Origin of the sequence: Streptomyces sp. TS71-3 (assembly GCF_018327685.1) — a bacterium.
Classification (GTDB): Bacteria; Actinomycetota; Actinomycetes; order Streptomycetales; family Streptomycetaceae; genus Streptomyces.
The window spans coordinates 398834-455237 of sequence record NZ_BNEL01000001.1 but is presented as its reverse complement, the minus strand read 5'-3'; the positions used below and the strand labels follow the sequence as shown (position 1 = coordinate 455237).

49 protein-coding genes and 2 pseudogenes (2 of these 51 cut by a window edge) are annotated in these 56404 nt (G+C 72.9%); 29 read left to right on the top strand and 22 right to left on the bottom strand.

Annotated elements, in window-relative coordinates; translation table 11 throughout:
* Positions 1 to 375, top strand: the 3' portion of a protein-coding gene (locus Sm713_RS01990; protein WP_212907981.1) for a hypothetical protein. The gene continues 270 nt to the left of window position 1, outside the view; 375 of the gene's 645 nt are visible here — the last part of the coding sequence; the start codon falls outside the window, past its left edge; the stop codon is at positions 373 to 375.
* Between the two features lie 803 nt (positions 376 to 1178).
* Here the strand turns inward: Sm713_RS01990 and Sm713_RS01985 are convergent.
* The gene (locus tag Sm713_RS01985) at positions 1179 to 1862 is read right to left on the bottom strand and encodes a TIGR03086 family metal-binding protein (RefSeq protein ID WP_249416035.1); all 684 of its coding nucleotides are present in this window, start codon (positions 1860 to 1862) and stop codon (positions 1179 to 1181) included.
* Between the two features lie 293 nt (positions 1863 to 2155).
* On the opposite strand from Sm713_RS01985, the gene Sm713_RS01980 reads away from it, so the two are divergent.
* The 4 genes from Sm713_RS01980 to Sm713_RS01965 all read left to right on the top strand — a co-directional run bounded on the left by Sm713_RS01980 (position 2156) and on the right by Sm713_RS01965 (position 3892).
* Positions 2156 to 2491, top strand: coding sequence for a YnfA family protein (locus tag Sm713_RS01980; RefSeq protein WP_212907980.1), 336 nt, complete (start codon positions 2156 to 2158; stop codon positions 2489 to 2491).
* Between the two features lie 102 nt (positions 2492 to 2593).
* On the top strand, positions 2594 to 3376 hold the full coding sequence (locus Sm713_RS01975; protein WP_212907979.1) for an SDR family NAD(P)-dependent oxidoreductase: 783 nt from the start codon (positions 2594 to 2596) through the stop codon (positions 3374 to 3376).
* Complete coding sequence (locus Sm713_RS40040; RefSeq protein ID WP_249416034.1) at positions 3373 to 3693, top strand: hypothetical protein; 321 nt, start codon at positions 3373 to 3375, stop codon at positions 3691 to 3693. Before Sm713_RS01975 ends, Sm713_RS40040 begins: the two co-directional genes overlap by 4 nt.
* Positions 3686 to 3892, top strand: a complete 207-nt coding sequence (locus Sm713_RS01965; RefSeq protein WP_212907978.1) for a hypothetical protein — start codon at positions 3686 to 3688, stop codon at positions 3890 to 3892. The genes Sm713_RS40040 and Sm713_RS01965 overlap by 8 nt, the downstream gene beginning before the upstream one ends.
* 276 nt (positions 3893 to 4168) lie before the next feature.
* Here the strand turns inward: Sm713_RS01965 and Sm713_RS01960 are convergent, their stop codons facing one another.
* A complete protein-coding gene (locus tag Sm713_RS01960; RefSeq protein WP_212907977.1) occupies positions 4169 to 5362 on the bottom strand; it encodes an RtcB family protein in 1194 nt (397 codons plus the stop codon).
* 304 nt (positions 5363 to 5666) lie between these two features.
* On the opposite strand from Sm713_RS01960, the gene Sm713_RS01955 reads away from it, so the two are divergent.
* The 3 genes from Sm713_RS01955 (at position 5667) to Sm713_RS01945 (ending at position 9356) form a co-directional block, all read left to right on the top strand.
* Entirely contained in the window at positions 5667 to 6566 is a 900-nt protein-coding gene (locus tag Sm713_RS01955; RefSeq protein WP_308293141.1) for a DUF3558 domain-containing protein, read from the top strand.
* 160 nt (positions 6567 to 6726) lie between these two features.
* Positions 6727 to 7497, top strand: a complete 771-nt coding sequence (locus tag Sm713_RS01950) for a DUF3558 domain-containing protein (protein WP_212907975.1) — start codon at positions 6727 to 6729, stop codon at positions 7495 to 7497.
* Between the two features lie 233 nt (positions 7498 to 7730).
* Positions 7731 to 9356, top strand: coding sequence for a DUF2637 domain-containing protein (locus Sm713_RS01945; protein WP_212907974.1), 1626 nt, complete (start codon positions 7731 to 7733; stop codon positions 9354 to 9356).
* Between the two features lie 234 nt (positions 9357 to 9590).
* Here the strand turns inward: Sm713_RS01945 and argS are convergent, their stop codons facing one another.
* Positions 9591 to 11381: an arginine--tRNA ligase gene (gene argS / locus Sm713_RS01940; RefSeq protein WP_212907973.1), complete on the bottom strand. Its 1791-nt coding sequence runs from the start codon at positions 11379 to 11381 to the stop codon at positions 9591 to 9593.
* A gap of 336 nt (positions 11382 to 11717) precedes the next feature.
* On the opposite strand from argS, the gene lysS reads away from it, so the two are divergent.
* A complete protein-coding gene (gene lysS / locus Sm713_RS01935; protein ID WP_212911708.1) occupies positions 11718 to 13529 on the top strand; it encodes a lysine--tRNA ligase in 1812 nt (603 codons plus the stop codon).
* A 249-nt stretch (positions 13530 to 13778) separates the two neighbouring features.
* On the opposite strand, the gene Sm713_RS01930 is transcribed toward lysS, so the two are convergent.
* A complete protein-coding gene (locus Sm713_RS01930) occupies positions 13779 to 15986 on the bottom strand; it encodes a M48 family metallopeptidase (protein ID WP_212907972.1) in 2208 nt (735 codons plus the stop codon).
* Positions 15987 to 15991: 5 nt separating this feature from the next.
* A complete protein-coding gene (locus Sm713_RS01925) occupies positions 15992 to 16489 on the bottom strand; it encodes a hypothetical protein (protein ID WP_212907971.1) in 498 nt (165 codons plus the stop codon).
* 390 nt (positions 16490 to 16879) lie between these two features.
* Here Sm713_RS01925 and Sm713_RS01920 point away from each other — a divergent pair, with 390 nt between their 5' ends.
* From Sm713_RS01920 to Sm713_RS01895, 6 genes are all read left to right on the top strand, one after another.
* On the top strand, positions 16880 to 17824 hold the full coding sequence (locus Sm713_RS01920; protein WP_212907970.1) for a LysR family transcriptional regulator: 945 nt from the start codon (positions 16880 to 16882) through the stop codon (positions 17822 to 17824).
* A 130-nt stretch (positions 17825 to 17954) separates the two neighbouring features.
* Entirely contained in the window at positions 17955 to 19256 is a 1302-nt protein-coding gene (locus Sm713_RS01915; protein WP_212907969.1) for an FAD-dependent oxidoreductase, read from the top strand.
* 62 nt (positions 19257 to 19318) lie between these two features.
* Entirely contained in the window at positions 19319 to 20977 is a 1659-nt protein-coding gene (locus Sm713_RS01910) for a dihydroxy-acid dehydratase (protein ID WP_212907968.1), read from the top strand.
* A gap of 160 nt (positions 20978 to 21137) precedes the next feature.
* Positions 21138 to 22550 (top strand): MFS transporter, encoded by a 1413-nt coding sequence (locus tag Sm713_RS01905; RefSeq protein WP_212907967.1) that lies wholly within the window; start codon positions 21138 to 21140, stop codon positions 22548 to 22550.
* On the top strand, positions 22547 to 23845 hold the full coding sequence (locus Sm713_RS01900; RefSeq protein WP_212907966.1) for an aconitase X catalytic domain-containing protein: 1299 nt from the start codon (positions 22547 to 22549) through the stop codon (positions 23843 to 23845). The genes Sm713_RS01905 and Sm713_RS01900 overlap by 4 nt, the downstream gene beginning before the upstream one ends.
* Positions 23842 to 24417: an aconitase X swivel domain-containing protein gene (locus Sm713_RS01895; RefSeq protein WP_212907965.1), complete on the top strand. Its 576-nt coding sequence runs from the start codon at positions 23842 to 23844 to the stop codon at positions 24415 to 24417. The genes Sm713_RS01900 and Sm713_RS01895 overlap by 4 nt, the downstream gene beginning before the upstream one ends.
* A 482-nt stretch (positions 24418 to 24899) precedes the next feature.
* Here Sm713_RS01895 and Sm713_RS01890 read toward each other — a convergent pair whose 3' ends face one another.
* Entirely contained in the window at positions 24900 to 25439 is a 540-nt protein-coding gene (locus Sm713_RS01890) for a hypothetical protein (RefSeq protein WP_212907964.1), read from the bottom strand.
* Positions 25440 to 25720: 281 nt separating this feature from the next.
* On the opposite strand from Sm713_RS01890, the gene Sm713_RS01885 reads away from it, so the two are divergent.
* Positions 25721 to 27250 carry an alpha/beta hydrolase gene (locus tag Sm713_RS01885; protein ID WP_212907963.1) on the top strand — a complete coding sequence of 510 codons (1530 nt, stop codon included), beginning with the start codon at positions 25721 to 25723 and terminating at the stop codon, positions 27248 to 27250.
* Between the two features lie 233 nt (positions 27251 to 27483).
* Here the strand turns inward: Sm713_RS01885 and Sm713_RS01880 are convergent, their stop codons facing one another.
* Complete coding sequence (locus Sm713_RS01880; RefSeq protein ID WP_212907962.1) at positions 27484 to 28170, bottom strand: GntR family transcriptional regulator; 687 nt, start codon at positions 28168 to 28170, stop codon at positions 27484 to 27486.
* Between the two features lie 121 nt (positions 28171 to 28291).
* Here Sm713_RS01880 and Sm713_RS01875 point away from each other — a divergent pair, with 121 nt between their 5' ends.
* The 3 genes from Sm713_RS01875 (at position 28292) to Sm713_RS01865 (ending at position 32130) form a co-directional block, all read left to right on the top strand.
* Positions 28292 to 29458 (top strand): mandelate racemase/muconate lactonizing enzyme family protein, encoded by a 1167-nt coding sequence (locus Sm713_RS01875; protein ID WP_212907961.1) that lies wholly within the window; start codon positions 28292 to 28294, stop codon positions 29456 to 29458.
* A gap of 115 nt (positions 29459 to 29573) precedes the next feature.
* Entirely contained in the window at positions 29574 to 30926 is a 1353-nt protein-coding gene (locus Sm713_RS01870; protein WP_212907960.1) for a cation:dicarboxylate symporter family transporter, read from the top strand.
* Between the two features lie 280 nt (positions 30927 to 31206).
* Positions 31207 to 32130: an AEC family transporter gene (locus tag Sm713_RS01865; RefSeq protein ID WP_212907959.1), complete on the top strand. Its 924-nt coding sequence runs from the start codon at positions 31207 to 31209 to the stop codon at positions 32128 to 32130.
* Between the two features lie 104 nt (positions 32131 to 32234).
* Here the strand turns inward: Sm713_RS01865 and Sm713_RS01860 are convergent, their stop codons facing one another.
* Positions 32235 to 33098: an SDR family NAD(P)-dependent oxidoreductase gene (locus tag Sm713_RS01860; RefSeq protein WP_212907958.1), complete on the bottom strand. Its 864-nt coding sequence runs from the start codon at positions 33096 to 33098 to the stop codon at positions 32235 to 32237.
* Positions 33099 to 33207: 109 nt separating this feature from the next.
* Here Sm713_RS01860 and Sm713_RS01855 point away from each other — a divergent pair, with 109 nt between their 5' ends.
* Positions 33208 to 33819, top strand: a complete 612-nt coding sequence (locus tag Sm713_RS01855; protein ID WP_212907957.1) for a TetR/AcrR family transcriptional regulator — start codon at positions 33208 to 33210, stop codon at positions 33817 to 33819.
* Positions 33820 to 33903: 84 nt separating this feature from the next.
* On the opposite strand, the gene pyrE is transcribed toward Sm713_RS01855, so the two are convergent.
* The 3 genes from pyrE to Sm713_RS01840 all read right to left on the bottom strand — a co-directional run bounded on the left by pyrE (position 33904) and on the right by Sm713_RS01840 (position 36083).
* On the bottom strand, positions 33904 to 34434 hold the full coding sequence (gene pyrE / locus Sm713_RS01850; protein ID WP_212907956.1) for an orotate phosphoribosyltransferase: 531 nt from the start codon (positions 34432 to 34434) through the stop codon (positions 33904 to 33906).
* Between the two features lie 180 nt (positions 34435 to 34614).
* Positions 34615 to 35604: a porphobilinogen synthase gene (gene hemB, locus Sm713_RS01845; RefSeq protein WP_212907955.1), complete on the bottom strand. Its 990-nt coding sequence runs from the start codon at positions 35602 to 35604 to the stop codon at positions 34615 to 34617.
* A gap of 122 nt (positions 35605 to 35726) precedes the next feature.
* Positions 35727 to 36083, bottom strand: a complete 357-nt coding sequence (locus Sm713_RS01840; protein WP_212907954.1) for an SCO4225 family membrane protein — start codon at positions 36081 to 36083, stop codon at positions 35727 to 35729.
* Between the two features lie 210 nt (positions 36084 to 36293).
* On the opposite strand from Sm713_RS01840, the gene Sm713_RS01835 reads away from it, so the two are divergent.
* Together Sm713_RS01835 and gap are read left to right on the top strand one after the other, a co-directional pair.
* Positions 36294 to 37241 carry a GlxA family transcriptional regulator gene (locus Sm713_RS01835; RefSeq protein ID WP_212907953.1) on the top strand — a complete coding sequence of 316 codons (948 nt, stop codon included), beginning with the start codon at positions 36294 to 36296 and terminating at the stop codon, positions 37239 to 37241.
* 183 nt (positions 37242 to 37424) lie between these two features.
* Positions 37425 to 38423, top strand: coding sequence for a type I glyceraldehyde-3-phosphate dehydrogenase (gene gap / locus Sm713_RS01830; protein WP_212907952.1), 999 nt, complete (start codon positions 37425 to 37427; stop codon positions 38421 to 38423).
* Positions 38424 to 38460: 37 nt separating this feature from the next.
* Here the strand turns inward: gap and Sm713_RS01825 are convergent, their stop codons facing one another.
* The gene (locus tag Sm713_RS01825; protein ID WP_212907951.1) at positions 38461 to 38901 is read right to left on the bottom strand and encodes an ATP-binding protein; all 441 of its coding nucleotides are present in this window, start codon (positions 38899 to 38901) and stop codon (positions 38461 to 38463) included.
* Between the two features lie 159 nt (positions 38902 to 39060).
* Here Sm713_RS01825 and Sm713_RS01820 point away from each other — a divergent pair.
* The 3 genes and pseudogenes from Sm713_RS01820 to Sm713_RS01810 all read left to right on the top strand — a co-directional run bounded on the left by Sm713_RS01820 (position 39061) and on the right by Sm713_RS01810 (position 40756).
* Positions 39061 to 39880: pseudogene (locus Sm713_RS01820) on the top strand (helix-turn-helix transcriptional regulator).
* Positions 39877 to 40083 carry a DUF397 domain-containing protein gene (locus tag Sm713_RS01815; RefSeq protein ID WP_212907950.1) on the top strand — a complete coding sequence of 69 codons (207 nt, stop codon included), beginning with the start codon at positions 39877 to 39879 and terminating at the stop codon, positions 40081 to 40083. Before Sm713_RS01820 ends, Sm713_RS01815 begins: the two are co-directional and overlap by 4 nt.
* Positions 40084 to 40192: 109 nt before the next feature.
* Entirely contained in the window at positions 40193 to 40756 is a 564-nt protein-coding gene (locus Sm713_RS01810) for a Uma2 family endonuclease (RefSeq protein ID WP_212907949.1), read from the top strand.
* Between the two features lie 89 nt (positions 40757 to 40845).
* On the opposite strand, the gene Sm713_RS01805 is transcribed toward Sm713_RS01810, so the two are convergent.
* A complete protein-coding gene (locus Sm713_RS01805; RefSeq protein ID WP_212907948.1) occupies positions 40846 to 41832 on the bottom strand; it encodes an aldo/keto reductase in 987 nt (328 codons plus the stop codon).
* Between the two features lie 260 nt (positions 41833 to 42092).
* Between Sm713_RS01805 and Sm713_RS01800 the strand changes: the two genes are divergently transcribed.
* On the top strand, positions 42093 to 43052 hold the full coding sequence (locus tag Sm713_RS01800; protein WP_212907947.1) for a DNA-processing protein DprA: 960 nt from the start codon (positions 42093 to 42095) through the stop codon (positions 43050 to 43052).
* Positions 43049 to 43429 (top strand): hypothetical protein, encoded by a 381-nt coding sequence (locus Sm713_RS01795; protein ID WP_212907946.1) that lies wholly within the window; start codon positions 43049 to 43051, stop codon positions 43427 to 43429. Before Sm713_RS01800 ends, Sm713_RS01795 begins: the two co-directional genes overlap by 4 nt.
* A 72-nt stretch (positions 43430 to 43501) precedes the next feature.
* Here Sm713_RS01795 and Sm713_RS01790 read toward each other — a convergent pair whose 3' ends face one another.
* The gene (locus Sm713_RS01790) at positions 43502 to 44017 is read right to left on the bottom strand and encodes a MarR family winged helix-turn-helix transcriptional regulator (RefSeq protein WP_212907945.1); all 516 of its coding nucleotides are present in this window, start codon (positions 44015 to 44017) and stop codon (positions 43502 to 43504) included.
* Positions 44018 to 44232: 215 nt separating this feature from the next.
* On the opposite strand from Sm713_RS01790, the gene Sm713_RS01785 reads away from it, so the two are divergent.
* Positions 44233 to 45462 (top strand): FAD-dependent monooxygenase, encoded by a 1230-nt coding sequence (locus Sm713_RS01785; protein WP_212907944.1) that lies wholly within the window; start codon positions 44233 to 44235, stop codon positions 45460 to 45462.
* Positions 45463 to 45556: 94 nt separating this feature from the next.
* On the opposite strand, the gene Sm713_RS01780 is transcribed toward Sm713_RS01785, so the two are convergent.
* From Sm713_RS01780 to Sm713_RS01765, 4 genes are all read right to left on the bottom strand, one after another.
* Complete coding sequence (locus tag Sm713_RS01780) at positions 45557 to 46777, bottom strand: hypothetical protein (protein ID WP_212907943.1); 1221 nt, start codon at positions 46775 to 46777, stop codon at positions 45557 to 45559.
* A 219-nt stretch (positions 46778 to 46996) separates the two neighbouring features.
* Complete coding sequence (gene pip, locus Sm713_RS01775) at positions 46997 to 47956, bottom strand: prolyl aminopeptidase (protein WP_212907942.1); 960 nt, start codon at positions 47954 to 47956, stop codon at positions 46997 to 46999.
* A gap of 197 nt (positions 47957 to 48153) precedes the next feature.
* Positions 48154 to 48891 (bottom strand): hypothetical protein, encoded by a 738-nt coding sequence (locus Sm713_RS01770; protein WP_212907941.1) that lies wholly within the window; start codon positions 48889 to 48891, stop codon positions 48154 to 48156.
* Between the two features lie 861 nt (positions 48892 to 49752).
* Positions 49753 to 50031, bottom strand: a complete 279-nt coding sequence (locus Sm713_RS01765; RefSeq protein ID WP_212907940.1) for an alpha/beta hydrolase — start codon at positions 50029 to 50031, stop codon at positions 49753 to 49755.
* Between the two features lie 357 nt (positions 50032 to 50388).
* Between Sm713_RS01765 and Sm713_RS01760 the strand changes: the two genes are divergently transcribed.
* A complete protein-coding gene (locus Sm713_RS01760; RefSeq protein WP_212907939.1) occupies positions 50389 to 50613 on the top strand; it encodes a hypothetical protein in 225 nt (74 codons plus the stop codon).
* A gap of 196 nt (positions 50614 to 50809) precedes the next feature.
* Here Sm713_RS01760 and Sm713_RS01755 read toward each other — a convergent pair whose 3' ends face one another.
* The 4 genes and pseudogenes from Sm713_RS01755 to Sm713_RS01740 form a co-directional block, all read right to left on the bottom strand.
* Positions 50810 to 52516: a uroporphyrinogen-III synthase gene (locus tag Sm713_RS01755; protein WP_249416488.1), complete on the bottom strand. Its 1707-nt coding sequence runs from the start codon at positions 52514 to 52516 to the stop codon at positions 50810 to 50812.
* A 125-nt stretch (positions 52517 to 52641) separates the two neighbouring features.
* Positions 52642 to 53733, bottom strand: a complete 1092-nt coding sequence (gene hemC / locus Sm713_RS01750; RefSeq protein ID WP_212907937.1) for a hydroxymethylbilane synthase — start codon at positions 53731 to 53733, stop codon at positions 52642 to 52644.
* On the bottom strand, positions 53730 to 55634 hold the full coding sequence (locus Sm713_RS01745; protein ID WP_212907936.1) for a glutamyl-tRNA reductase: 1905 nt from the start codon (positions 55632 to 55634) through the stop codon (positions 53730 to 53732). The genes hemC and Sm713_RS01745 overlap by 4 nt, the downstream gene beginning before the upstream one ends.
* A gap of 331 nt (positions 55635 to 55965) precedes the next feature.
* Positions 55966 to 56404 (bottom strand): annotated as a pseudogene (locus Sm713_RS01740) (redox-sensing transcriptional repressor Rex) (its annotated part continues 234 nt past the right edge of the window); the annotation flags it as partial.

The window sequence follows — 56404 nt, the reverse complement described above, 5'->3', positions numbered from 1 at the left end:
TCCATGCGCCCGGAGGAGCTCGGCGGCGACGAGCTCGGCATGGGTGGCATGTTCACGAAGATCAAGCCGGAGACGATGGCCGCGATGGTCCTCACCGGTATCCAGGGCATACCCCTGCACAAGGTCCCGCCGCTGGAGCTGGTCGTTCTGCACCCCGACTACGCGGTGGTCAAGCTCCCCACGACGGTGGTGGATCCGCTGCGCGGCATCGGCGAGGAAGCGGTCGGGGCGGCGGCGTTCATCTGGTCCACGGTGCCGGATCGGGGCGGGCCGCGGGATGCGTTCAACGTCTACCAACTTCTGCATGAATGGCAGGATTTCAGCCACCGGCTGCATGAGGCCGGGCATCACCCGTACTGCCTGGTCTGGCCGTAGGGCGTTGCGCCAGGGCGCGCGGCTGATCCGGTCGGCGCGGTGCGGTGCCGTCGACCTGACGGCTGCTCATCGACCATCGCGCCCAACGGCGCGCATGGCGCCTGACGGCGCCTGTCACCCGCTCCTGCCTCACGGGCCGGTGGCCCGGATACGGCAGCGACTGCCCCCTCGGGCCGGTGGCGACCTGGCTTCCCCCACTGCCTGAAGGGCGTGGGAGGTGCCCCCCCAGTCGTGGGCTGGTCGCGCAGTTCCCCGCGCCCCTTAAACGCGGGACTTCGCCCCGATAACGAGAACCCGGAAGCCGCACGGACCGATAAACGGCCCTGATACGGCCCTGATAAGGGGCGCGGGGAACTGCGCGACCAGCCGCCACCGGCCGATGGACAGACACGAGACAGCAAGCACCACCGCCTGATCAGGGGCGCGGGGAACTGCGCAAAAAGCCACCACCGACCGATCGCCGAACACGAGACAGCAAGCACCACCACCCGATCAGGGGCGCGGGGAACTGCGCAAAAAGCCACCACCGACCGATCGCCGAACACGAGACAGCAAGCACCACCACCCGATCAGGGGCGCGGGGAACTGCGCAAAAAGCCACCACCGACCGATCGCCGAACACGAGACAGCAAGCACCACCACCCGATCAGGGGCGCGGGGAACTGCGCAAAAAGCCCCGCCGGCCGGTGAACGAGCAAGGAACCGCACCTCGCCCGGTCCGATGGCCCGCCGCAGGCGCATGCCGGCTGCTCACACGGCCCACCGCACCCCGGCAGCGGCACCCCCACCGTCAGGTGGCCCCGTCAGGTGCCCCGCGGCGCCCACAAAGGATCCCGCCCCGTCTCGGCGAGGAGACGTGAGAACCCGTCACCCCCGGCCCCGCCGTCAGGCAACCGCACGGGCGCCGCGAAGAGCCCCATCCGCCGGGCGACCGGCCCCATCTGAGTCACCGACTCGTCGAGCACCCGCAGCACCGGCACCTCGGCCGCGCCGATCCGGTACTCCTGCCCGGTGGCCCGCGCCAGATCCCAGACGTGCACGGTCAGGTCGAGCAGCGCCATGCAGCCGACCGTCCTGGCCGGCATGTCCATCGTCCCGGTGGTGCCCTCCTCCGCACCCGGCTCGCTCCACGCCGCCACCAGCCGCTCCGTCGCCGCGGCGAACCGTTCGCGCCAGTCGTCGCCCTCGGCCACGTAGTCCGGGACGAGGTCGAAGTCGGCGTTCTGCTTCTCTGCGAGGCCCCGGAACTGGACCACCACGTGGAAGAGGTGGTTCAGCAGGGCCCGCACGTCGTAGTCGCTGCACGGCGTGGGCGCCGTGAGCAGGTCGCCCGGGATCGCCCGGACCACCGGGACGGCGCGCCGCGCGGCCAGGTCGAGCAGCTCGCCGACCGGCGGCGCCGACCCGTTCCCGGCCGTCCTGCCGGCCGTGCTCCCGCCCGCGCCGGAGGGCGCCGTATCGCCTGCGTGAGGGTGCATGTCGTTCATGTCCCGACCGTAGGACGGCCGCCGCCCGCAGGCTTGAACAAACGCGACGAGGCCGGCATACGATCCCGGTATGGCAGCGCCAGGCCGGGGCACCGCGCCGGGACGCGGCGGGCCCGCACCCGGACGCCCCGGCCCCGGGCCTCTTCTCCCGGGTGGACTTCCGCCGCCGCACCGCCGCCCCGACGGCGTACGCACGGCGGTGAACCGGCGGCCCCAGGGGCGCACCCCCGCCCCTCCGCAGGTTCGCGCCCCCGCTCGGACGCCCGGTCCCCCCGCCGTGCCAAGCTGCGGACATGCTCGTCGCCCGCTCCATCGCCCTCTTCGTCGTCGCCGCCCTCTGCGAGATCGGCGGCGCGTGGCTGGTCTGGCAGGGCGTACGCGAGCACCGGGGCCTGCTGTGGGTGGGGGCCGGGGTGCTGGCGCTCGGGGCCTACGGGTTCGTGGCCACGCTCCAGCCCGACGCCCACTTCGGCCGGATCCTGGCGGCCTACGGCGGGGTGTTCGTGGCGGGCTCGCTCGCGTGGGCCGCGGTGGCCGACGGGTACCGGCCCGACCGCTGGGACGTCACCGGTGCCGCGATCTGCCTCGCCGGGATGGCGATCATCATGTACATGCCTCGGGGCCGCTGACCGGGCACCCGGGCACCACCCCCGGTGCCGTGGACTTCGCCCTGATTATCCTTGGCCACGGGCGGGCGGCCGGCGCCCGCACGACGCCAAGGAGCACCTCGCATGACCGCCGCGCACGACGCGCCAGCCTCCGACGCCCGTACCGCCGTCGTCACCGGCGCCAGCAGCGGCATCGGCGCCGCCACCGCACGGCGGCTCGCCGCCGCCGGGTTCCACGTGGTGCTCACCGCGCGCCGCAAGGACCGCATCGAGGCGCTCGCGGGCGAGCTGACCGCCGCCGGGCACCGCGCCACCGCCCAGGTGCTCGACGTCACCGACCGCGCCGCCGTGGACGACTTCGCCCGCGGCCTCGGGAGCTGCGCGGTGCTGGTCAACAACGCCGGCGGAGCGCTGGGCGCCGACCCCGTCGCCACCGGTGACCCCGAGGACTGGCGCCGGATGTACGAGTCCAACGTCCTCGGCACCCTGCACGTCACGCAGGCCCTGCTGCCCGCGCTGACCGCGAGCGGCGACGGCACGGTGGTCGTGCTGTCCTCCACCGCGGGCCACGCCACCTACGAGGGCGGCGCGGGCTACGTGGCCGCCAAGCACGGCCAGCACGTGCTCGCCGAGACCCTGCGCCTGGAGATCGTCGGCACCCCGGTCCGGGTCATCGAGGTGGCGCCGGGCATGGTCAAGACCGACGAGTTCGCCACCACGCGGTTCCGCGGGGACACCGCGAAGGCGGCGAAGGTGTACGAGGGCGTGGCGCGGCCGCTCACCGCCGACGACGTCGCCGAGACCATCGAGTGGGCCGTCACCCGCCCCAGCCATGTGAACGTCGATCTGCTGGTGCTGCGCCCCCGCGCGCAGGCCTCCAACACGAAGGTGCACCGAGAACTGTGAAACCGTCCGACGCCGCACCCCACGCCGAGGGCCCCGACGCGCCCGCCCCGGCCGCGCAGCCCGGCGACGGCACCCCCGACCCCGCCGACCTCGCGGCGGACGCCGCGTACGCGCACGAGGAGGCGATACGCCGCGCCGACGCCGCCCTGCGGACGTACACGCTCTCCGAGGACGGGTGGCGGACCGGGCCCAGCGCGACGTTGCAGCGGATGCTCGCGGATCTTCTGCACTGGTGCGACGACACGCAGCGGGACTTCGGGACGGTGCTCGCCCGTGCGCGTGATCTGCACGCCACGGAGCGCGGCACCGATGCCTGACGCCACCCCGGCCCCCTCCCCCGGCGACCCCGAGCCGGGGCCGTCCGGCACACCCGGTCCGGCCGTGACCCCCGCCGGCAAGCGGGACAGCGAGGACCGGACCACCGAGCGCCAGATGTGGTGGAACCTCGCCTACTTCCTCTTCGGCATCCACCTGGTCGCCCTGATCATGATCTACGCCGTCCGCCACCACGGGTAAGCGCCCGTTCGGGGCGCGGGAAGCCGACATCGCGTGGCCGCTCCCGGTTGGGCTCCGCCCCGGCCCACTCAGGGGCGAAGCCCGTCGCGAAGGCGCCGCACCCTCTGATCGGGTCCCGCCGAGCCCCTTGCGGTCTCGTGCCCGGCCACCCCCCGGTGGGGGCTTGTCGCTCCCCCACTGCCTTGAAGGCGTGGGAGGTACCCCCATCCCCGCGCCCCTGCGTGGGCCAGGGGAGAGCCCTCCAGAGCGCAGCCCCACCAGGGGGGTCCAAGGGGGTCACCCCTTGACACACACCACCTGCTTCAGCCGCGCCACCACCTCGACCAGGTCCCGCTGCTGGTCGAGGACCTCCTCGATCCGCTTGTACGCGCCGGGGATCTCGTCCACCACCCCCGCGTCCTTGCGGCACTCGACGCCCCGCGTCTGCTCCTCCAGGTCCCGCGCCGTGAACCGCCGCTTCGCCGCGCCGCGGCTCATCCTGCGGCCCGCGCCGTGCGACGCGGAGTTGAAGGACTTCTCGTTGCCGAGGCCCCGCACGATGTACGAGCCGGTGCCCATCGAGCCGGGGATGATGCCGTGGTCGCCGGCGCCCGCGCGGATCGCGCCCTTGCGGGTGACCAGCAGGCCCACGTCGTCGTAGCGCTCCTCGGAGACGTAGTTGTGGTGGCAGCTGATCTCCGGCTCGAACGTCACCCGGACCTTCTTGAACTCCTTGGCGACGGCGTCCTTCAGCAGCGCCATCATCAGGGCGCGGTTGCGGCGTGCGTACTCCTGGGCCCAGAAGAGGTCGCGCCGGTAGGCCGCCATCTGCGGGGTGCCCGCGACGAAGACGGCGAGGTCGCGGTCGACCAGGTCCTGGTTGTGCGCGAGCCCCCGGGCCACCCCGATGTGGTGCTCGGCGAGCTCCTTGCCGATGTTCCGCGAGCCGGAGTGCAGCATCAGCCAGACCGCGCCGTCGGTGTCCGTGCAGACCTCGACGAAGTGGTTGCCGGACCCGAGCGTGCCGAGTTGCTTGGCGGCCCGCTCCCGACGGGGCCGTACGGCCTGCGCCAGCGAGCCGAAGCGCTCCCAGAAGTCCGCCCAGCCGGCGGTCGGGAAGCCGTGCAGGCGGTGCGGGTCGACCGGGGTGTCGTGCATGCCGCGGCCGACCGGGATGGCCCGCTCGATCCTCGCGCGCAGCCGCGACAGGTCGCCCGGCAGGTCGTTCTCGGTCAGGGACGTGCGCACCGCCGACATGCCGCAGCCGATGTCCACGCCGACCGCGGCGGGGCACACGGCGTCCCGCATCGCGATCACCGAGCCGACCGTGGCGCCCTTGCCGTAGTGCACGTCGGGCATCACGGCGAGACCCTCGACCCACGGCAGCGTGGTGACGTTCCTGAGCTGCTGGAGAGCGGCTCCCTCGACCGTGGCCGGGTCGGTCCACATCCGGATGGGCACCTTCTCGCCCGGTACCTCTACGTACGACATCCTCGCTCCCTTTCCCCCGTGGTTCCCCCGCACCGCGCACCGATGCATGGCGGGGCGCGCGGACCGGGCGCGCCCCGGGCAGCTGTGGTGTGGAAAACTCCGTCCCGCATTCCGGACCGCGGATCCGGACTGTGAATCCGGACCGTAAATACCGGAACAACCTCCCACGAAAGACCCGCTCGACCGGCGGGTCCGGGTGGCTGTGCGGTAGACATTGTGTTCAGCGGGCCACCGCCCGCGGCAACCTCATTTCGCCGTCGAACCCCCGCCGAGAGGAGCCAGCACCGTGCAGCGGAAGGCGTTGGTGACAGGCAGCACAGCGCTTCTCGCGGCCCTCGTGGCCCTGCTCGCCGGCTGCACCGCGGACTCCGGCTCCCGCGATGCCTCCGGCGACGCCAAGCCCGCCGGTGCCGGCACCTCGGCACCGCCCGCGCCCCCCGGCAAGTACCGCACGCTCCCCGAGCCGTGCGGCGAGGTCGAGAAGGGCAGCCTGGACACGATGCTGCCGGGCATCAAGACCATCTCCGACGAGCAGCAGCGCGAGCGCGCCTACGAGGGCAGCGCCGCGCTCACCTACGACACCGACCGCCGGGTCGGCTGCCGCTGGAGCGGCGAGTCCCCGTACGCCACGGACCACCTGCTCATCGACTTCGAGCGCGTCGTGTCGTACGACACCACGGTCAGTGACGACACCCGTGCGCAGCAGGTCTTCAGCACGAAGGAGACCGACGCGGGGCTGACGCCCTCCACGCCCCCGGGCAAGCCCCAGAAGGGCTCCTCCAGCTCCCCCAGCGCGTCGGCCGGGGCGGGCGGGTCCGGCGGTTCGGCCATGAACCCGGACTCCCTCGACGCGGGCGACTCCGGCGTGCCCGGCGGCTCCTGCGCGGCGAGCGGCACGGGCGGCTCCGGCGCCCCCGCGGGCCCCGGCGCGACCGGCTCCTCGGGCCTCTCAGGCGCCGGCGTGCCGCCGTCCCGGGCGCTGAACGGCCTCGGCGACGCCGCGTTCCTCGACGACACCTGCTCCAGCCCGTCCTCGGCCGCCCGGCACCGCACGGTCACTGTGGTCTTCCGCACGTCCAACGTGATCGTGACCGTCCAGTACGACGAGCAGGCGGGCAACCCGACCCTGCTGCCGGACAGCAAGAAGATGCAGGACAGCGCGCAGGACCTGGCACACGAGCTGGCGGGCCGGCTCAGCGACTGACCGCCGCGCGCGGCCCCGTCCGGCTCCCGCGCGCCGGACGGGCCACGGCCGGCCGGGCGGGCACGGCGTACCGTGACCCCTCGGACCCGCCTCCACGGCATCTTCACCGGGGGCCCGGGCCCTGCACCACCCACGTACGAGCGTCACGAGTGAAGGAACCATGCACCGACCTGCACAGCGACTCACCCGCATACTCGCCTGCGCGGCCGCCGTCCCCGTGATCCTCGTCGCGTCCGGATGCACGTCGGGATCCGGCGACGGCGGGTCCGAGCCGGGCGACGGCTCCTCGTCGGCCGCCTCCAAGGACTCCGGCTCCGACGGCGCCGCCGGCGCGCAGCCGGCGTACTCCGCCCTGCCGGGGGCCTGCAAGACGCTGTCCGACAAGACGCTGGAGAAGCTGGTGCCCGAGGCCGACCCGTCGGGCACGATGGCCAAGTCCGCGGACACGTCGGTGCGCAGCTCCTGCTCCTGGAGCAGCCTCGACAACAACGGCGTCAAGGGCTCGCAGTTCCGCTGGCTGAACGTCTCCCTGGTGCGCTTCACGTCCGACCAGTCGCGCGACGGCGCCACCACGCAGGCGAGCCAGTACTACGCCAAGCAGGTGGCCGGCGCGAAGGCCACCGAGGGTGCCACCGGCGTGAGCAGCCAGCCGGTGTCCGGCACCGGAGACGCGGCGACGGCCGTGAACTACGGCCTGAAGAAGGACGAGGGCTCCTTCAAGCAGCAGACGGTCGTGACCCGCATCCAGAACGTCGTGGTGACCGTCGACTACAACGGCGCCGGGCTCGCGGGCGAGAAGGCCCCGGACACCTCCGGGCTGCTTCAGGACACCCAGTCGGCGGCCAAGGAGGCCATCGCGGCGGTCGTGGCGGCGAACGGCTCGTCGGCGTCGGGGAGTTCCTCCTCGGGCTCCTCCGACTCGTCCTCCTAGCCGGGGAACCCGCCGCGGCGGGCAGTCGAGCACCGATCGAACCCGGCGGCTCCGCCTCCGGAAGGCGGCGGCAACCCGCCCGTACATGACGGCACTTGTCGGGAGATACAGGCGCCGGGACGGCATGGCTCGCGGTATGCCGACCCGGCGCGCGCCGCACACATGTGCCAGTCTGTTGCGCGGCACCCTCGGGGGCGCCGGTGCCCGTTGGGGGCGACAGGGAGGGAGCAACGGTGGCCGCGCCACTCAAGCTGACACGGACACACCGGATACTCGTCGGGCTGGTCATCTCCGGTGCGCTGGTCATCGCCGGAATCGGCTTCGTCGGGTCGTACTCGGCCGTGCGGGCGCTCGCCGAGCGGAAGGGGTTCGGCCAGTTCTCCCTGGTCTTCCCGATCGGCATCGACGCGGGCATCTGCGTGCTGCTCTCGCTCGACCTGCTGCTGACGTGGATCCGGATCCCGTTCCCGCTGCTGCGCCAGGCGGCGTGGGTGCTGACGGCGGCCACCATCGCGTTCAACGGCGCGGCGGCCTGGCCGGACCCGCTGGGCGTGGGGATGCACGCCGTCATCCCGGTGCTCTTCGTGGTCTCCGTGGAGGCGGCCCGGCACGCGGTGGGCCGGATCGCGGACATCACCGCCGACAAGCACATGGAGGGCGTGCGGCTCACCCGCTGGCTGCTTTCCCCGATACCGACGTTCCTGCTGTGGCGCCGGATGAAGCTGTGGGAGCTGCGCTCCTACGAGGCGACGATCAAGCTGGAGCAGGAGCGGCTGGTCTACCAGGCGCGGCTGCACTCCCGCTTCGGGCGCGCGTGGCGCCGCAAGGCGCCCGTCGAGTCCCTGATGCCGCTCAGACTCGCCCGCTACGGCGTGCCGCTCTCCGACACCGCGCCCGCCGGCCTGGCCGCCGCCGGCATCGAACCGGTGCTGCTGCCGCCGGCGCCCCGGAGCGCGGAGCTCGAGCCCGGCGCGCAACCCGCCCAGGGCGCGGACCGGTCCACCGAGGCGCCCCCGCGGCACGAGGTCGCCCCACCGCCCGGCATCGACGCGATGAGCCCCTGGTTCGCCGCCCACCCCAACCGGCCGTACGAGGGCGGGTACGACCCCTCCTACGCCCCGGACCAGCAGTACGAGCAGTGGTACGCGCAGCAGCAGGCGCTCGCCCAGGCCCAGGGCGTCCCGGGGCCCCAGCAGTACGTGCAGGGCCCGCAGGGGCCCGTGCCCCAGGAGTACGCCGGGCAGGGGCAGCAGGCGCCCGGACCGGGGCCGTACCCGGACCCGCAGCAGTTCGCCGACGCGCAGCAGTACGCGGAGGCACAGCAGCAGTACGCCGAGGCGCAGCAGCGGTACGCCGCCGAGGCGGGGGCCGGGCAGCCCGGCGGGCCCGGCCCGGCGGAGCAGGTGGGGCAGGTGGGGCCTGACGGCATGCCCGTCGACCCCGCCGCGATGGAGGGGATCGATCCGGCCACCGGCAACCAGTTCCTGGTTCCGGCCGGGCCCGGCCGCACCCGTCCGCTGGGCGGCAGCCCGATCCCTGCGCCGCGCATGGAGCAGACGGCGTGGTCGGGGGCCGGCGAGGAGCTGCCGTTGCCGGAGTCGGGCGGCGAGGAGCCTCAGCCGGTGGGCCTCCCGGACGGGCTCTCCCGTGACGAGGCGTACTTCCAGGCGTTCCGCAAGTACGTGGGCGAGCACATGGACTTCCCGAACGCCCGGCAGTTCGGGCTCTACCTCCAGGATCTGTACGGCATCGTCGGCCAGTCCGGCGGGCCCCTGACGGAGCGGACGCTCCGCCCGTACGTCCGCGAGTTCCGTGAGCGGTACCAGCAGAACCTGGACGCCGAGGAGAACATCGCGTAGCCCGGTCTCCGGGGCCTGCGCGGCCCACGGCACCCCGTCGGGGCAGCGGCGCCTGTGCGGCCAAGGTCAGCCACTTAGGGGCGCGGGGAACTGCGCGACCAGCCACGACGGACCCGTCAGGTCGTCACCGTCCCAAGGGGGCAGTCTCTGTCGCATTCGGACCACCGGCTGGTGGTGGTTGCTCGCGCAGTTCCCCGCACCCGTTTCGGGGCCCGGGGTCGCCCCGGAACGAAGTCAGAGGCGGTCCGGGGTGCGGATGCCCAGGAGCCGCATGCCCCGGTGCACCGTCCGCGCCGTGACCTCGCAGAGGAACAGCCGGTTCTCCACGACCTCCGCCGGATTCTCCTCGCTCAGCACCTGGCACTCCGCGTAGAACGTCGTGAAGAGCGAAGCCAACTGGTACAGGTACGCCGCCAGCTTGTGCGGCGCGTACTCCGCCGCCGCCTCCGCGGCCGTCTCCGCGAACCGGTCCACGTGCAGCCCGAGCGCCCGCTCCGCGGGGGCGAGCGCCAGCTCGGGGTGCGCGACGGGCCGCGCGTCGCCGGACAGCCGCAGGATCGACTGGATCCGCGCGTACGCGTACTGGATGTAGACGGACGTGTCGCCGTTCAGCGAGACCATCTGGTCCAGGTCGAACTTGTAGTCCCGGCTGGCGGACGTCGACAGGTCGGCGTACTTCACCGCGCCGACGCCGATGTGCGCGCCGTTGGTGACGATCTCGTCCTCGCTGAGCCCGACCTTCTCGTTGTTCTTCTCGCGCACCACCGCCGTGGCCCGCTCGATCGCCTCGTCCAGCAGGTCCTCCAGGCGGACCGTCTCGCCCGCGCGGGTCTTGAACGGCTTGCCGTCCTTGCCGAGGACCGTGCCGAACGCGAGCTGGAGCGCCGTCACGTCGTCGCCGAGCCAGCCGGCCCTGCGTGCGGTCTCGAAGACCATCCGGAAGTGCAGCGCCTGCCGGGCGTCGACCACGTACAGGAGGGTGTTCGCCTTGAGGTTGAAGACTCGGTCGCGGACGGCGGACAGGTCCGTGGCCGCGTAGCCGTAGCCGCCGTCGGACTTCTGCACGATCAGCGGGACCGGATTGCCTTCCGGGCCCTTGATGTCGTCGAAGAAGACGCAGAGCGCGCCCTCGGAGCGGACCGCGACGCCGGACTCCTCCAGCAGCCGGCAGGTCTCCGCCAGCATGTCGTTGTACCCCGACTCGCCGACCACGTCGGCGTCCCGGATCTCCATGTCCAGCTTGTGGAAGACGGACTGGAAGTAGAGCTTCGACTCGTCGACGAACCGCTGCCAGAGGGCCAGCGTCGCGGGCTCGCCCGCCTGGAGGTCCACGACCCTGCGCCGGGCCCGGGTCTTGAACTCCTCGTCGGAGTCGAAGAGCCGCCGCGCGGCCTTGTAGAGCCGGTCCAGATTGGACATGGCCTCTTCGCCGCTGGCCTCCTCGCCCGCGGCGCCGGCGGCCTTGTGGTCCAGCTCGTGCGGGTGCTCCTCCAGGTACTGGATGAGCATGCCGAACTGCGTGCCCCAGTCCCCGATGTGGTGCCGCCGGACGACGCTCTCGCCGGTGAACTCCAGCATCTGCACCAGCGCGTCGCCGATCACGGCGGACCGCAGGTGGCCGACGTGCATCTCCTTGGCGACGTTCGGCTGGGCGTAGTCGATCACCGTGATGCCCGGGTGGTCGGCGAAGGGCGCGCCGAGCCGGCCGTCGGGGTCCGCGGCGCGCGCCGCGAGGTTCTCGGTGATCGCGCTGTCGGTGACCGTGATGTTCAGGAAGCCGGGGCCCGAGACCTCCACGTCCGCCAGCAGGTCCGGGGCGTCGACCTCCGCCACGACCCGCTCGGCCAGCTCTCTCGGCTGCGCCTTCGCCCGCTTCGCCAGCGCCAGGATGCCGTTGGCCTGGAAGTCGGCGCGGTCGCTTCGGCGCAGCAGGGGGTCCGCTGCCCCGGCCTGGGGCAGGGCGGCCGAGAGGGCGTCCGCGAGACGCTGGTGGACCGAGGCGCTGAGCGAGGTGACCGAGGCCATGAAAGGAATGCCGTTTCTCCTGGACGATGCAAGGGCGACGTGGGGCGACCGGTGGTGACCAGTGGACTGTGCCGTAACGCACTCAGTATCCCATGCCCTGACAAGCCGTTTTCGCGGTTGGGGCGCGAGCTGGGAGAATGGGGGAACAGGGATGCGACGCGGTGTGCACGTGCGTGCACGCGCGAGGCACCCGGTGGGGCGGGCACCGCGGACGGCACCGAGGTCGCCACCCCGGGCAGGAGCAGGACGCGCGCCGAGCGGCCGCGCACACGGCAGCAGGCGCACGGCACGCAGCGCACGAGCGCACAGCGGAAACGCGCACAGTGGAACGCGCACATCAGAAAGAAGGACGTACCGATCGTGGCTCAGAGCACCGAGACCACCGACTGGGTCTCCCGTTACGCGGACGAGGTCAGCGCCGAGTCGGAGCGCCGCGCCCCGGGCAAACCAGTCGTCGTCGCGTCCGGGCTCTCCCCCTCGGGCCCGATCCACCTCGGCAACCTCCGCGAGGTCATGACCCCGCACCTGGTCGCCGACGAGCTGCGCCGCCGCGGCCTCACCGTGCGGCACCTGATCTCGTGGGACGACTTCGACCGCTTCCGCAAGGTCCCGGCCGGTGTGAGCGGCGTCGACGAGTCCTGGGCCGAGCACATCGGCAAGCCGCTGACCTCCGTGCCCGCGCCGAAGGGCTCCCCGCACGCGACCTGGGCCGACCACTTCAGGTCCGCCATGGAGGCCGCGCTCGCCGAGATGGGCGTGGAGTACGACGGCATCAGCCAGACCGCCCAGTACACCTCCGGTGCCTACCGCGAGCAGGTCCTGCACGCGGTGCGGCACCGCGGCGAGATCGACGCGATCCTCGACCAGTACCGCACGAAGAAGCCCGGCAAGGGCGCGGACGGCGGCGGCCAGGGCGCCAAGGGACAGGGCGGCAAGCAGCAGAAGCCCGCGGACGAGGCCGAGCTGGCGGCGGCCGAGGGCTCCGGCGCCGCCGCCGAGGAGGACGGCAGCGGCGGCTCCGTCGGCTACTTCCCGTACAAGCCGTACTGCGGCGCGTGCGGCAAGGACCTCACCACGATCACCGCCTACGACGACGACACCACCGAGCTGGCGTACACCTGCGAGGCCTGCGGCCACACCGAGACGGTGCGGCTCGCCGAGTTCGACCGCGGCAAGCTGGTGTGGAAGGTCGACTGGCCGATGCGCTGGGCGTACGAGGGCGTGGTCTTCGAGCCGAGCGGCGTGGACCACAGCTCGCCGGGCTCGTCGTTCCAGGTCGGCGGGCAGATCGTGCGCGCCGTGTTCGACGGCGAGCAGCCGATCGGGCCGATGTACGCGTTCGTCGGGATCTCCGGCATGGCGAAGATGTCGTCCAGCAGGGGCGGGGTGCCGACGCCCGCGGACGCCCTGCGGATCATGGAGCCCCAGCTGCTGCGCTGGCTCTACGCGCGGCGGCGGCCCAACCAGTCGTTCAAGATCGCGTTCGACCAGGAGATCCAGCGGCTCTACGACGAGTGGGACAGGCTCGCCGCGAAGGTCGCCCAGAGCGCGGCGGGGGGCGAGGACGCGCCGGCGGTGCTGCCCGCCGACGCCGCCGCCCACGCGCGCGCGGTCGGCACGGCCGCGGGTGAACTGCCGCGTACGCCGCGCCCGTTGCCGTACCGCACCCTGGCGTCGGTGGCCGACATCACGGCCGGGCAGGGCGAGCAGGCGCTGCGGATCCTCAGCGACCTCGACCCGGAGCACCCGCTCGACTCGCTCGACGAGGCACGGCCGCGGTTCGACAAGGCGGAGGCGTGGATCAACACGTACGTTCCCGCGGAGCAGCGCACGCTCGTGCGGGAGGGGGCCGACACGGAACTGCTGGCCTCGCTCGGCGAGTCGGACCGCGAGTCGCTGCGGCTGCTGGTGGAGGGCCTGGACGAGCACTGGTCGCTGGACGGGCTGACGGGGCTGGTGTACGGGGTGCCGAAGACGATGGCCGGGATCGCGGCTGACGCCGCGCCCACGCCGGAGCTCAAGTCCGCCCAGCGGGCGTTCTTCGTGCTGCTGTACCGGTTGCTGGTCGGTCGTGACACCGGGCCGCGGCTGCCGACGCTGCTGCTGGCGGTGGGCGCGGACCGCGTCCGCAAGCTCTTGGGCGCCTGACGGCGCCGGTGCGCCCCGTCTCCCCGCGCCCCGTCTCCACGCGCCCCGTCGGCGGCGCCCCGGAGGGCCCGGGTGAGCCCCGAAAGGGGCGCGGGGCCGTATCGTGGGGGCACCTCCCACGCCCTTGAGGCAGTGGGGGAGGCTCCGCCGCGCGGGCGCGAGCAACCACCCACCGGCAAGTGGTCCGGACACGACAGAACCAGCCCCCTCGGGACGGTCACGTCGGGGCTGAGCGCGACCGGACGGTGGCTAACGGCTTCGTTGGCGCCTGCCGGGGTTGCCGATGATCCTCGGCAAAGCCGCGACCGCCGACACCGCCAGCGCGGCGACGAACGCCCCCTCGACGGCGAAGGCGAAGAAGGAGCGCTCGACGATCGGGCGAAGGCCCGCGAACGAGCTGTGCAGCAGGGCACCGAGGACCAGGGCGACGGGGACGGCGACCAGGGTCGCGCGTCGTACGGGGTGGCGGGCCGTGACCGCCGCTGCCGCGCCTGTCGCGGCGGGGATGCAGGCCAGCAGCACGGCGTCGGACAGCGGGTCCAGCGACAGCCCCCAGAGCGCGGCGGTGAACTGGTACACCAGCCACCACAGTGCCGCGTACGTCGACACGGCCACGAGCCATCGGAGCGGGAAGCCTGCCTTGCGCGCCGGCACTCGCGGGGCCGGGGCCGCCGCCCGGCGGCGGGCGCACCAGTGTCCCAGGGCCGGGAGGCCGTAGAGCAGCGCGGCCGTTCCCAGCAGCCACGGGATGTGGCTGAAGTAGTCGTCGAGGGCGATCATCTCGGCCACCGCGAACACGTGCGGCAGTCCGGGCAGGTGGCTCATGAGGGAGCCGTCGTACTGCGACAGGACGAAGGAAGGCTGCATGTCGAAGACCGGCCGGGCGGCGGCCAGGACGGCGGCGGCGACGCCCGCGCCGGGCAGCAGCGCGATCCACAGCGGGTGGCGGGCCGCCGCGATCACCGGGGTCCAGGCCGCGATCAGGTACTCGCACCACAGCACGAGCAGCACCAGCAGGCCGCTGAGCAGCAGCGCCGTGCCCGCGACCGTGCCGGGCGACGCCGGCATGCCGAGGCTGTCGGCGATCAGCGTGGGCGAGAGCAGGTAGCCGACCACCGCCCCGAGCCCGAGGCCCCAGCGCAGTGCGGGGAGCCGGGACGTGCCCCGGTACAGCGTCGCGCGCAGCACGGCCAGGCCGAGCACGATCACCAGGAGCACGGTGAACGGCTCCGGCCGCCAGATGCCCCAGATCGTGCCGTAGGCCCAGTGTGCGACGGGGGAGCTGCTGGGCTGCCACACCAGCACCAGGCAGGCGCCGAGCACCAGCGCGAAGCCGAACGCGGGCGTCACCAGCGGCCGGGGGTCGGCCAGTGCCGCCCTGCGGTCCGCGCCGGACGGGTGCGTGATGCTCAACCGCAGGGCCAGCCTCCGCAGGGGCCCGGCGGCCCGCCCGCGCGCCGCCGGAGTCCGGCGGGTCCGCCCGGTGTCGTCGACGGCGGCGAGGAGCCGCCCCAGGGGTGCGCTGCGGCCCTGCCACTCGACCACGCGCGCGTCGGCCCCGTACTCGCGGGTCCGCAGCACCTGCGCCCGCGCCACGACGAGCAGGAGGGCGAGACCCAGCATCTGCGCGAAGCTCTCGCCGTAGACCCGGGGGTAGAGGCCTATCACGACGGCGATGAGCCGCCCCAGGGCGACGGGGGCGAAGGCGAGCACGGACCAGACCCGGAGGAACCCGAGCGTGATCATCGTCAGGTCGACGTCGTGGTTGCGCAGGTGGGCGAGTTCGTGCAGGACCAGTGCCTCGAACGCCTCCCGGTCGCGGTCGAGCAGCGGCAGCACTCCCCTGCCCAGGAGCACGTACCGGCGGCCGGCCCGGCCGAACGCCACCCCGTTCGCCGCCGGGTCGAGGAGGTCGATCAGGAACCGCACCCTCACACGGGGCACCGCACGCTCCGCGAGGGCGCCCAACTCGGTGTGGAGGTCCGGCAGTGCCTCGGCGGTGACCGGCCGGACTCCCCGGCGCCGGGCCCGGCTGGTGGACCGGAACCAGTAGTGCAGGGCGGTGGCCGTGGCCAGCAGTCCGGTCGTCGTCAGGAACGACTGGGTGATCGGGCCCGACGGGTTGCGGCGGTTGCACTCCGCGACACCCGGCAGGTGGCCCCCCTCGCCCCACAGCCGCATGGTGGCCTCGGGGCCGCCGATACGTGCGATGGCCCTGCGGACGCACGAGTCGACGGGGTCGCCCAGGTGGGAGGAGAGGCCGCCGGTGAGGGCCGTGAAGTAGTTCGGCGTCAGGAGCACGGTGCACGCCAGGACCGCCACGATCAGCAGGATGAACGCGATCAGGGTGGCGGACGGCAGATGCGGCGGGCGCCTGGGCGGGGCGGGTGCGCCGGGCCTGTCGAGCGGGCCGGAAGCGACCGGTCCGCCCGCCGTGGCCGGGACCGGCTCGTCCACGGCGGTCAGCCCCTCCGGGCGGTGCGCTCGCGCAGGTAGGCCACGACGGTGTCTGCCAGCACTCCCGCCCGGTCCTCGGGCAGGCCGAGCAGGATCGCCCGGCGGCGGGCCGTGCCGTGCACGTCCTCCAGGACGTCCGGCGGCAGCGGTGTGAGGACGCTCTCGTACGGGTTCCCGGCGTCGGGGGCCGCCTGGGGCCGGGGGCGGCGCAGCCGCCGCAGCCACCCCAGCGCGCGGCCGGTGGCGCGCTGTCCGGCGGCCTGGACCAGGTCCTTGAACACCTCGGTGGCGACGCCGTAGGCGACGCCCGTGAACAGGACGGTGGCGGCGTCCACAGCGCCGAAGCCGAGGGGGTCGTCGCGGCGCCGTCCGCCCCGGCCACCGCGGGCCACCGCCGCCGCGGTCTCCTCGAAGAGGGGCAGTTCCTCGGGGGCGAGGCGGGCGACGAGGTGGCGCGCGAGATCCAGCTCGGCCGCGCCCTCGTGATCGTTGTCGCGGCCCATCCGCACCCCCCGTACGAACCCCTGTTGAACTCCACCGTACCAACCGCGAGTTCGGCCTTCGACGCACCGGCCCAGGCAAGGCACCGGGGCCACCCCGGTTCCCTCAGGGGCGCGGGGAACTGCGCGAGCAACCCCCACCGACAGGTGGTCCGGAAACGGCAGAACCAGCCCCTCGGGACGGTGACGACCCGACGGCGCCGTCGTAGCTGGTCGCGCCCACGCGGCGGGGCCGCACATCGACACAGCCCCGCGCCCCTGAAGGAACCGTGGGTGCCCCCCACCAGCAGGTGGCCCCAGCCAGCAGGTGCCCCCACCGGGGGGTGGCTCCGAGACAACTGCAACCGAACCTTTTCGGCCATCCCCGACCACTGGCCGGTTATAGTCACGCCAGTGACCCGCCCCGCATCCGTCCACCTCGCGAACCTGGACCTGAACCTCCTGGTCGCTCTCAGAGAGCTGCTCCGCGAGCGGAACGTCACCCGTGCGGCGGCCCGTATCGGCGTGACCCAGCCCGCGGCCAGCGCCGCGCTCGCGCGGCTCCGCCGGCACTTCGCGGACGACCTGCTGGTCCGCAGCAGGAACGGCTACGTCCTCACCCCGCTCGCCCTCCAGTTCGCCGAGCAGGTCGAGACGGTGTGTGCCGCCGCGGAACGCCTCTTCAGCACGGACAGCAGCTTCGACCCGGCGACCTCCCGCCGGCAGTTCACCCTGCTCATGGCCGATTACACGGTGTCCGTCCTGGGCGCCCGGCTCTCCGCGGCGCTCGCCGAGCAGGCCCCCCGCGTGGAGCTGCACATCCGGATGGTCCGCGAGGCGTTCAGCACGGACGCGGCGGAGACGATCCGGTTCATCGACGGCATGATCGCCCCGCCGGTCAGCCGGTTCGAGGTGCCGGGGCTGCGCTCCACGGACCTGTTCAGCGACCACTGGACGTGCGTCGTGGACGCCGCGCACCCCTGCGCCCGGCGCGGCCACCTCACGCTGGAGGACATGGCGCGGCTGAGCTGGGTGGCCCCCTTCCAGCCCGATCCCGGTTATCTGACGGCCGCCCCGACGACACGCCAGCTCACCCTTTTCGGAATTCAGCCCGATGTCCGGGTGCGCGTCGAAAGTTATCAAGCGGTGCCGCATTTCGTCGTCGGAACCGACCGCGTAGCCCTGCTGCAAAAGCGCCTCGCCGAACGCATAGCGGCACCGATGGGCCTCGCCGTACTGCCGTGCCCCGGAGATCCGGAACCCATCGTGGAAAGGCTCTGGTGGCATGACGAATACGACGGCGACCCGGCCCACCAATGGCTGCGGAAGACGCTCACCGCGGTGTCGGCCGGCCTCTGATCCACATCCGGAGCATCGGTCACAACACCGTCCCCACCTGCGGAGATAAATCCCGTCGATGATCGGCGAGACGTAATGTCTATCTTCCGCCGCCTTCCCAGGCCCCGCCCCGGTCCTTACGTTGTCCGGCATGCCCCACGCGCTTACCGACCTCGAAGTCCACACCGTCACCCGGCCCGAGCGGCCGGCCGTCCATGAACTCGCCGCCGACGTCTGCGTGGTCGGCGCGGGAATCGCGGGACTTTCCGCGGCCGTGGAATCCGCACGGCTCGGCAGAAGCGTCGTTCTCGTCGACGCGCTGCCGGTACTCGGCGGGCAGATGGTGAATTCACTGATCGGCCTGTTCTGCGGGGTCTTCGGAAACGCCCCCGAGCACCACCAGCTCACGCACGGAATCTTCGACGACATCTTCCGCGACCTCGGCGCGAGCGGTGACCTGTTCTACAACCGCACGCACACCACGACCGTCGGCTACGACGAGGTCGCCCTCGGCCGCTGGGTGGAGGACACCGTCCTCGCCCTGGGCATCCAGCCGGTCACCTCCGCGGTGCTCACCGGCGTCGAGCGGGACGGCGAGCGGCTGCGCTCGGTGCGCCTGGCCACCCGCTACGGCACCCTCGACATCCGGGCCGGCGGCTTCGTCGACGCCAGCGGCGACGCGGCGCTGGCCTGGCAGGCCGGGCTCGAATGCCGGCTGCCCGACCGGGAGATCTACGGCTCGCAGCAGCTCGTCGTCGAGCACCTGGCCGAGAGCGGGCGTCCCGAGCCCGCGGAGCTGGCCGCCCGGGTCAAGGAGAAGGCCGCCGAGTACGGGCTGCGCCGCCACGACGGGCTGGCGTTCTTCTTCCCCGGCCGCGGCACCGCCGTGCTCAACATGACCCACATCGAGGCCCCGCTCGAACCCGTCGCCGCGGCCCGCGCCCAGCTGGAGGGCAAGGTGCAGGCCGACCGGGTCGTGGCGTTCCTGCGCGCGGAGTTCCCGGAGGCGTTCGCCAAGGCCCGGGTCCGCTCGTACGGGTTCCCGGGGCGGCGGCAGACCCGCTGGGTGAAGGCGGCGCACCAGCTGACCGTCGACGAGGTGCGCGCCGGCACCCGCTTCCCGGACGCCGTGGCCCGTACCGCCTGGCCGATCGAGCTGCACGACAGCCCGCAGGGCTATGTCTGGGAGACGTTCGGGCCCGAGCACCTGCACTACGTCCCGCTGCGCTCGATGACCCCGCCCGATGTCGCCAACCTGCTGGTCGCGGGCCGGTGCGTGGACGGCGACGCGGCGGCGCTGTCCAGCATCCGCGTGATGGGGCCCTGCGGGGCGATGGGGGCCGCCGCCGCGCACGTCCTGCAGATGGCGGACGAGCGGTCCGGCAGCGGCAGCGTGCACGACATCGACCACGGCGAGCTCGCGGCCCGGCTGGCCCGCAACCTCGACGGCTAGACCGGGCCCGCACCCGGCCGACGTGCCGACGTGCCGACGTGCCGACGTCCACAGGAGGACGCATGTACCGCAGCAACTACCCGCCCGGCTCCGTCCGCTGGGCCACCCGCCGCGCCCAGTGGCGTGCGCTGGGCCTCACCGACGAGGACATGCAGAAGCCGAAGATCGCGGTGGTGAACACCTCGTCGGACCTCGCCATCTGCTTCAGCCACCTGGACGCGGTGGCGGCCCGGGTCAAGGACGGCATCAGGGCGGCGGGCGGGCTGCCGTTCGAGGTGCGCACCACCGCGCCCAGCGACTTCATCCACTCCGCGGGGGCCGGCGGCGGCTACATCCTCTCCGCCCGCGACCTGATCGTGAACGACATCGAGGTCGCCGTGGAGGGCGCGCAGCTCGACGGCATGATCTGCCTGGCGAGCTGCGACAAGACCGCGCCCGCCCAGCTCATGGCGGCCGGCCGGCTGAACCTTCCCACCCTGCTGCTGGCCTGCGGCTACCAGCCGAGCGGCCGGTTCCGCGGCGAGCAGTGCGACATCGAGGACGTCTTCCTGCACGCCTGCGGCACCCCCGGGCCCGCGCTCACCGGTGAGCTGACCGAGATGAGCGAGGACGCCGTGCGCGGGCCCGGCGTCTGCGCGGGCATGGGCACCGCCAACTCCATGCACATCGTCGCCGAGGCGCTGGGCATGGCCCTGCCCGGCTCGACGCCCGTCGCCGCGAACTCCCCCGCGATGTGGCGGGCCGCGGACGAGGCGGCGGCACGGATCGTGGCCGTGGTGGACGAGGACCTGCGGCCCCGGACGGTGCTCACACGGGCGGCCTTCCACAACGCCGTCCGGGTGGCCCTGTCCGTCGGCGCCTCCATCAACACCATCAAGCACCTCCAGGCGGTCGCCGCGGAGGCCGAGGTGGAGATCGACATCACCGCGCTCTACGGCGAACTGGGCGCGAGCACCCCGCTGCTGTCGGCGGTGCGGCCCAACGGCCCCCACACCATCGAGCAGTTCGACGCGGCGGGCGGCGCGCGGGCCGTGCTTGCGCGGCTCTCCGATCTGCTGGAGCTCGGCGCCGCCACGGTGACGGGCACGACGCTCGGCGAGAACCTGGCGGACGCGGCGGTGGCCGACCCCGAGGTCATCCGCTCCGGCGAGCGCCCCTTCTCGCGGGATCCGCTGATCCTGGTGCTGCGCGGCTCGCTCACCCCGCTCGGCGGCATCGTCAAGCTCTCCGTCGACGAGGAGCGGCCGGCCGAGTTCACCGGGCCCGCGCGCTGCTTCGAGAGCCAGGAGGACGCGCTCGCCGCGCTCGCGGCGGGCACGATCACCGCGGGCGACGTGGTGGTGGTGCGGGGGCTCGGCCCCCGCGGGCGCCCCGGCATGGGCATGGCCTCGCAGATCGTCTTCGCGCTGGACCGCGCGGGGCTCACCGGACGGGTCGCGGTGGTCACCGACGGCCAGCTCTCCGGGCTGGTCAACCGCGGTGTCGTGGTCGGCGAGGTCCGGCCCGAGGCGGCGGACGGCGGTCCGCTGGCGCTGCTGCGGGACGGCGACGTGGTCCACGTCGACCTCCCCGGCCGGCGCTGCGACGTCCGGGTGCCGGCGGACGAACTCGCGGCGCGGACCCCCTCGGCGGGGCGCGACCACGGCGAACGGGGCTGGTTGTCGGTGTACGGCCGCACGGTCCGCCCCCTCGCGGAGGGAGCGACGCTCAGGGCCACCTGACGGGACGGCTCCCGGTCCCACCGCCCGTCCCCGTTCCTCGCGCTCCCGTTCCCCGCGTCCCCGTCACCCGTCCCCTCTCCCCTCTCCCCGAAGCCGCGGTCTCCCCTTCCTCCCCGGATGAGAGCGCGGACCGCTCGGCAATCCAACCCAGGAGCTGGCAATGACGCTGCCCCAACCCCACCCCGCCGCCGGTGCCGGCACCGGCACCGGTCCGGCCGGAGAGCATCCGGCCCCGCTCATCGGCGAAGCCGAGGAGCGCCGCTCGGCGCGTGCCGGCGCCTTCTCGATGTTCGTCGACAGCTACGACGTCTACCTCCCCGCCCTCGTGCTGCCCGCCGCCATGGCGTACTTCATGCCGGAGGGCGCCCCCGCGGCCACGCGGGCGACGATGACGACGCTGATGTTCACCGTCGGCCTGCTCGGCCGCCCCATCGGCAGCGTGATCTTCGGGAACATCTCGGACCGGATCGGGCGCAAGCGCACCACGATGATCAGCGGCTGGGGCTTCACCGTCTGCACCCTCCTGATGGGCCTGCTGCCGGGCCACGCCAGCCTGGGCTCCGGCGCCATCGCCGTCTTCGCCACGCTCCGGCTGGTCAGCGGCGTCTTCCTGGCCGGCGGGTACGCCGCGCCGATGCCGCTCGCCCTGGAGCAGGCGCGCCCCGAGCGGCGCGGGCTGGTCGGCGGGCTGATCGGCGCCGGTGCCCCCGGCTCGTTCCTCGTGATCAACGCCCTGCTGCTGGTGCTGCTGAACGTGCTGCCCGAAGGCGGCTTCCTCTCCTGGGGCTGGCGGGTGCCGTTCCTGCTGGGCTTCGTGCTGGGCCTGGTCTACCTGTGGCAGTACCGGAAGGTGCGGGAGGACGCGGACGTCTTCGCGGCCCGCCGTGCGGAGGGGCGCAAGCAGCCCGTCGTCGAGCTGTTCACCACGCACCGGGCGCTGATCGGCAGCGTGTTCCTGTTCACGTGCGGGTACTGGTTCGCCGCGCAGATGTCGGTGTCGTTCCTGCCGACGCTGCTGGTGCAGGTGCTGGAGTCCAGCCCGAACCTCAGCACCACCTCCGAGCTGATCGCGGCCGTGCTGACCATCGTCCTGATCCTGGTGCTGGCCCGCCTCGGGCAGCGGATGGGCCGGCGGCGGCTGCTGATGACCTGTTCGCTGATCATGGCCACCGTGGTGGCCGCGGCGTTCGCGCTGCTCGCGCTGGCCAAGGATCTGGGCATGCCGGCCTGGCTGGTCGTCGTGGTCTACCTGGTGGCGAAGGTGACGCCGTCGGCCCCGCTCGGGGTGATCCTCACCTACCTCAACGAGCGCTTCCCGGCGTCCGTGCGGGCCAGCGGCTACGGCATCGGCTACATGTTCGGGCTGATCCTGCCGGGGCTGTACACGTTCGAACTGCTCTGGCTGAGCAAGCTGATGCCGTACGCGTACACGCCGATCGTGCTGATCGTCTTCGGCGGGCTGCTCATGCACGTCGCGGTGCGGCGCGGCCCCGACACCAACGCCGTGACGGTCGCCGCGGGCCCCCAGGCCGCGCCCCGGGCGGTCTCCGTCACGGCGGAGGGCGCCCGATGAGGCTCACCGACGAGGAGAAGGCCATGCTCGACGGCGCCGAGGGGCCCGCCGTCGCCGCCGCGATGGACCTGCTGGTCCGCTACGGCGAGGCGCTGGACGCCGAGCGGCTCTGCGACACCCGCAACGTCGCCGGCACCACCACCCAGCCGTCCCCGGCGAAGGCCAGGCTGGTCGAGGAGGGCGGCTGGAACCGCGCGTTCTCCGTGATCAGCCTCGACAGCGACGAGACGCTGGAGATCCCGGACATGAAGGTGCCGACCTGCCAGCTCCAGCAGGGCTTCGGGCCGGATTCGGTGGGCATCGCGCCGTATCCGCGGGAGTTCGTGGAGTTGCAGGGCCAGGCGGAGGCGTTCGCGGGGCAGCGCGGCGTGACGATCCTCGCCACCTGCACGCCCTACCAGGTGGGCAACCTGCCGGTGCGGGGCGAGCACGTCGCGTGGATGGAGTCCTCCGCGGTCGTGTACGCCAACTCGGTGCTCGGTGCCCGCACCAACTGCGAGGGCGGCGCGTCCACCGGAGCCGCCGGCCTCACCGGCAAGATCCCGTGCTGGGGCAACCACCTCGCCGAGAACCGCTTCGGCACCCACCACGTCCGCGTCGAGACGCCGGTGGAGAGCTTCCTGGACTGGGGGCTGCTGGGCTACTTCACGGGTGACGTGGTCCAGGAGGGCCGCCCCGTCATCAGCAGCGTCAGCAGCGCCGCCGGCGAACTCGCCCGCCCCGACCTCGTCGACCTCAAGCACTTCGGCGCCGCGAGCGCGTCGTCCGGCGGCGTGGAGCTGTACCACATCCCGGGCGTCACGCCGGAGGCGCCGACGGTCCGGGAGGCGTTCGGCGGGCGCCGTGTCCCCGAGCCGGTGGTGTTCGGGGCGGCGGAGCGGCGCGCGGTGTACGAGACGCTGAACGACCAGGGCACCAGCACCGACGTCGACTTCGTGCTGCTGGGCTGCCCGCACGCGTCCGTCGACCAGATGCGGGACGCGGCACGCGCGCTGGACGGCAGGAAGCTGCACTCCGGCACCCAGTTGTGGATCATGGCGCCACGGGCCCTGAAGGACGCGGCGGACCGCAGCGGGTACACCGCCGTGATCGAGGCCGCGGGCGGCCGGGTCCTCGTCGACTCCTGCCCGGCGATGTCGCGTGCGGCGCCGCCCGGCACGAAGGTCTTCGCCACGGACTCCGCGAAGCAGGCGCACTACCTGCCGGCGATCCTCGGCATCGAGGCGTGGTTCGGCACGCTGGAGGACTGCGTGGACGCGGCGGTCACGGGCCGCTGGAAGGGGGAGCTGCGATGACCCCGGCCGAAGAGGCGGCAGGAGCGGCGGCCTCGCGCACGCCCGCCGCCTCCGCCTCGCGTGCACCCGCCGCCTCCGATGCGCACCCGGCCGTCACCCCGCCCGCGCCCGCCGCCCCGGACACCGGTGCTCCCGCCCCGTTCACCCTGCACGGCCGCAAGGTCGTCGGCGGCGTGGTCGAGGGCGAGGCGCTGGTGTCGCGGGAGACGATCTCGGGGTGGGGCGGCATCGACCCGGCCACCGGCACCGTCACGGAACGCCGCCACGAGCTGTTCGGCGTCTGCTTCACCGGGAAGATCCTGGTCTTCCCCGGCGCGAAGGGCTCTTCGGGCTGGTCCGGGTTCTTCCAGGCGACGCGGCTGCTGGGCACCGCACCGCTCGGCATGATCTTCACGGTCACCACCACCAAGTCCGCCCTGGGCGCCGTGGTCACCCGGGTCCCGGCCCTCACCGACCTGGACCGCGACCCGGTCGCCGCCATCCGCACCGGCGACTGGCTCCGCCTGGACGCCGACCACGGGATCGTGACCGTCACGCCGCGGGCCGCCCGGGAGGCGGAGCGGGCGGGGTAGGGGACGTAACGGGGTGCATGACCGCCCGGAAGCACGGGCCCGGCGGGGTGCGCGACGACCCGGAAGCAGGGGCCTGGCGTGCACGACGGCCCGGAAGCAGGGGCCTGGCGGGGTGCACCGCGTCCGGAGGCAAGGGCGTAACGGGTTCGGCACCATCGGGAAGCAACGGGGTGATGTGGTTCACCGCCGCCGGGGAACAAGGTAGGGCCGTTTATCGTTCACCCATATGCGGGTGCGAAGGGGACTGTGTCCCCGGGCCTCACTTCCAGCCCGTGGGGAAGATCGTTCGGCTGAAGCCCCACGGAGCCTTTCGCCGCGAGGCGACCGCCCTTCGGGCCCGCACTCGGTTTCCCCGGCCGGTTCCCCCCACCGGCCGGGGATTTCCTTTGCGGTTTGCGCGGGTGCCGTCAGCCTTCCCGGATGCGCAGGTCCTCGTCAGCCTGGCCCTCCCGGAAACCGCTCAGCCCGCCCGGAACGCCCGCTCAGCCTTCCCGGAAGGCCACGGCGGCCTGCCGGCGGCGTTCCTCCCGCAGCGTGTCCGCCTGCTGCCGGGCCCGGTCCAGCAGGCCGTCGAGGAGTTGCGGGTCGAGCGCTTCCCCGCCGTCGGGGAGCCGGCGGAGCGCCTCCCACATGGCGGCCTTGCCCTCCACGCCGATCTGGAGGGCCTCCAGCTCCAGCAGCGAGCTGAGCGGGGAACGGCGGATGAAGCGGCCGTTGCTCTTCAGCCTGCCGAGCCGCTCGCCCATCAGGCCGGCCCCGACCTTGTACCGGCGTACGGGGATGCCCAGCCTGTGCATGATCTCCATGAGCGTCCGCCGGTCCTCCGCGATGTCCGTGCCGAGCGGGCGCATGGTCTCCGCGAGGGGCGATTCGCGCATCGTCCGCACCATGTGACCTGCCCGTTCCACGGCTGCCGTGGCTCCGGCGAGGTGGTCGTTGAGGTAGATGCCGAGCAGCTCCGAGCGGCCGGGCGGCGGAGCCTGCTGCGGACCGTTCCCGCCGGGACTCCGGGTGTCGTTCATCGCGCGCCCTCCTGCCTTGCCGTGCCGTGCCGTGTTTGCGCGCCGTGCCTTGCGCGCCGTCCGGTGCTTTGCCGAGCTTCCCTCTGCCTTGCCGCGTCGGGGATGCCGGGTACCCCCGGGGCTCCGGGGCATCCCTGGGGCACCCCTGACTCCGCCCCTGACTAGACCCGGAGCGGCCCCTGACACGGGCGTCGGGAGGGCGACGGCGCGCCTAACGTGTGGATGTGCCCCCGGCCGGGCCCGCACCCCTCTCCCGTCCCATCTCTCCAGGAGGACGATTCATGCTGCTCAGGGGCAGGTCAGCGCGGCGGCGCGGCACGGTGTGGAGCACGGCCGTGGCCGCGGGAGGGGCCCTGGCCGCCGTCGTCGGCCTCGCCACCGCTCCCGCGGTGAGCGCGGCGCCGGGAAGCGCGCCGCAGGTCAACGCCTTGGCGGAGAGCCCGCCGCCCGCGAAGGCGTCATCCCTCGACTGGGCTCCCTGCGACGACGCGGCCCACCCGGGCGCCGAGTGCGCCACCCTCTCCGTGCCGGTCGACTGGGCCCACCCGGACGGACCGAGATTCGGCCTGGCCGTGGCCCGCCGCAAGGCCACCGACCCGGGCGCCCGCGTCGGCTCGATGGTGTTCGGTCCCGGCGGGCCCGGCGACTCCGGCGTGGACAGGGTGGTCACCGGCATCAGCCGGTTCAGCCCCGAGGTCCGGCGGCGGTTCGACATCGTCAGCTTCGACCCGCGGGGCGTGGGCGGCAGCACTCCCGTGACGTGCTCAAACGACCTGCTCGCCCAGCGGCCGGCACCCCAGCTGGCGAGCCAGGCGGACTTCAACGCCACCGTCGCGTACAACACGCGGCTGCGCGCCGACTGCCGGGCGCGCACCGGCCCGGTCTTCGACCACCTGGACAGCGCGCAGACGGTCCGCGACCTGGACGCCCTGCGGGTGGCGCTCGGCGAGTCCCGGCTGACCTTCCACGGCAGCTCGTACGGCACGCTGCTCGGGGCCGAGTACGCCGAGACGTACCCGCGGCGGGTCCGCGCGATGGTGCTGGAGAGCGTGATCGACCACAGCGTCCCCACCGCCGGCGAGTTCCTGCGGGCCCAGGCGACCGCGGCCGAGGACTCGTTCGGCGAGTTCGCGGCGTGGTGCGACGGTCACGCGGACTGCGCGCTGCACGGCCGTGACGTGCGCGGCGTCTGGCAGGGGCTGCTGGACCGGGCCGGGCGCGGCGAGCTGGAGAACCCGGCGGAGCCCGGCACCCCGCTGTCGCAGTCGGACCTGGTCAACGGCATCGCCTTCCGGAAGTTCTACGACGCCGACTACGCGGGCCTGGCCACGGCCGTCGCCGGGATGGACGCGAGGAGGCCGCTGCCGGCCTCGCCCACCTCGGTGGCGCCGCTGCCGCCGGCGACCCCGGTCTTCTGCGCGGACTGGCACCTGCCGATACACGACTACCGCCAGTACGCCTCGTACGTCCGGGCCATGGAGAGGACCGCGCCCGACCTGCCGTACCTGCTGCCGGTCCACATGCTGGCCGCGTGCCTCGGCGCACCGACCGCCAACCCCCAGCACCGGCTCGACGCCCACGACGCCCCGCCGATCCTGGTCTCCAACTCGCTCCACGATCCCGCGACCGGCTACCCCTGGGCGGTCTCGGTGGCCCGGCAACTCGGCCGCAGCGGCGTGCTCCTCACCTACGAGGGGCAGGGCCACGGCAGCGTCACGAGCGGCCCCTGCATGGAGAACGCCGTCGACGTATACCTCACCGACCTGACGCTCCCGGCCCGGGGCACCCGCTGCCCGTCCATACCGTCCTGACCGCACGGATCCGGCCTCGGCACGACCGGGGCCGGATCAGGGATTGGTCAGGGTTGATCACGTCCGCCGTCCGGTGAGGTCACGACAGCGTGGAGCTCAGGCGCCGGGCGGCGGCACGCAGCGGCTCGGGGAAGCGCTCGGCCCTCAAGGTCGCCCGCGCGGACGGCACTTCACGTGCCCGACCGCACTTTACGAGCGGCTGCCCGGCTGAGCCGACGGCTCCCGCCCCGGCCCTACCGGGACTCCCGCCCCTCCCGGTCCTCCAGCGCGCTGATCGCCGACGCCGTGAGGCTCATCGTGATGTGGTCCCGCATCAGCCGCCCCGCCGCCTCGGCCGCGCCGTCCACGACGAGCGCGGCGATGCGGTGGTGCTCGTCGAGGTCGCGGGTGCGGGGCTCGTCGCCGGGCGGGAGTTCGAGGCCGAGCCTGCGGTAGCGGTCGGACTTGTCCCACAGGTCGTCCAGGAGGCGGATCAGGACGTCGTTGTGGGAGGCCACATACAGCGCGCGGTGGAAGGTGCGGTGGGCCGCGAGCGCTTCCTCGCCCCACCGGCGGGTGACCGGCAGCAAGTTACCCAGCGCGGCCCGGATCGCGGCGATGTCCGCGTCGGTGCGGCGTCCCGCGGCCAGTTCCACCGCCGTCGGGTCCAGGGAGAGGCGGACCTCGAAGAGCTGGCGGGCCTCGACGGAGTTCATGGCCGCCACCCGCACGTCGCGGTGCGTCTCCACCTCCACCAGGCCCTCGCTGCTGAGCCGCCGGATGGCCTCGCGCAGCGGGGTGATGCTCATGTTGAGCGACTCGGCCAGCTCGTACTGGGCCAGCCGGGCGCCGGGCGCGAGGCCGCCGGAGAGGATCCTGCCGCGCAGCTCGGCGTAGGCGAGGTCGCTCTTGCTCAGGAAGAGGTTCGTCGTCCCGGCCATACGCGTGGCGCCCCTTTCCTCCGCGGTCCAAGCCCCAGCCCCTTGACACCGCCCGGGTGGGCACCCAACCCTAACAGTCGTCGCAACTTATAAGATATGAGAAAGCAGGCAAGGCGCCACCATGAAGATCACCGCCGTGTACGAGGGCACCGTCCCGATCAGCTCGTCGATCCGGAACGCGTGGATCGACTTCAGCGCGATGGACTGCTCGATCGTGGCGGTCGTCAGCGATGTCATCCGCGACGGAAAGCCGGTCGTCGGCTACGGCTTCAACTCCAACGGCCGCTACAGCGCCGGCGAGATCCTGCGCCGCCGGATCATCCCCCGCCTGCTGGACGCCCCCGCCGCCTCCCTGCTCGACGAGAGCGGCGACCTGGACCCGGCACGGGCGTGGGACGTGGTGATGCGGAACGAGAAGCCGGGCGGGCACGGGGAGCGCTCGGTGGCCGTCGGCGTCCTCGACATGGCCCTCTTCGACCTCGCCGCGAAGATCGCCGGACAGCCGCTGTACCGGTACCTGTCGGACCGCTACGGCGACGGCAGCCCGGACGAGTCCGTCTTCGTCTACGCCGCCGGCGGCTACTACGCGCCCGGCAAGACCACGGGCGATCTGAAGGACGAGATGCGCGGCTTCCTCGACCTGGGCTACGACGTCGTGAAGATGAAGATCGGCGGGGCGGACCTCGCCGAGGACCTGCGCCGCATCGAGGCCGTCCTCGACGTCCTGGACGGCGACGGCTCCCGCCTCGCGGTCGACGTCAACGGCCGCTTCGACCTCGCCACGGCGCTGGAGTACGGGCGGGCCATCGAGCCGTACGGGCTGTTCTGGTACGAGGAGGTCGGCGACCCGCTGGACTACCGGCTGAACGCGGTGCTCGCCGAGCACTACCCCGGCCGGATCGCCACCGGCGAGAACCTCTTCTCCCTCCAGGACGCCCGCAACCTGATCCGCTACGGCGGCATGCGCCCCGACCGCGACGTCATCCAGGTCGACCCGGCGCTCAGCTACGGCCTGGTGGAGTACCTGCGCATCCTCGCGATGCTGCGCGCGCACGGCTGGTCGCCGCGGCGCTGCGTCCCGCACGGCGGCCACCAGTTCTCGCTGCACATCGCGGCCGCCCTGGGGCTGGGGGGCAACGAGTCGTACCCGGGCGAGTTCCAGCCCACCGGCGGCTTCGCCGACGACGCGGTCGTGGAGCACAGCCGGGTCGGCCTCACCGAGATGCCCGGCATCGGCCTGGAGGGCAAGGCCGCCTTCCACCGCGTGCTGCGCGAACTGCACGCCTGAGCGGCGGTTCCGGCCCCCGCGACGGCCGCCGCGCTCCGCGAACCCCACACCACCACACGCCCCGAACCGCCCCCCGATCCCGAGCCGCCGCACCCCCGAGCAAGGAGCACTGACGATGACGTCGACCACCGCGCCGGAGCACCCGGAGCGCCCGGAGCATCCGGAGGGCCCGGAGCGCCCGGTCCGCTCGCGGCCCGCCCGCCTGATACGCGAACTGTGGTTCCAGGTGGTGCTGGCGGCGGTCCTCGGGATCGTCGTCGGCATGGCCGCGCCAGGTGTGGGGAAGCAACTCGCCCCGCTCAACGACTGGTTCGTCAGCCTGGTCTCGATGATCGTGGTCCCGGTGGTCTTCTCCGTGGTGACCACCGGTATCGCGGCCATGGACAACCTCCGCAAGGCGGGCCGCATCGGCGGCAAGGCGATCGGCTACTTCCTGGTGCTGTCGCTGGTCTCGATGCTGATCGGGCTGCTGGTCGCCAACGTCTTCCGGCCCGGCGCCGGACTCCACGTGGACCCGAGCACCCTCAACGCGCACGCCGTCCCCGCGGACGCCAAGGAGGACGTCACCTTCACCGGTTTCGTCACCTCCCTCATCCCGCCCTCCCTCTTCGGCGCGCTCACCGGCGACAACATCCTCGCCGCGCTGCTGGTGTCGATCGTCTTCGGTGTGGCGCTGAACATGGCCGGCGAGCAGGCCGCGCCGCTGACCCGCGGCATCAAGGCGCTGTCGGACGTGGTGTTCCGGATCGTGGGCTGGGTGATGCGGCTCGCGCCGTTCGGCACGTTCGGCGCGCTGGCGACCGTCGTCGCCACGTACGGCGCGGAGAGCCTCAAGCAGCTCGGCTACCTGATCGTGCTGTTCACGGCGACCTGCGTGGTGTACATCGCCGTCGTGCTCGGCCTGGTCATGCGGGCCTGCGGCCTCGGGCTCCTGGCGCTCATGCGCTACCTCAAGGCCGAGCTGCTGGTGGCGCTGAGCACCTGCTCCAGCGAGGCGGTGCTGCCGGGGGTGGTGCGCAAGCTGGAGGGGCTGGGCGTGGGCCGCCCGGTCGTCGGCATCGTGATCCCCTCCGGGTTCTCCTTCAACCTGGACGGCTCCGCGGTGTACCTGACGATGGCGTCGCTGTTCCTCGCGCAGGCGCTCGGCATCGACCTGTCCTGGCAGGACCAGCTCGTCATGGTGGGTGTCATGATGCTCACCAGCAAGGGCACGGCGGGCATCGCGGGCGGTGCGTTCCTCGTGCTGGCCAGCACGATCACCGCCGTGGGCCACATTCCGCTGGCCGCGCTGTCCCTGATCGTCGGCATCGACCGCATCCTCAACGAGGGCCGTGTCTTCATCAACGTCCTGGGCAACGCCGTCGCGACGATCGTCATCGGCAAATGGGAGAACGACTTCGACGCAGGCCGCGCACGCGCGGCCCTGCACCCGACGAAGACGGTGACCACTCAGGCCCAGCAAATGTGAGGCTTCACCCCGGTCCACCCAGGGGCGCGGGGAACTGCGCGACCAGCCACGACGAACCGTCAGGTCGTCACCGGCCCGGAGCGGCTGGTTCTGCCGCTTCCCGACCACCGGCAGGTGGTGGTTGCTCGCTCCCCCACTGCCTTGAGGACGTGGGAGGTACCCCACCCCGCGCCCCTGGGCGGGCCGGGGCGCAGACCCGCCCTGTAGGGGCGCGGGGAACTGCGCAACAAGCCGCGACGAACCCGCACGTAGCAAACCAGCAAGAGGGGCACGGAACCCGATGGAAGGAGTCCTCACCGGCTTCGCCGCGATCGGCGCCGTCATAGCCGTGGGCTACGCGCTGGGGCACCGTGGCCACCTCGGCCGCACCGGCCGCGACGTACTCAGCAAACTCGCCTTCCACGTAGCCACCCCGGCCCTGATGTTCACCACCCTCGCCCGCGCCGACCTCTCGGTGATCCTCTCCCAGCGCCTCCTGGTCAGCGCCCTGGCCACCGCGGCCACCGCGGCCCTCTTCGCCGCGGCGGGCGTACTGCGCCGCTGGGGCACCGGCCGCACCACCATCGGCGCGCTCTGCGCCAGTTACGTCAACGCCGGCAACCTCGGCATCCCGATCGCCGTCTACGTGCTCGGCGACGCCGCGCTGGTCGCGCCCGTGCTGCTCCTCCAGCAGATGGTCATCACGCCGGCGGCGCTGACCGTTCTCGACCTGACCCGCCCCGACTCGCGCAAGGAACCGCTCTGGCGGCGGCTCACCACACCCCTGCGCAACCCGATGGCGGTGGGCTCGCTGTCCGGGGTGGCGGTCGCGGCGGCCGGCTGGACGATACCCGGGCCCGCGCTGGCTCCTCTCACGCTGATCGGCAACATGTCCGTGCCGGCCGTCCTGATGGCCTTCGGCATCTCCCTGCACGGCAGCGCCATGCCGGTGCGGGGCCCGGAACGCGGCCCCGTCCTGCTGTCGGTGGCGCTCAAGTGCGTGGCGCAACCCGTGATCGCGTGGGCGCTCGGCACCTGGGTCTGCGGTCTGGGCCACGCGGCCGTACTCGACGTGACGGTGATCTCGGCACTCCCCGCCGCCCAGAACCTCTTCACCTACGCGACCCGTTACGAGGTCGGCGAGGAACTGGCCCGCGAATCGATCCTGGTCTCCACGCTGGCCTCGGTACCGGCGCTGGTCGTGGTGGCGGCGCTGCTGGGCTGAGCGACCGGGCTCGGGCGTGCCGGTGGACTCGGTCTGCCGGTGGACTCGGGTGCGCCGGCGGGCTCGGGTGCACCGGCGGACGCGGCCCTACCAGGCAGGCTCGCTTATGCCAGCAGGCTCGGGTGGGGTTCGGGCGGCCCGCCCAGGACGTGCCGCAGGGACCGGGGCGCGCTGCCGTCGACATCCGTGACGCCGAGCAGGGCGCCCAGCTCCGCGCCGATCAGCGCCCGGCCGGAGAGCGCCATCAGATCGCCGGAGGCGTAGAGCGCGTCGATCACCCGCCCCGTGAACAGGGGCGACTCCCTCTTCTGCGCCGGCCGGTCCCGCGGGGGCAGGGAGGCGAGGTAGGCCCGTGCGCGCTCGGTGTCGAGGGGCCCCATCCAGATCGAGACCGCCGCGATCCCGTGCGGCCGCAGTTCCCTGGCCATGTCGGCGGCCATCTTGTCGGCGCCCGCCTTCTGCGCCCCGTAGGCGGCGCCGTGGTAGTAGGACACGGCGCCGTAGTGTCCGGTGTTGGCGATGAGGCCGCGGCCGTTGGCGATCAGCAGCGGCGCCGCGTGGTAGCTCGCCACGTAGTGCGAGCGCAGCCCGACGGTGATGAGGTCGGCCGTGTCCAGGGGCTTCTGCCAGAAGCCGCCCGGCAGGGTCATGCCGACCAGCTTGGCGGCGTTGTTGACCAGGATGTCCAGCCGCCCGTGAGCGCGCCGGACGGTCTCGAAGAGGTCCCGTACCGCCTCGTCGTCGCCGTGGTCGACGACCACGGGTATCCCCCGGCCGCCGGCCTCGTCGACCAGGGCCGCCGTCTCGGCGACGGTGCCCCCGTACGGCGAGTCGGAGGCCGCCCGGCTGCGCCCGGTCACGTAGACGGTCGCGCCCCTGCCGCCCAGCGCCTGGGCGATCCCCCGCCCGGCGCCCCTGCTCGCGCCGGTGACGACGGCCACGATCGGCCTGCTGTCCGGTGCTGCCATGGTCCTTCTCCCTTGCCAGGTCTGCCCCGCCACATCCGGACACTCCGTCCGCTTCCCGTCTGGGCCGACGATATGGACACCGTGTCCGGTTGTCAAATAGCCTGGCCCCATGAGCACCACGCCCGCCGGCACGCCGCCCACCGCGCCCCCCGACACGCGTCCCGACACACGTCCCGGCACGAAGCCGCTCCGCGCGGACGCACGCCGCAACTACGACGCGCTCATCGCCGCGGGACACGAGGTCTTCACGCGCGACGGCACGGACGCGCCCATGGACGACGTCGCGAAAGAGGCGGGCGTGGGGCGCGGCACGCTCTACCGGCACTTCCCCAGCCGGGAGCATCTCCTCGTCGCGATCATGAAGGACCGCGTCGACCTGCTGGACGCGGAGGCCCGCGAACTCCTCGACGCGCCGGACACCTGGGAGTCACTGGTGCGCTGGCTGCGGCGGTACGACCGGAGCGCGACCGAGTACGGCGGCATGAGCACGCGCATCGGGGACGGCCTCGCCGACGACGGCTCCCCGATGGCCGCGGCCTGCGCCCCGATGAAGGCGAGCTTCGCGCGCCTGTGGTCCCGCGCGCAGGAGGAGGGCGTGGTGCGCGGCGACGTCACGGCGGTCCAGGTCCTCGCCCTGATCTCCGCGCTCCCCAAGCACGCGGAACACGGCGCGTCCGCGGACACGTACCTCGACGTCGTGCTCCACGGGCTGCGCCGGTAGCGGAGATGACGAGCCGCGACGGGCAGGCGGGCAGGCGGGGCGTGCACCGGCCGGCGTCAGGCAGGCGCCGGTCCCGGCCCGGCGTCAGGATGCGGCAGCAGTCCGCAGGTCTTCGGCCGTCAGCAATGACAGCAGGCTGATGCCCTCTGCCTTGAGGGCTTCGGCACCGCCTTGCTCCCGGTCGATCACGCACAGCGCCTCATCCACCCGCGCGCCGAGGTTCCTCAGGTCCGCGGTCGACAGCACGATCTGCCCACCGCTGGTCACCACGTCCTCCACGACGAGCACGTTCCGGCCCGCGACCTCCGCGCCCTCGGCCAGTCGGCACGTGCCATACGGCTTGGCCTGCTTGCGCACGAACGCGCAAGGAAGGCCCGTGTGCCGGCCGAGCGCGGTCACCACCGGGATGCCGCCCATCTCCAGGCCGGCCAGCACCTGCGTGCCGGACGGCACCAGAGGGGCCATCCGCCGGGCGATCTCGTCCAGCAGGACGGGATCCGCCTCGAACCGGTACTTGTCGAAGTACTCCGTGGCGGTACGTCCCGACCGGAGCGTGAACCGGCCGGTCAGATACGAGGCGGCATGGATGCGGAGAGCCAGATCAGAGTGCGTCACAGGCGATTACTCTCCCAGCCCCTCCTGACCGGCGCGCCGGCCCCCCACGACGGCGGGACCAGGCGCCCCCACGACTGCGGGACCAAGCGCCCCCACGACGGACGGACCAGGCGCCGTCCGCGAACGGCACCGCGGACGGCCCCGCGGACGGCACCCGTGACCGGCGCCGTCCGGCCCGGCTCAGAGCTGCCGCGCGACCTCCGTCGCCCAGTACGTGAGGATGATGCTCGCGCCGGCGCGCTTGATGCCGAGCAGGGTCTCCATGATCGCGCGGTCGCGTTCGATCCAGCCCCGCTGGGCCGCGGCCTCGATCATCGCGTACTCGCCGGAGATCTGGTACGCGGCCACGGGCACGTCGACGTCGTCGGCGACGCGCGCCAGGATGTCGAGGTACGGCCCGGCGGGCTTCACCATCACCATGTCCGCGCCCTCTTCGAGGTCGAGGGCGAGTTCGCGCAGGGACTCGCGGGTGTTCGCCGGGTCCATCTGGTACGTCTTCCGGTCGCCCTTCAGCGAGGAGCCGATGGCCTCGCGGAACGGCCCGTAGAACGCGGACGAGTACTTGGCGGTGTACGCCAGGACCGCGATGTCCTCGTGGCCCGCCTCGTCGAGCGCACCGCGGATCACGCCGATCTGGCCGTCCATCATCCCGCTCGGGCCCAGCACGTGCGCCCCGGCCTCGGCCTGGACGATGGCCATCTCGGCGTACCGCTCCAGGGTGGCGTCGTTGTCGACGCGGCCCTCCCGGTCGAGGACGCCGCAGTGGCCGTGGTCCGTGAACTCGTCCAGGCACACGTCCGACATCACGATCAGGTCGTCGCCGACCTCGGCCCGCACATCCCGCAGGGCCTGCTGGAGGATGCCGTCCGGGTCGGTCCCCGCGGACCCCACGGCGTCCTTCTTGCCCTCCTCCGGCACCCCGTACAGCATGATCCCGGAGACCCCGGCCTCCGCGGCCTCGACGGCGGCCTTGCGGAGGCTGTCCCGCGAGTGCTGGTAGACGCCCGGCATCGCGCCGATCTCCACCGGGGCGGCCAGGCCCTCCTTCACGAAGGCGGGCAGGACCAGATCGGCCGGGTGCAGCCGGGTCTCGGCCACCATGCGCCGCATCGCGGTGGTCTGACGCAGCCGCCGGGGCCGCGCCACGGGGAAGGAACCATACGTCGTCATACATCCACGCTAAGCCCGTACCAGACGTGCTTTTGCCGACAGCCTGTCGGGCCCGCCCCGGAAGGAACGGGCCCGAAGGAACGGGACGGGAGCGGGTGGCCGGGGCCGCGCGGGAACGCGGCTCAGGCGCCGGCAGCGGCGTTGCGCGAGGAGGGGCGGGACGGGCGGGACGGGCCGACCCAGCGTACGACGGCGCCGATGAGCGCGGCGTCCGTGACGGCGCCCGCGGCGATCCCCGCGAAGTAGACGGCGGTGAACGGGCCGGTCGGCGTGCCCCCGGGCAGTACGAGGCTGACCAGGCTGACCGGGGCGGTGACCAGCCAGGGCAGGATGGCGGACATGGAGGCGTCGGGGTGGGAGACGAGGGTGTCGTAGAGGAAGTATCCGGTGGTGGCGGCGACCCCGGCGAGGTAGACACGGGAGGGCCAGTTGCCCGTGGCCAGGGTGAGCAGTGCCCGGCCGCGGCGGCTGATGCTCATGATGTTCTCCGGTGTGCGGATCGACGAATCGAGTGGCCGGCCCCCTTCTCCGGGCTTCCGGGCTTTGCGCGCCCTACCGGAGGGGGCATGGCCTCACGATGGCGGGTACCCCGTCGCGCCGGCATGAGTACCGGTACCCATCATCGACTGTGCGGTGGGGGCCGGGAGTTGGAACCGCCCGGAACCGGAGAACCACCGAAGGAGTGCCCGATGGGCAGGGAGATCCACCGTGTCGCCGTGCTCGTGCTCGACGGTGCGAAGCCGCTCGACGTCGGCATCCCGGCACAGGTGTTCTCCCAGCGGCCGAGCATGCCCTACGAGGTGCGGGTGTGCGGCGCAGCGCCCGGCCCCGTGACCGGCGGCGACGGCCTCTCGTACCAGGTGGCCGAGGGCTTGGAGGCGCTGGAGCACGCCGACACCGTCTTCATCCCCGGCTACCGGGAGCCGGCGACCACCCATCCTCCGGCGGCGGTCGTCGGCGCGCTGCTGGCCGCCCACGAGCGCGGGACGCGGCTCGCGGCCATCTCGACGGGGGCGTTCGCGCTGGCGGCGACCGGCCTGCTCGACGGCAGGCGTGCCACGACCCACTGGCACTACACGAGGGCGCTCGCCAGGCGGCATCCGCTGGTGCGGGTGGACGAGAACGTGCTCTTCGTGGACGAGGGCGCCGTGCTCACGTCGGCGGGCGCGGCGTCCGGCATCGACCTCTGCCTCCACCTGGTACGCCGCGACCACGGCGTGGGCCTCTCGAACCGCGTGGCCAGACGCCTGGTGGCGGCGCCCTACCGCAGCGGCGGCCAGGCGCAGTACGTCCCGAGGAGCGTGCCGGAACCGCTCGGCGACCACTTCGCGAGCACGCGCGAGTGGGCCCTCAAGCACCTCGCGGAACCGCTGACCCTGGCCGTGCTCGCACGCCACGCGCGCGTGTCGGAGCGCACGTTCTCCCGGCGGTTCGTGGAGGACACCGGCTACACGCCGATGCAGTGGGTGCTGCGGGCCCGCGTGGACCTGGCGCGCGAGCTGCTGGAACGCACCGACCTGGGCGTGGAGCAGATCGCCGACCACGTCGGCCTCGGCACCGGCGCCAACCTCCGCCTGCACTTCCACCGGATCCTGGGCACGTCGCCGACGGAGTACCGGCACACGTTCTCGGCCTGAGCGGGCGTGCGCCGTGGCGCACCGGGGACCGGCGGGCCGGCTGGCGAGATCCTTGCGCACGGTGGCGAGAGGTCGGGCGGGATCCTTGCGCATGTCGTCGTTCACGCCTCTGTCCACAGGGCGCCCGATCGCGGACCGTGGAGACGGAACGAAAGCGGAAGGAACGGAACGAAGGGACCCTCCATGACCCGCATCGGCATCAACGGATTCGGCCGCATCGGGCGCAACACCCTCCGCGCCCTGCTGGAACGCGGCAGCGACCTGGACGTGGTCGCCGTCAACGACCTCACCGCCCCCGGCACCCTCGCCCACCTGCTCAAGTTCGACAGCTCGCTCGGCCGCCTCGGCCGCTCCGTCGAGGTCGACGGAACGGACCTGGTGGTCGACGGCCACCGCATCAAGGTGCTCTCCGAGCGCGATCCCGCCGACCTCCCGTGGGCCGAGCTGGGCGTGAGCCTCGTGCTGGAGTCCACGGGCCGCTTCACCGCGGCGGACGCCGCCCGCGCGCACCTCCGTGCCGGCGCGGAACGCGTCCTGGTGAGCGCCCCTTCCGCGGGCGCCGACGTCACGCTCGCCTACGGCGTGAACACCGACACCTACGACCCCGCCCGCCACGTGATCGTCTCGAACGCGTCCTGCACCACGAACGCGCTGGCCCCGCTGGCGTCCGTACTGGACGACCTGGCGGGCATCGAGCACGGCTTCATGACCACGGTGCACGCCTACACCCAGGAGCAGAACCTCCAGGACGGCCCGCACCGCGACCTGCGCCGGGCACGGGCCGCCGCGGAGAACATCGTGCCCACCACCACGGGGGCCGCGAAGGCCATCGGCCTGGTGCTGCCCAGGCTCGACGGCAAGCTGTCGGGCGACTCGATCCGCGTCCCGGTCCCGGTCGGCTCGCTGGTGGAGCTGAACACCGCGGTCTCCCGCGAGGTCACCCTCGAAGACGTCCTCGCGGCGTACCGCACCGCCGCCGACAGCACCCTCAAGGGCATCCTCGACTACGCGGACGAGCCGCTGGTCTCCAGCGACATCACCGGCCACCCGGCGTCGTCCGTCTTCGACTCGGCGCTCACCCGCGTGGCGGGCAAGCACGTCAAGGTCGTGGCCTGGTACGACAACGAGTGGGGCTTCTCGAACCGCGTCGTCGACACGCTCGAACTGCTCGCACGCGACTGAGCGGGGCGCGCCTGAGCGCGCCGCAGACCGCGGAACCTCAGAGGGCGGGGCGGGACCGGACAAGGTCCAGCTCCGCCCACACGGTTTTCCGCGGCACGGGACCGCGCGCCACACCCCACCGGTCGGCCAGCTCCTCCACGAGCAGCAGCCCGTACCCGGACTCGGCGGGCGGCCCGCCGGCGGCCTCCGCCCGGGCGGGCACCGCGTCCCCCCGGGTGTCGGTCACCTCGATACGCAGCGTCGCGGGCACGTTGACGTAGAGCCCGAGCAGGAACCCCCGCCCGGCAACGCGCGCGTGCAGCACAGCATTGGCGGCAAGCTCGGCGACGACGAGCCGGGCCGGATCCAACGGCAGCCCCCACGCCCGCAGTTGCTCCCCGGCAAGCAGCCGGGCGAGCCGGGCGCCACGGCGGGTGGCGGACAGCGGCACGGAGAACTGGCGCACCGGGGCGTCCGGTTCGACGGTTTCTTGATTCATGTCACACAGCGTGTCCAAGCGTGCATAGGCTGTGAAGGAACGGGGCCCGTGCGGACGGTGGCCGTCCGGGGGACGCCGGTTTCCGTACGGGCCGTACGGGGTGACCGAGCCCGATACCCGACGTTGGACACACAGGGACTCAACGGGGAGGCGACGGACATGCGTGACTCGGACAAGGCTCTGGACGACGACGAGGCCGCGGCCGTGATCAAGTTCGTGAGCAGGCAGCTCAAGCTGTGGCGTCAGTCCGCCGGCCTCACGCAGCCGGAGTTCGGGGCGGCGATCGGCTACGGAGAGGAGCTGGTCTCCTCGGTGGAGCGGGGGAAGCGGATTCCCCGCCCGGAGTACCTGGACGCCGCGGACGAGGCACTGGGCGCGGGCGGCAAGATCTCGGCGATGAAGAAGGACGTGGAGGAGGCGCGGTACCCGAAGAAGGTGCGGGACCTGAAGAATCTGGAAGAGGAGGCGGTCGAGCTATGCGCCTACAACAACACCATCATTCAGGGTTTGCTTCAGACGGAGGAGTACATCCGAGCGTCGGCCGCCATTCACCGAGGACGAGCTTGAGCAGCACGTGACCGCGCGCCTGGCCCGCCAGGACATCCTGGACGAACGGGCACCGCTACGCGTCTTCAGCTTTGTCCAGTGCGAATCGACGCTGCGCCGCCCCATCGGCGGCAAGATGGTAATGCGACATCAGCTCGAACGTCTGCTGGAGGTCGGTCGGTTGAGGAACGTCGACTTGCAGGTCCTGCCCATGGGCCGGGAGGACAATGCCGGCTTGGCCGGCTCGTTCCGGCTGCTACGGCTACAGGACGGCAGCACGGTAGGACACAACGAGGTTCAGCTCGTCAGTCGCGTGATCACCGACCCCAAGGATGTTCAGATCCTGGACATCCGCTACGGGACCATTCGGGCACAGGCTCTCACTCCACGGGAGTCATTGGCCTTCATCGAGAAAGTGCTGGGAGAGACATGATCCGCAAGCCTTCAAGAGAAGACGGACGGGCGACTGAGTGGATAAAAAGCAGCTACAGCACTCCTGACGGCCCCGACTGCGTCGAAGTCGCCACCACCGTGGACACCATCCTCATCCGCGACTCCAAGAACCCCACCGGCCCCCGCCTCACCCTCGCCCCCACCGCCTGGACGGACTTCCTCCCGTACGCCTCCGGGCACTGACAGCACGCACCCGTGGCCCGTCTCCGACGCGACGGACGCGGGCCATGGGAGACATCTAGCTCCGCGCCGGGCACACTGGGGAGGGACCGCCGGGCAGGAGGTGAAAGGTATGAGTGTTGCCCACGAGCACACCGGACCGTGGACGCTGGACGACGTCCTCGCGCTTCCGGAGGACGCGAGGCAGCGGGTCGAGCTGGTCGGGGGCGCTCTCATGATGAGCCCCGCACCCGGCCTACGACACCAACGCGTCAGCTACCGACTGCGCGACCTGCTCGACCAGGCCGCCGAAGAAGCCGGCGCCGACGTCGAGGTCTTCGAGGCCATCAACGTCATCGTCCCGGACGGCCTGCTGATCCCCGACCTGGCCGTGGTCGACGCGGCCGCCGCCGAGGAGGCCGGGGTCGCCGTCTCCGCGCACGACGTTCTGGCCGTGGTCGAGATCGCCTCACCCTCCACCCGGGTTGCCGATCGCAAGCTCAAGCCCGCGCTGTATGCCGCGGCCGGCATCGCGCACTACTGGCGCGTCGAGCTGGAGCCCGCGCCCCGCCTTCTGCCCGCGCGCCTGAGCAACGGCACTTACGTCGATCAGCCGTCACTGCTCGCCGGGGTCGTCACACGGGTGGACGAGCCGTTCGCATTCGAGCTCGACCCCGCGTCCCTGACGCGAAGGTAGCGGCGGCGGTCACCGACCTCGTGACCGCCTGGCGCCCCACGTCCACGCTGGGCGAGCCAACGCGCAACAGCGACACGCTTGCCTCGCTGTTACTGCCCGGATACCGGCGCCCGCTCGTCCAGAAGCCCTTCTCCCCGCAGATCGTCCCAGAGCCGTGCGGGGATCTCCGTGCCGAACGCCGCGACGTTGCGCCGCACCTCGTCTGCCGTCCGCATGCCGACGACGATGCCCGAGACGGCCGGGTGGCGGAGCGGAAAGGCCATCGCCAGCGCCGGCAGCGTCACGCCGTGGGCCCCGCAGACGTCAGCCAGGCGATGTGCGCGCTCAAGCATGTGCGGCGTGGCAGGGCCGTAGTCGAAGGTGGCGTTCTCGGCGGGGCGGGGCGTGGCGAGCAGGCCGGAGTTGAAGATCGAGGCCGCGAGAACCGAGACCCCCCGGTCCGTGCAGGCGGGCAGCAGCTCGTCGAGGGCGCTGTGGTCCAGCAGCGTGTAGCGGCCGGAGAGCATCACCACATCGACGTCCGACTCCTGGACGAGCCGGGTCAGTTTGCCCGGGTGGTACATCCCCGCGCCGATCGCGCCCACCAGGCCCTGGGCGCGCAGTTCGGCGAGGGCCGGGTAGCCGTCGCGCATCGCGTCCTCGAAATGCTCCTCCGCGTCGTGCAGGAAGAGCACGTCGATACGGTCGACGCCCATCCGTTCCAGCGAGTCGTCCACGCTGCGCCGAATGCCGTCCCGGGTGAAGTCCCACACCCGGCGGTGCGTGGCGGGCACCGCGAAGCTCTCGTCCATCCGGCCCGCCGGGTCCTGCGGAACCAGCAGCCTGCCGACCTTCGTCGACAGCGTCCACTCCTCGCGGGGCTTGCCGCGCAGGAGGTCGCCGGTGCGGCGTTCGGAGTGCCCGATGCCGTAATGCGGAGAGGTGTCGAAGTAGCGGATCCCGCTGTCCCAGGCCGCCTCAAGGGCACCCGCGGCGGTCTCGTCGTCCAGCGGCTCGAAGAGCCCGCCGAGCGGACCGCCCCCGAAACCCAGCTCCGTGACGTGCACCTTGCTCTTCCCGAGCCGGTTCTGCCTCATCCACCGCTCCCCTCACATGACTGGTGACGCCGGATCATCCTGCCGGGGCCCGGACCATCTCCCAAGGGGTTTCGCGGCGACATGATCTGACGGACAACGCCTGGCCGTACACCGCCACCCGTACACCCGCCCCCCGTACGCCTGCCTGGGCCGCGTACGGGTGTCAGGTAGGGCGGGGTACGACATGATGAGGACAGGTCCACAGCGCGTCAGCAGAACCCTTCGAACACATCCGGACCGCGAGTAGAAGGCCCATCACCATGGTCAGTGTCACGCAGGAGCAGAAGGACCTGCTCACCCTGTGCGCGTTGCGTGCCGAGCGGAGATCCGTCGACTGGAGTCTCCTTGCACGCACCTGCCAGTCACCGGAGGCCGTGCAGGTCGTCCTCGGCGGAGACATCCCGGAGGAGTCCGCCGTCGCCCAAAGAGCCGTTCCGGTCCTCCGCCAGGCCCTGGCCGGCATCGATGACGCCCGGCAGCGTGTCACCGACGAGCTGGAGCAGGCGGAGGCGGCCGGCGCCCGGCTCGTGACCGTGCTCGACCCCCAGTACCCGGCCAACCTCCGGCTCGTGCCCGACCTTCCGCCCTTCCTGTTCCACCTCGGGGAGCTGGAGGATCGTGATGCCCGCTCGGTGGCCGTGGTCGGCACCCGGAGCGCGAGCGACGTCGGTCTGCGCCGCGCCGCCCGCATGGCCCGCGGCCTCGTCGAGCACGAGGTGGCCGTCTTCAGCGGACTCGCCAAGGGCATCGACAGCGCGGCCCATACAGCGACCCTCGACGCCGGGGGCCGCACCGTGGCCGTACTGGGCACCGGCATCGCCGCGAAGATCTACCCGGCCCAGAACAAGACCCTGGCCGAGCGGATCCTGTCCTCCGGCGGTGCACTGCTGTCGCAGTTCTGGCCGAGCTCGCCCCCGGCCACATGGACCTTCCCCCGCCGCAACGTCGTCACCTCCGGCGCGAGCCGCGGCAGCGTCGTCGTCGAGGCGTCCTCCACCTCCGGCGCGAAGATGCAGGCCAGGATCGCCGCCGCGCACGGCAAGCACGTCTTCGTCCTCCACTCCCTGGCGGCCACCGAGACCTGGGCCCAGAAGATGATCGACGAGGGGACCGCGGTGGAGGTCACCGAACTCGGCGACGTGCTCCGCCGCCTCGGACAGCCCGAGAAGCTCCAGCAGGTCGGCCAGCAGCGATTGCAGCTCGCGCTGGCGGGGTTGTGAGCCGCCGCTTAGACCTGGAACCGTTGGGGTTCCCCAACTGCCCGGCCTGCCCCCACCGGCTGACCGGTAGACCGTCGATCTGTGCGGCCTGTGCCGCCCGCACCCTGCGCCCACTCGCGCCCCGTCACTGCTCCGTATGCAGTCAGAGCTGGAACGAGGGCCAGACCACCTGCCGCAACGCGATCTGCGACGCCGACGTCTCGCAGGTGGCCGACTCCATCGTCCGGGTGGTCGACACTCCGCACGGCAGCCGCCCGTTCCGGGTCCACGTCGATCCCGTGGGCGACGGATCGGAAGAGGTCAGCGCCGTCGCGGACAGCGCCCGGGAGCGGTTCCTCACCCGCCTCGGCCTCGAAGACGTCCTCCACCCCCACTGACACCGCGCCGCAACGCCGGCACCTGGCGGCGCCCAGCGGGGGGCAGTGCACGGTCGTGGCGGCAACGCCCCGTCAGGACGTCGGCGGCACGTCGTCCAGGAGCGCCAGGCGTGCGGTCACGTCATCGGCCAGCCTTCCGAGCAGCCGGCCCAGGTCGCTGCGGTCCTGCTCCGACCAGCCGCTGATGGCGTCCGTGAACCAGCCGAGCATGGACGCCGTGTACCGCTGGGCCGCCTGGGTCCCCTCCGAGGTCGGCTCGATCAGGCTGGCGCGCCGGTCGTGCGGGTCGCTGACACGGCGTACGAGGTTGCGGCGCTCCAAGCCCTGCACCTGCCGGGTGACGTGCGGACCGACGACCTGCATCCGCTCCGCGATCTCCCCGACACGCAGTGGCCTGTCGGCCATGTTGAGCGTCACGAGCACTCCCAGCGCGGGGCGGTCCAGGGCGAGCCCGGCCGCCTCGGCCGCACGCTCGACAAGGCGGCCCCGGCTGATGGCACTGCTCAGCTGCGTCAGCCGCGGCAGGACCGCCAGCACGGATTCCGACGGCTGGTCGGATCCGGGACCGTCCGGTGACTCCGCGTTCAATGCGCCACCTCCACTCGTGCACCCACTCGTGCACCCACTCGTGCACCCACTCGTGCACCCACTCGTGCACCTACTCGTGCACCCATCCGCGCACCCACTTGCATACCTACCTTAGGCATCTATATCGTTGAGCCCATGGTCGCGGCGAACGGTACATCGCGACCACAAAAAGGATACCTAAGGTACGCATCTTCAGTGCGGCCGACGGAAGGAGAATGTCCGTGTACCAGTCCGCGCACCGCAAGGTCCTCATCTCCGGCGCGAGCATCGCCGGCCCGGCTCTGGCCTACTGGCTCACCCGCTACGGCTTCGAGGTCACCGTCGTCGAGAAGGCATCCGCCATCCGCGGCGGCGGCTACCCCATCGACATCCGCGGCACGGCCCTCGACGTCGTCGACCGCATGGGACTGCTCCCGCGGCTGCGCGAGGCGCACGTCGACATCCGGAAACTGTCCTTCCTGGACACCGACGGAAGTCTCATCGCGTCCGTCAATCCCGAAACGTTCTCCGGAGGCACGGAGGGTCTGGACCTGGAAGTGCGCCGCGGGGACCTGGCAGACGCCCTCTACGACCTGGTCCACGGCCAGGTCGAGTTCCTGTTCAACGACTCCATCGCCACCCTGGACGACCGCGGCGACCGCGTCGAGGTGACCTTCGACAGCGGCACCCACCGCGCCTTCGACGTGGTCATAGGCACGGACGGGCTGCACTCGAACACCCGCCGCCTGGTCTTCGGCCCCGAGGAACGCTTCCACCGCTACCTCGGCCACGCCTTCGCCGGCTTCACCCTCCCCAACGACTTCGGCCTCGGCCGGGAAGGGGTCATCTGGTCCTCGCCCGGCAGGTCGGCCGTCCTCTACTCCCACGGCCTCGGCGACCGCGTGCACGGGTTCCTCTCCTTCAGGCAGGAGACGCCCCCCTTCCACGCCTTCCGGGCCCCCGAAGCCCAGCGCGACCTCGTTGCCGCCATGTTCCCCGAGCGCGTCTGGCACATCCCGCGCCTCGTGACCGCCATGCGAGAGGCCGACGACCTGTTCTTCGACGTCGTCAGCCAGATCCACATGCCCACCTGGGCGCAAGGACGCGTCGCCCTCGCCGGGGACGCCGCCCACGCACCGTCGTTCGTGTCCGGACAGGGCTCCAGCATCGCCCTCGTCGGCGCCTACGTCCTGGCCGGAGAGCTGGCCGGCCACTCCGATCACGCGGAAGCCTTCGCCGCCTACGAGCGGAAGGCACGCCCCTTCGTGGAACGGAACCAGGCCCTGGCCACCTCGGGCTCCACCTTCGTCACCCCCGGCACCCAGGAGACGCTCGACCGCCGCAACGAGGCCCTCCGCGACCCCGCCGGCCTGAAGCGAACCGACAGGCAGGCCGCCTACACCGGCATGACGCTCCCGGAATACGGCGACGCCGAACAGCGGGCCACACGCCCCGCCGGCGCGTAGGGGATCCGCGGGCGGGGCCCGGCGTCCCCGGCTGCGTCAGTGCGTTCCGGCTATGCCAGTGCATTCCGGCTATGCCAGTGCGTCCCCGGCTGTCTCAGTGCGCCGTGTTCGACGCCCAGTACACCTGGCTCCCGCTCTCGATCACGACGTTGCCGTCGGCCTGGAGCACGAGGACCGCGCCGCCGTGGCCGTACGTCTGGGAGGCCCAGATGGGCTGGTTGGCGCTGTTGTAGACGACCAGGTTGCCGTCGGACTGGAACACCGCCCTGTTCCCCGAGCCGAAGGTGTTCGAGGCCCAGCGCGCGTGACCGTTCTCGTCGTAGACGACGAGGTTGCCGTCGCCCTGCATCACCATCCGCGCGCGCGTCGCGCTCCAGGACTGCCCGGCGTTCAGCGTGCGCTCGGCTCCGACCACGACGGTGGTGGCGGCCGTCTGCCGGGGCGGGGACTTGTGGGCGGCGGTCGTGTGGTGGCTCGCCGACTGCTTCGCAGTACCGGCGGCGCTCCCGGCCGCCGCGCCCGACGCCGCGTGCTTGGCCTTCTTCTGGGCCTGGGGCACGTGGCTCGGCGATGCCTTCGTCTTGTCGGACTTGTCGTTCTTCGCGGGGGCTCCACGGTGCTTGCCGGTGCCCGACGGAGCGGGGACGGCCGCCGCGTAGTTGTCCTGCGCGGCGTCGCCGGCACCGCCGAGCACGGTGCCCGCGGGGACCTCGTCGTGGCCGGCGGGGTGCTTCTCGTTGTCGTGGCCGCGGCCGAAGAGCATCAGCGGGACACCGATGAGCATGACGCCGGCTATCCCCGCCGCCGCCAGCATGGGCTTTCCCGGGCGTCCCGGGTGCGGTGCGGTCTCGGCCTCGGGCTCGACGGCCGACGCCTGAGCGGCCGTGGCCGCGTCCGTCCTGACACCGGTCAGGCCCTCCGCCGACGCGGCGTCCACGTCCGCCGCCTGCTCCGCGGCCGCGTCGGGCTCCGCCACGGCACCGGGCTCCGCGGCGGCAGAGTGGGCCTCCTGCGCGGCCTGTTCAGCCTGTTCGGCCTGTTCAGCCTGTTCGGCTTGCTCAGCCTGTTCGGCCTCTGCGGCCTGCGCCGGCTGTGCGGGACGAGGCCGCTCCACGGCGGGAGGCTGCTCGACGGCCGGAGGCTGCGCGGCCGGGAGGGACTGCTCGGCGGGGAGCGGCCGCGAGACGACGCCCGACCGCTCCACGGACGCGGCCGCGCCCGCCTCGGCCTCGGCCGGTCCCGCCGCTACCGCCACCGCGCCCGCCCCGGGGGCGGGGTCCTGCGCCGCTTGTCTCTGCGGGGTCAGTGCGGCCATGGTCGCTGCGGCGACGGCAGTGTCCGGGGACGCTGCCTGAGTGCCTGACGTCTGCCCCATGTGAAGTCCAAGCGTTCAGAAGCGGTTGGGCTGGTCCCTTGATGATTCCATGACCACACCCGCCACAGGAACCGCTTCCCTTACCGAAGTAGGCATCAACTCCGCATCAACTGCGGCGAACCACAGGTGCGTTGACGGACCAGGGACCGGCGCCGGAGATCAGCGGTCCTTGAACCCCTCGACGGCGCCCCGGGCCATCTCGTTCGCCGCGTCGCTCCCGGCGTGCCCCGCGTCCTCGAAGATGTGGAGCCGCGCGCCCGGCCACGCCTTCGCCAGCTCCCACGCCGTCTGCACCGGGCAGCCCATGTCGTGCCGGCCCTGGACCAGCACGCCCGGGATCCCGGCCAGCTTGTGGGCGTTCCGCACGAGCTGGTCCTCCTCCAGCCACGCGCCGTTGCTGAAGAAGTGGGCGCAGATCCGGACGAACGCTATCCGCGCGTCGGTCTCGCGGTCGCTGTACATGCCGGGCACGTTGCTCGGCTCGCCCGAGATGACCGCGTCCTCCCAGGCGAGCCAGTCGGCGGCGGCCTTCTCGCGGATCGCCCGGTCGGGGGTCTCCATCAGCCGCGCGTAGGCGGCCAGCAGGTCGCCGTCCCGATCCTCCTCGGGAACGCCGTCGCGGAACCGGTCCCATGCCTCGGGCCGGAACCGCCCGGCGCCCCGGTAGAGCCAGTCGATCTCGCTGGGGCTGGCCGTCGTCACCGCCTGGAGGGTGATCTCGCTGACCCGCTCGGGGTGCTGCTGCGCGTAGGCCAGGGCCAGCGTCGTGCCCCAGGAGGCGCCGGTCACCAACCAGCGTTCTATGCCGAGGTGCTCGCGCAGCCGCTCCATGTCGTCGATGAGGTGCTGCGTGGTGTTCAGAGCCATGTCCGCGGCAGGGTCGCTGGCGTGCGGGGTGCTACGACCGCAGTTGCGCTGGTCGAAGCGGACGAGGCGGTAGCGCTCGGGGTCCCAGGCCCGCGTCGGCCGCCGCGGTGCGCCGGCCCCGGGGCCGCCGTGGACGCTCACGGCCGGCTTTCCCTCGGGGTTGCCGAGCTGCTCGTAGTAGATGCGGTTGCCGTCCCCGGTGTCGAGGAACCCGTGATCGTAGGGACCGGTCGGAGGATAAAGGGCCACCATGGGACGGCAGGCTAACGATCCGCCCAAGCACGATCACCCGATTTTTCCCCGGCTACCTCGGCGGGGTGGGGTGCCGGGGCGGGAACGTGGCAGCGGCGGGCGAGGGTCGGCACGTACGACGGAACGACGGAACGGCGGAACGACGTCACGGCGGCACGCACCCGCGCTACCGGTGCGTGCCCCGCCGCGCGGGCCCGTCAGTGCCGCGTGTGGGATGCCCAGAGCGTCTGGCCGCCCCACTGGATCACTACGTCGCCGTCGTCCGTGAACATGAGCACGGCGCCGTTGTGGCCGCCGGTACCCGAGGACCAGAGGGGCGCGTTGGCGCTGCTGTAGACGACCAGGTTGCCGTCGGACTGGAACACCGCCCTGTTCCCCGTACCGGACGTGTGGGTGGACCAGCGCGTGCGCCCGTTCTCGTCCTGGATGACCAGGTTGCCGTTGCCCTGCATCACCATGCGCGCACGCGGCGCGGACCAGGACTGCCCGGCGCTCAGCGTCCGGTTCGGGCCGACCACGACGGTGCCGCCGTCGTGCCGCCCCGAGTTCTGGTAGCCGTGGGCCCAGCGCTCCCAGGAATCCGAGCCGGCACTCTGGTGGCCGGTACGGCCGGACCCGGCGGTGCTCCCGCCCGTCGTGCCCGGTGCCGCGTGCCTGGCCGTCTTCGGGGCTCCCGGCAGGTTGCTCGGCGACGCCTTGGCCGCCTCCGTCTTCTCGTTCGCCGCGGGGCTCCCCCGGTGTTTGCCGGTCGCGGACGGGGACGGGGACGCCCCGTCGAGGCCGCTCTTCGCACCCTCGTCGTCCGCGCTGCCGAGGGCGTTGCCCGCCGGCGCGTCGGCTCGGTCGGTGACGTCCTTGTGCTGGTCGTGGCCGCGGCCGAGGAAGAGGAAAGGGACGCCGATCAGCAGGGCACCGGCGACCCCCGCGGCCACCACGACGGGCTTCTTCCGGCGACCCGGCTGCGGTGCCGGTACCGGTGCCGCGGCGGACTCGGTCGCGGTCCCGGGTGCCGCGGTCGCGGATTTCCCGGTCGGGGGTTTCCCGGTCGGGGGCTTCCCGGTCGCGCGGGTCGAGGCCGCGGAGGTGGCCGCGACCGTCCTCGCGGTGCTCAGGCCCTGGGCGGCATGCCCGGCGCTGCCAGGGCCCTGGGCCTGCTTCTCGCCGCCACGACCCTGGGCATGCTGCCCGGCGCTGCCACGGCCCTGGGCCGGTTTGGCACCGCTCCGGCTCGGGCTCGGCTTACTGCCCTTGCCTTTGCTGCCCTTCTTCCTGCCGGCCGCGGAGCCGGTGGCCGTTTGTGCGGCGTCCGCACTCTGCTTGGCGGACGGCCGCCGTGCCGTGGCCCCAGGAGGCTGCTCGACAGGAGCAGGCTGCTCGACCGGCGGGGGCTGCTCGGGAGGAAGGGGCTGCGAGGCGACCGGCCGCGCCGCGGGCTTGCCCGCCTGCCCGCCTGCCTTGGCCCCGGCTCCCTTGGCAGCGGTTCCGGACGCGGTCTGCGCCGCCGGCCCCGCCGGAGACGGCACGGTCCGGGGATCGGGCCGCTTCCCGGCCCCCGCCGGGGTCTTGCCCGGACTCCCGGCCCGCCGCGGTGTACCGGCGCCGCCCCCCTTGCCGGCGCGGCCTGACGTCTGCCCCATGTGAAGTCCAAGCGTTCAGAAGCGGTTGGGCTGATCCCTTGATGATTCCATGACCACACCCGCCACAGGAACCGCTTCCCTTACCGAAGTAGGCATCAACTCCGCATCAACTGCAGCGAACCACAGGTGCGTTGACGGACCAGGGACCGGCGCCGGAGATCAGCGGTCCTTGAACCCCTCGACGGCGCCCCGGGCCATCTCGTTCGCCGCGTCGCTCCCGGCGTGCCCCGCGTCCTCGAAGATGTGGAGCCGCGCGCCCGGCCACGCCTTCGCCAGCTCCCACGCCGTCTGCACCGGGCAGCCCATGTCGTGCCGGCCCTGGACCAGCACGCCCGGGATCCCGGCCAGCTTGTGGGCGTTCCGCACGAGCTGGTCCTCCTCCAGCCACGCGCCGTTGCTGAAGACGTGGGCGCAGATCCGGACGAACGCTATCCGCATCCGCGCGTCGTGCCTTGGCCTGCTCGTCGTAGAGGACCCTCGGCGTCCCGGAACCTGCTCATGACGTCCGGACGCGCCCCAGGTCAGGAGTGTGGACGTCCCGGGGTGTCCCCATTCTCCCGCTCCGTCTGGTGAGCGCGGCGAAGTAGCTGGACGCTACTGCCCGAGCCGGTCGACACCGGTGAACCACCAGCGCCCGAGGCCGCTCGCGTGCCTCTTCAGGCTCGCCGCCTGGGCGTGACGACAGCGGTCGCCAGAGGCGGCCCTACCCGACAGAGAAGGATGACCGACGTGCGGAGAAAACTCCTCGCAACCCTGGCCATAGCCGCAGGCGCCACAGCGGCGTTCGTGGCACCCATGAGCACGGCTTCGGCGGCGCCCGCCGTCTCCACTACCACCGTGTCGGCGTCTCCCATGTCGGCGGACGCCTACACCTGGTACGGAAGCTACGCGACCAAGACGGGCTGCAACGCGGCCGGCTACGCCCTCCTGTACGAGGGCAACATCCACGACTTCCACTGCGACGGGACTCCGTACGGGCCGGGTGGCACGGACATCCACTACGACCTCTGGGTGCTCTGACCCACCGACGGGCGGTTGCCCGGACACCCCTACGTGGCCGGGCGGCACCGTGGCGAACCGACCGGCCGGGCCGGGCAGGCTCGGCCGCGGGAGCGCCGACACGCACGACGGCCCGCACCGAGTTCTCGCGAGTTCTCGGTGCGGGCCCCCCGGCGCGGCCACGCCAGGGGCCACGCCCGGCCCCGGTGCGAGCGCCCTACGTGGTCGTCCGCCTCCGCCGCGCCCCGGGGCGCCGCTCGCTCGGGCGGGTCACCGGATCGCCCGCCTCCACCGCCGCCTCGCGGCGCCCGGCGCCGAACTGGGCCAGGGCCTCCGCCAGCGCGTTCACGGACGGCTCGGGGGACATGACGTCCACGCGGAGCCCGTGCTCCTGTGCCGTCTTGGCCGTGGCGGGGCCGATGCACGCGATCACGGTGACGTTGTGCGGCTTGCCGGCGATGCCGACGAGGTTGCGGACCGTCGACGACGAGGTGAAGAGGACCGCGTCGAAGCCGCCGCCCTTGATCGCCTCGCGGGTCTCCGCCGGCGGCGGGGACGCGCGGACCGTGCGGTACGCGGTCACGTCGTCGACCTCCCAGCCCAGCTCTACCAGGCCGGCGACCAGCGTCTCCGTGGCGATGTCGGCGCGCGGCAGGAACACCCGGTCGATCGGGTCGAAGACCGCGTCGTACGGCGGCCAGTCCTCCAGCAGGCCCGCCGCGGACTGCTCGCCGCTCGGCACCAGGTCCGGCTTGACGCCGAAGGCCACCAGCGCCTTCGCGGTCTGCTCGCCCACCGCGGCGACCTTGATCCCGGCGAACGCGCGCGCGTCGAGGCCGTACTCCTCGAACTTCTCGCGGACCGCCTTGACCGCGTTCACCGACGTGAAGGCGATCCACTCGTAGCGGCCCGTGACCAGGCCCTTGACGGCGCGTTCCATCTGCTGCGGGGTGCGCGGCGGCTCCACGGCGATGGTCGGCACCTCGTGCGGCACGGCGCCGTAGGAGCGGAGTTGGTCGGAGAGCGACGCGGCCTGCTCCTTCGTGCGCGGGACCAGCACCTTCCAGCCGAACAGCGGCTTGGACTCGAACCAGGACAGCTGTTCGCGCTGCGCGGCCGCCGAACGCTCGCCGACCACGGCTATCACCGGGCGCCCGCCGTCCGGCGACGGCAGCACCTTCGCCTGCTTGAGGGTCTGCGCGATCGTGCCGAGCGTCGCCGTCCAGGTGCGCTGGCGGGTGGTGGTGCCTCCGACGGTGACGGTCAGCGGCGTGTCGGGCTTGCGCCCGGCGGCCACCAGCTCACCGGCCGCCGCGGCCACCGTCTCCAGCGTGGCGGAGACGACGACGGTGCCGTCCGACGCGCCGACCTCCGTCCAGCACCGCTCGGGTGCCGTGCGCGCGTCCACGAAGCGGACGTCGGTGCCCTGCGCGTCACGCAGCGGCACCCCGGCGTAGGCGGGCACGCCGACCGCCGTCGCGATGCCGGGCACGACCTCGAAGGGCACGCCCCCCGCGGCGCAGACCAGCATCTCGTCGGCGGCGGTGGTGTCGAAGCCGGGGTCGCCGACGACCGCACGGACGACCCGCTTGCCGCCCCGCGCGGCCGCCATGACAAGATTGGCGGCGTCCCTCAACGCAGGGACGTCAGCGGTTCTTGACGCGCTGTCAACAGACGCGCCGTCGCGGACCGCCGGCAAAGACGTGCCCGATTCCCCGGCCGGGGCCGTGCCCGAACCGGGTTCCGTGCCCGTGCGGGCCTCCAGGTGCGCCGCCATGGCCGTGTCCCACACGGTCACGCCTGCTCTGGTGTGCGCACGGACCACATCGAGCACATCGGGCTCGGCGATCAGCACGTCGGCGCTGGCCAGCGCCTCCACGGCACGCAGGGTCAGCAGCCCCGGGTCCCCCGGACCGGCGCCCAGGAACGTGACGTACCCCTGCGCGGTGCCGGGCGCTCTCGCGGCGCCGGTGGCACCCGGGGCGGCCCTTCCGTTGGGTGCGGCCGTGCCGCGGGCGGAGTGGGTCGGGTGGTTCGAGGTGGTGGGGCTCAAAGTGCTCGCTCCCCCATCAGACCGGCCGCGCCTTTGGCGAGCATCTCGGCGGCGAGCTCACGGCCGAGCGTCACTGCCTGGTCGTGCGACTCGGGCACGGGACCGGTGGTGGACAACTGCACCAGTGTGGCGCCGTCGGGGGTGCCGACGACGCCGCGCAGGCGCATTTCCTTGACAATCTGCCCGTCGTCCTGGGGGTCCCCCCACTCGACGAGCGGAGTCGAGAGTAGGGGGAGGTCGGCCAGCGCTCCCACGGGTGCGCTACAGCCGGCTTCCAGGGCGCCGAGCAGGGACCGCTCCGCGGTCACGGCGGCCCGCGTGTACGGGTCGTCGAGCTCGCCGAGCACGGCGGCGAGGGGGGCGTTCCACGCCGCGCACTCGACCGCGAGTGCCCCCTGGCCGGGGGCGGGCAGAACCGTGTCGACCGACAGGAGGTCGGTCACCTCGGCGCTCCGTCCGAGGCGGTTGAGCCCGGCCGCGGCGAGAACCACCGCGTCCAGCTCACCGCTCGCCACCAGGCCGATCCTGGTGTCGACGTTTCCGCGCACCGGAACGGTCCTGATGACCGCCCCGTGGTCGCGTGCGTAGGCGTTCAGCTGCGCCATCCGGCGTGCCGAACCGGTGCCGATCCGGGCGGGCCCGTCCGAGGACGCCACCAGCTCGGCGAACGTGAGGCCGTCGCGCGCGATCAGCACGTCCCGCGGGTCCTCGCGGGGCGGCACCGCGGCCAGCACCAGCCCCTGGGGCTGTGCGGTCGGCAGGTCCTTCAGGGAGTGCACGGCGAGGTCGACGTCGCCGCGGAGCAGCGCGTCCCGCAGGGCGGTCACGAAGACGCCCGTGCCGCCGATCTGCGCCAGGTGCTCGCGTGTGGTGTCCCCGAACGTGGTGATCTCCACCAGCTCGACGGGTCGGCCCGTCACCCTGCGTATCGCCTCGGCGACCAGTCCGGACTGGGCCAGGGCGAGCTTGCTGCGCCGGGTCCCCAGGCGCAGCGCGCCGGTTCCCGCGTCCCCGCCGGGTGCCCTGGCACCGGGCCCGGGTGGTTCCCCGGTCCCTGGGATGTCCCCCCGGAAATTGCGGTCGGTCATGCTCGCCCTCGGTTCTCGCCGTCGTCGACGGCCGCCTCGTTCAGGTCGTTCAGGTCGTTCCGCCCGGCCCGGGAGACGGAGGCGACCGTCTCCGGGTCGAGGTCGAACAGGGTCCGCAGCGCGTCCGCGTACCCGGCGCCGCCGGGCTCGGCCGCGAGCTGCTTGACCCGTACGGTCGGCGCGTGCAGCAGCTTGTCGACGACGCGCCGCACGGTCTGCGTGATCTCCGCGCGTTGCCTCACGTCGAGCTCCGGCAGGCGCCCGTCCAGACGGGCGATCTCGCCGGCCACCACATCGGCGGCCATGGTACGCAGTGCGACGACGGTCGGGGTGATCCGCGCGGCGCGCTGGGCCGCCCCGAACGCCGCGACCTCGTCGGAGACGATGCCGCGCACCTTATCCACATCGGCGGCCATCGGGGCGTCCGCGGAGGCCGCGGCCAGCCACTCCAGGTCGATGAGCCGGACCCCGGCGAGCCGGTGCGCCTCGGCATCGATGTCGCGCGGCATGGCGAGGTCGAGCAGCGCCAGCACCGGCGGCCCTGACGGTGACTGCTCGTGCCTCGGGCCGCGCCGCTCGGGCACCCGGCCGGCGGCCGCGGCGGCGGCCAGCAGCGCGATGGCGTCCGCGTCGGCGGCGGGGTCGTGCACCACGCCGCGTGCGGCGGGCCGGGCCGGTGCGCCGATGCCCTTGTCGACCCAGGCGGCGTGCTGCTCCAGCGCGGCGGCGTCCATGCCGGCCACGGCGGCCTCGCCCTGCACGGAGAAGCCTCCGGCGGCCTCCTGCACGGCGGTCAGGTCGACGGGGCAGGGGTCGCCCTTCGCGGTGGCGGACCCGGCCTCGCCGGCCGCCCCGGCCTCCGGGGTCTCCTGGAATGCTCCGGAACGGGACGCGCCGGAAGGGGACGCGCCGGAACGGGACGCGCCGCCCGGCCCGGTGGATCCGGTCCGGCCGTCCTGGCTCCGGCCGTCGCCGTCCGTGCCCGAGGCGTCCGGGCGGGCGGCGCCGGGCGGCAGCCGGTCGGCGATGGCGGCGGCCACGTCACGCGCGGTGAGGACGAGACCGGTGGCGCCGGTACAGGACACCACCACGTCGGCACGTGTCAGCTCGTCCCTCACCTGGGCCATGTGGACGGCTCGGGCGGTCGCGGACGTGCCGCCGTGCGGGCCCTGCCCCTCGCCGTTGCTCTCGGTGAGGATCCTGGCGAGGCGCTCCGCGCGCGCGTGCGTGCGGTTCGCGATGACGACCTCGGCGACGCCGGCACGCGCGAGCGTCGCCGCGGCCAGCGACGACATCGAACCGGCGCCGATCACCAGCGCCCGCTTGCCCGCGGCCCAGGCGCGCACGGCGGCCTCGGCGCCGTCGCCGGTGCCGGAGTCCGCGAGCTGCTCCAGGCCGAAGGTGACCAGCGACTGCCCGGCGCGGTCGATCCCCGTCTCGGAGTGCGCCCGCTTGCCGGTCCGCAGCGCCTGCTGGAACAGCTCGTTGACCATGCGGCCCGCGGTGCCCAGCTCCTGGGCCGTGGCCAGGGCGTCCTTGATCTGCCCGAGGATCTGGCCCTCGCCGACCACCATCGAGTCCAGGCCGCAGGCCACCGAGAACAGGTGGTGGACGGCACGGTCCTCGTAGTGCACGTACAGGTACGGCGTCAGCTCGTCGAGGCCCAGGCCGCTGTGCTGGGCGAGCAGCGTGGACAGCTCGGAGACGCCCGCGTGGAACTTGTCGACGTCCGCGTACAGCTCGATGCGGTTGCAGGTGGCGAGCACCGCGGCCTCGGCGGCGGGCTCCGCCTCGACGGTGTCGTGCAGCAGCTTGGCGGCGGCGTCCGCGGAGAGCGCGGCGCGCTCCAGCACGCTCACCGGCGCGCTGCGGTGGCTCAGTCCGACGACCAGCAGGCTCATGCCGGCATCACGGCGGGGATGTCCCCGTCGGGCCCCTTCGGGCCGGTTCCCGGCGCGGTGGCGCCCGGTCCCGTGGCGGCGGCTTCCGGTGCGGCGGTCCCCGGGTCATGGCCCTGCGGGGACTGGGGGGAGTCCGGGGACTGCGCGGCGGCGGCTCCTGCGGCGCCCGCGCCGGACTCCGGGACGCCGCCCGTGACCGCGCCCGCAGCGTCTGCGAAGGTGTCGGCCGGCGGTGCCACCGGGGCTCCGGGGGCCGCGGCGGCAACCGTGCCGCGCGCCGCGCCCTCGCCGGTGCCCGGGCGCTCGCCGCGCTCGCCCCGCTCCTCGCGGTCCTCGCGCTCCTCGCCGTTCTTGCGCTGCTCGTGGAAGGCGAGGATCTGGAGCTCGATGGAGAGGTCGACCTTGCGGACGTCCACGCCTTCGGGCACGGAGAGGACGGTCGGGGCGAAGTTCAGGATGGACGTGACGCCGGCGGCCACCAGGCGGTCGCAGACCTGCTGGGCGGCGCCGGCCGGGGTGGCGATCACGCCGATCGAGACGCCGTTGTCGTGAATGATCGTTTCAAGCTGGTCGGTGTGCTGCACCGGGATGCCGGCGACCGGCTTGCCCGCCATCGACGGATCGGCGTCGATGAGCGCGGCGACCCGGAAGCCGCGCGAGGCGAAACCGCCGTAGTTGGCGAGCGCCGCGCCCAGGTTTCCTATGCCGACGATGACGACCGGCCAGTCCTGGGTGAGGCCCAGCTCGCGGGAGATCTGGTAGACGAGGTA

What these genes read in the sequence shown, in the direction of transcription:
- Sm713_RS01985 (WP_249416035.1), bottom strand. Translation starts at nt 1,862, where the DNA reads ATGAACGACATGCACCCTCACGCAGGCGATACGGCGCCCTCCGGCGCG.
- Sm713_RS01980 (WP_212907980.1), top strand. Translation starts at nt 2,156, where the DNA reads ATGCTCGTCGCCCGCTCCATCGCCCTCTTCGTCGTCGCCGCCCTCTGC.
- Sm713_RS01975 (WP_212907979.1), top strand. Translation starts at nt 2,594, where the DNA reads ATGACCGCCGCGCACGACGCGCCAGCCTCCGACGCCCGTACCGCCGTC.
- Sm713_RS01965 (WP_212907978.1), top strand. Translation starts at nt 3,686, where the DNA reads ATGCCTGACGCCACCCCGGCCCCCTCCCCCGGCGACCCCGAGCCGGGG.
- Sm713_RS01960 (WP_212907977.1), bottom strand. Translation starts at nt 5,362, where the DNA reads ATGTCGTACGTAGAGGTACCGGGCGAGAAGGTGCCCATCCGGATGTGG.
- Sm713_RS01950 (WP_212907975.1), top strand. Translation starts at nt 6,727, where the DNA reads ATGCACCGACCTGCACAGCGACTCACCCGCATACTCGCCTGCGCGGCC.
- argS (WP_212907973.1), bottom strand. Translation starts at nt 11,381, where the DNA reads ATGGCCTCGGTCACCTCGCTCAGCGCCTCGGTCCACCAGCGTCTCGCG.
- Sm713_RS01925 (WP_212907971.1), bottom strand. Translation starts at nt 16,489, where the DNA reads ATGGGCCGCGACAACGATCACGAGGGCGCGGCCGAGCTGGATCTCGCG.
- Sm713_RS01915 (WP_212907969.1), top strand. Translation starts at nt 17,955, where the DNA reads ATGCCCCACGCGCTTACCGACCTCGAAGTCCACACCGTCACCCGGCCC.
- Sm713_RS01910 (WP_212907968.1), top strand. Translation starts at nt 19,319, where the DNA reads ATGTACCGCAGCAACTACCCGCCCGGCTCCGTCCGCTGGGCCACCCGC.
- Sm713_RS01905 (WP_212907967.1), top strand. Translation starts at nt 21,138, where the DNA reads ATGACGCTGCCCCAACCCCACCCCGCCGCCGGTGCCGGCACCGGCACC.
- Sm713_RS01900 (WP_212907966.1), top strand. Translation starts at nt 22,547, where the DNA reads ATGAGGCTCACCGACGAGGAGAAGGCCATGCTCGACGGCGCCGAGGGG.
- Sm713_RS01895 (WP_212907965.1), top strand. Translation starts at nt 23,842, where the DNA reads ATGACCCCGGCCGAAGAGGCGGCAGGAGCGGCGGCCTCGCGCACGCCC.
- Sm713_RS01890 (WP_212907964.1), bottom strand. Translation starts at nt 25,439, where the DNA reads ATGAACGACACCCGGAGTCCCGGCGGGAACGGTCCGCAGCAGGCTCCG.
- Sm713_RS01885 (WP_212907963.1), top strand. Translation starts at nt 25,721, where the DNA reads ATGCTGCTCAGGGGCAGGTCAGCGCGGCGGCGCGGCACGGTGTGGAGC.
- Sm713_RS01880 (WP_212907962.1), bottom strand. Translation starts at nt 28,170, where the DNA reads ATGGCCGGGACGACGAACCTCTTCCTGAGCAAGAGCGACCTCGCCTAC.
- Sm713_RS01875 (WP_212907961.1), top strand. Translation starts at nt 28,292, where the DNA reads ATGAAGATCACCGCCGTGTACGAGGGCACCGTCCCGATCAGCTCGTCG.
- Sm713_RS01870 (WP_212907960.1), top strand. Translation starts at nt 29,574, where the DNA reads ATGACGTCGACCACCGCGCCGGAGCACCCGGAGCGCCCGGAGCATCCG.
- Sm713_RS01865 (WP_212907959.1), top strand. Translation starts at nt 31,207, where the DNA reads ATGGAAGGAGTCCTCACCGGCTTCGCCGCGATCGGCGCCGTCATAGCC.
- Sm713_RS01860 (WP_212907958.1), bottom strand. Translation starts at nt 33,098, where the DNA reads ATGGCAGCACCGGACAGCAGGCCGATCGTGGCCGTCGTCACCGGCGCG.
- Sm713_RS01855 (WP_212907957.1), top strand. Translation starts at nt 33,208, where the DNA reads ATGAGCACCACGCCCGCCGGCACGCCGCCCACCGCGCCCCCCGACACG.
- hemB (WP_212907955.1), bottom strand. Translation starts at nt 35,604, where the DNA reads ATGACGACGTATGGTTCCTTCCCCGTGGCGCGGCCCCGGCGGCTGCGT.
- Sm713_RS01840 (WP_212907954.1), bottom strand. Translation starts at nt 36,083, where the DNA reads ATGAGCATCAGCCGCCGCGGCCGGGCACTGCTCACCCTGGCCACGGGC.
- Sm713_RS01835 (WP_212907953.1), top strand. Translation starts at nt 36,294, where the DNA reads ATGGGCAGGGAGATCCACCGTGTCGCCGTGCTCGTGCTCGACGGTGCG.
- gap (WP_212907952.1), top strand. Translation starts at nt 37,425, where the DNA reads ATGACCCGCATCGGCATCAACGGATTCGGCCGCATCGGGCGCAACACC.
- Sm713_RS01825 (WP_212907951.1), bottom strand. Translation starts at nt 38,901, where the DNA reads ATGAATCAAGAAACCGTCGAACCGGACGCCCCGGTGCGCCAGTTCTCC.
- Sm713_RS01815 (WP_212907950.1), top strand. Translation starts at nt 39,877, where the DNA reads ATGATCCGCAAGCCTTCAAGAGAAGACGGACGGGCGACTGAGTGGATA.
- Sm713_RS01810 (WP_212907949.1), top strand. Translation starts at nt 40,193, where the DNA reads ATGAGTGTTGCCCACGAGCACACCGGACCGTGGACGCTGGACGACGTC.
- Sm713_RS01805 (WP_212907948.1), bottom strand. Translation starts at nt 41,832, where the DNA reads ATGAGGCAGAACCGGCTCGGGAAGAGCAAGGTGCACGTCACGGAGCTG.
- Sm713_RS01800 (WP_212907947.1), top strand. Translation starts at nt 42,093, where the DNA reads ATGGTCAGTGTCACGCAGGAGCAGAAGGACCTGCTCACCCTGTGCGCG.
- Sm713_RS01785 (WP_212907944.1), top strand. Translation starts at nt 44,233, where the DNA reads ATGTCCGTGTACCAGTCCGCGCACCGCAAGGTCCTCATCTCCGGCGCG.
- Sm713_RS01780 (WP_212907943.1), bottom strand. Translation starts at nt 46,777, where the DNA reads ATGGCCGCACTGACCCCGCAGAGACAAGCGGCGCAGGACCCCGCCCCC.
- pip (WP_212907942.1), bottom strand. Translation starts at nt 47,956, where the DNA reads ATGGTGGCCCTTTATCCTCCGACCGGTCCCTACGATCACGGGTTCCTC.
- Sm713_RS01765 (WP_212907940.1), bottom strand. Translation starts at nt 50,031, where the DNA reads ATGCGGATAGCGTTCGTCCGGATCTGCGCCCACGTCTTCAGCAACGGC.
- Sm713_RS01760 (WP_212907939.1), top strand. Translation starts at nt 50,389, where the DNA reads ATGAGCACGGCTTCGGCGGCGCCCGCCGTCTCCACTACCACCGTGTCG.
- hemC (WP_212907937.1), bottom strand. Translation starts at nt 53,733, where the DNA reads ATGACCGACCGCAATTTCCGGGGGGACATCCCAGGGACCGGGGAACCA.
- Sm713_RS01745 (WP_212907936.1), bottom strand. Translation starts at nt 55,634, where the DNA reads ATGAGCCTGCTGGTCGTCGGACTGAGCCACCGCAGCGCGCCGGTGAGC.